At 71.2% G+C, this 56413-nt stretch carries 53 protein-coding genes, 9 tRNA genes and 1 riboswitch (1 of these 63 cut by a window edge); of the genes, 30 read left to right on the top strand and 32 right to left on the bottom strand.

The genetic code is table 11. The annotated features are described in order from the left end of the window. From AB0E85_RS03680 to AB0E85_RS03660, 5 genes are all read left to right on the top strand, one after another. Positions 1-78 carry the 3' end of a DNA polymerase III subunit gamma and tau gene (locus tag AB0E85_RS03680; RefSeq protein ID WP_361922035.1) on the top strand. Its footprint begins 2388 nt before the window's first position, so the window shows 78 of its 2466 coding nt (coding positions 2389-2466); its start codon lies beyond the left edge, outside the window; it ends in the stop codon at positions 76-78. Positions 79-173: 95 nt separating this feature from the next. Beyond that, on the top strand, positions 174-1424 hold the full coding sequence (gene purD / locus AB0E85_RS03675; protein WP_361922033.1) for a phosphoribosylamine--glycine ligase: 1251 nt from the start codon (positions 174-176) through the stop codon (positions 1422-1424). 407 nt (positions 1425-1831) lie between these two features. Then, positions 1832-3652, top strand: a complete 1821-nt coding sequence (locus AB0E85_RS03670) for a hypothetical protein (protein ID WP_361922031.1) — start codon at positions 1832-1834, stop codon at positions 3650-3652. 269 nt (positions 3653-3921) lie between these two features. Beyond that, complete coding sequence (locus AB0E85_RS03665; protein ID WP_361922029.1) at positions 3922-5397, top strand: N,N-dimethylformamidase beta subunit family domain-containing protein; 1476 nt, start codon at positions 3922-3924, stop codon at positions 5395-5397. A gap of 69 nt (positions 5398-5466) precedes the next feature. After that, a complete protein-coding gene (locus tag AB0E85_RS03660; RefSeq protein ID WP_361922027.1) occupies positions 5467-6366 on the top strand; it encodes a phosphoribosylaminoimidazolesuccinocarboxamide synthase in 900 nt (299 codons plus the stop codon). Positions 6367-6413: 47 nt separating this feature from the next. Here AB0E85_RS03660 and AB0E85_RS03655 read toward each other — a convergent pair. The 8 genes from AB0E85_RS03655 to AB0E85_RS03620 form a co-directional block, all read right to left on the bottom strand. Continuing rightward, positions 6414-6489, bottom strand: a tRNA-Gly gene (locus AB0E85_RS03655). A gap of 22 nt (positions 6490-6511) precedes the next feature. Then, positions 6512-7132: a response regulator transcription factor gene (locus AB0E85_RS03650; RefSeq protein WP_361922025.1), complete on the bottom strand. Its 621-nt coding sequence runs from the start codon at positions 7130-7132 to the stop codon at positions 6512-6514. Continuing rightward, complete coding sequence (locus tag AB0E85_RS03645; RefSeq protein WP_361922023.1) at positions 7129-8412, bottom strand: sensor histidine kinase; 1284 nt, start codon at positions 8410-8412, stop codon at positions 7129-7131. Before AB0E85_RS03645 ends, AB0E85_RS03650 begins: the two co-directional genes overlap by 4 nt. Before the next feature lie 22 nt (positions 8413-8434). After that, positions 8435-9238, bottom strand: a complete 804-nt coding sequence (locus AB0E85_RS03640) for an ABC transporter permease (RefSeq protein ID WP_361922021.1) — start codon at positions 9236-9238, stop codon at positions 8435-8437. Then, complete coding sequence (locus AB0E85_RS03635; protein ID WP_361922019.1) at positions 9235-10206, bottom strand: ABC transporter ATP-binding protein; 972 nt, start codon at positions 10204-10206, stop codon at positions 9235-9237. Before AB0E85_RS03635 ends, AB0E85_RS03640 begins: the two co-directional genes overlap by 4 nt. A 130-nt stretch (positions 10207-10336) precedes the next feature. After that, a tRNA-Gly gene (locus AB0E85_RS03630) sits at positions 10337-10409 on the bottom strand. An 81-nt stretch (positions 10410-10490) separates the two neighbouring features. Further along, positions 10491-10562 (bottom strand) — tRNA-Gly (locus AB0E85_RS03625). A gap of 135 nt (positions 10563-10697) precedes the next feature. Further along, positions 10698-11015, bottom strand: coding sequence for an Lsr2 family protein (locus tag AB0E85_RS03620; RefSeq protein ID WP_033314310.1), 318 nt, complete (start codon positions 11013-11015; stop codon positions 10698-10700). 267 nt (positions 11016-11282) lie between these two features. Here AB0E85_RS03620 and purS point away from each other — a divergent pair, with 267 nt between their 5' ends. The 9 genes from purS to purM all read left to right on the top strand — a co-directional run bounded on the left by purS (position 11283) and on the right by purM (position 20262). Continuing rightward, on the top strand, positions 11283-11546 hold the full coding sequence (gene purS / locus AB0E85_RS03615; RefSeq protein ID WP_033314267.1) for a phosphoribosylformylglycinamidine synthase subunit PurS: 264 nt from the start codon (positions 11283-11285) through the stop codon (positions 11544-11546). After that, on the top strand, positions 11543-12223 hold the full coding sequence (gene purQ, locus AB0E85_RS03610; protein WP_361922017.1) for a phosphoribosylformylglycinamidine synthase subunit PurQ: 681 nt from the start codon (positions 11543-11545) through the stop codon (positions 12221-12223). The genes purS and purQ overlap by 4 nt, the downstream gene beginning before the upstream one ends. Further along, entirely contained in the window at positions 12220-14478 is a 2259-nt protein-coding gene (gene purL / locus AB0E85_RS03605; protein WP_361922015.1) for a phosphoribosylformylglycinamidine synthase subunit PurL, read from the top strand. The genes purQ and purL overlap by 4 nt, the downstream gene beginning before the upstream one ends. Positions 14479-14588: 110 nt before the next feature. Further along, on the top strand, positions 14589-15089 hold the full coding sequence (locus AB0E85_RS03600; RefSeq protein WP_361922013.1) for a winged helix-turn-helix domain-containing protein: 501 nt from the start codon (positions 14589-14591) through the stop codon (positions 15087-15089). An 18-nt stretch (positions 15090-15107) separates the two neighbouring features. Then, positions 15108-15938, top strand: a complete 831-nt coding sequence (locus AB0E85_RS03595; RefSeq protein ID WP_361922011.1) for a M23 family metallopeptidase — start codon at positions 15108-15110, stop codon at positions 15936-15938. Between the two features lie 10 nt (positions 15939-15948). Next, positions 15949-16746, top strand: a complete 798-nt coding sequence (locus tag AB0E85_RS03590) for a sterol carrier family protein (protein WP_361922009.1) — start codon at positions 15949-15951, stop codon at positions 16744-16746. 37 nt (positions 16747-16783) lie between these two features. Next, the gene (locus AB0E85_RS03585; protein ID WP_361922007.1) at positions 16784-17557 is read left to right on the top strand and encodes an META domain-containing protein; all 774 of its coding nucleotides are present in this window, start codon (positions 16784-16786) and stop codon (positions 17555-17557) included. Between the two features lie 63 nt (positions 17558-17620). Then, positions 17621-19150 (top strand): amidophosphoribosyltransferase, encoded by a 1530-nt coding sequence (gene purF, locus AB0E85_RS03580; RefSeq protein ID WP_361922005.1) that lies wholly within the window; start codon positions 17621-17623, stop codon positions 19148-19150. A 44-nt stretch (positions 19151-19194) separates the two neighbouring features. After that, positions 19195-20262 carry a phosphoribosylformylglycinamidine cyclo-ligase gene (gene purM / locus AB0E85_RS03575; protein WP_361922003.1) on the top strand — a complete coding sequence of 356 codons (1068 nt, stop codon included), beginning with the start codon at positions 19195-19197 and terminating at the stop codon, positions 20260-20262. Between the two features lie 83 nt (positions 20263-20345). On the opposite strand, the gene AB0E85_RS03570 is transcribed toward purM, so the two are convergent. Further along, positions 20346-20591, bottom strand: a complete 246-nt coding sequence (locus AB0E85_RS03570; RefSeq protein ID WP_030251636.1) for a DUF3073 domain-containing protein — start codon at positions 20589-20591, stop codon at positions 20346-20348. Between the two features lie 307 nt (positions 20592-20898). Beyond that, positions 20899-22005: a Glu/Leu/Phe/Val dehydrogenase dimerization domain-containing protein gene (locus AB0E85_RS03565; protein ID WP_361922001.1), complete on the bottom strand. Its 1107-nt coding sequence runs from the start codon at positions 22003-22005 to the stop codon at positions 20899-20901. A 223-nt stretch (positions 22006-22228) separates the two neighbouring features. On the opposite strand from AB0E85_RS03565, the gene AB0E85_RS03560 reads away from it, so the two are divergent. Next, positions 22229-23074: a hypothetical protein gene (locus tag AB0E85_RS03560; RefSeq protein WP_361921999.1), complete on the top strand. Its 846-nt coding sequence runs from the start codon at positions 22229-22231 to the stop codon at positions 23072-23074. Positions 23075-23673: 599 nt separating this feature from the next. Beyond that, on the top strand, positions 23674-23880 hold the full coding sequence (gene bldC / locus AB0E85_RS03555) for a developmental transcriptional regulator BldC (RefSeq protein WP_003949541.1): 207 nt from the start codon (positions 23674-23676) through the stop codon (positions 23878-23880). 462 nt (positions 23881-24342) lie between these two features. Here the strand turns inward: bldC and AB0E85_RS03550 are convergent, their stop codons facing one another. The 7 genes from AB0E85_RS03550 to AB0E85_RS03520 all read right to left on the bottom strand — a co-directional run bounded on the left by AB0E85_RS03550 (position 24343) and on the right by AB0E85_RS03520 (position 30941). Continuing rightward, entirely contained in the window at positions 24343-24534 is a 192-nt protein-coding gene (locus AB0E85_RS03550; RefSeq protein ID WP_361921997.1) for a DUF6274 family protein, read from the bottom strand. A gap of 155 nt (positions 24535-24689) precedes the next feature. Then, positions 24690-24764: transfer RNA gene (locus tag AB0E85_RS03545), tRNA-Asp, on the bottom strand. A 93-nt stretch (positions 24765-24857) separates the two neighbouring features. Beyond that, the gene (gene hrpA, locus AB0E85_RS03540; protein ID WP_361921995.1) at positions 24858-28802 is read right to left on the bottom strand and encodes an ATP-dependent RNA helicase HrpA; all 3945 of its coding nucleotides are present in this window, start codon (positions 28800-28802) and stop codon (positions 24858-24860) included. Between the two features lie 203 nt (positions 28803-29005). After that, positions 29006-29079, bottom strand: a tRNA-Phe gene (locus tag AB0E85_RS03535). Between the two features lie 24 nt (positions 29080-29103). Further along, positions 29104-29178, bottom strand: a tRNA-Asp gene (locus AB0E85_RS03530). 35 nt (positions 29179-29213) lie between these two features. Continuing rightward, a tRNA-Glu gene (locus AB0E85_RS03525) sits at positions 29214-29286 on the bottom strand. Between the two features lie 80 nt (positions 29287-29366). Continuing rightward, positions 29367-30941: a metallophosphoesterase gene (locus AB0E85_RS03520; protein WP_361921993.1), complete on the bottom strand. Its 1575-nt coding sequence runs from the start codon at positions 30939-30941 to the stop codon at positions 29367-29369. An 83-nt stretch (positions 30942-31024) separates the two neighbouring features. On the opposite strand from AB0E85_RS03520, the gene AB0E85_RS03515 reads away from it, so the two are divergent. From AB0E85_RS03515 to AB0E85_RS03495, 5 genes are all read left to right on the top strand, one after another. Continuing rightward, positions 31025-31375: a metallopeptidase family protein gene (locus AB0E85_RS03515; RefSeq protein ID WP_361922381.1), complete on the top strand. Its 351-nt coding sequence runs from the start codon at positions 31025-31027 to the stop codon at positions 31373-31375. Between the two features lie 87 nt (positions 31376-31462). Further along, positions 31463-31993 carry a hypothetical protein gene (locus tag AB0E85_RS03510; RefSeq protein WP_361921991.1) on the top strand — a complete coding sequence of 177 codons (531 nt, stop codon included), beginning with the start codon at positions 31463-31465 and terminating at the stop codon, positions 31991-31993. A gap of 322 nt (positions 31994-32315) precedes the next feature. Continuing rightward, positions 32316-34436, top strand: a complete 2121-nt coding sequence (locus AB0E85_RS03505) for a DEAD/DEAH box helicase (protein ID WP_361921989.1) — start codon at positions 32316-32318, stop codon at positions 34434-34436. Positions 34437-34653: 217 nt separating this feature from the next. Continuing rightward, positions 34654-34726 (top strand) — tRNA-Lys (locus tag AB0E85_RS03500). Positions 34727-35229: 503 nt separating this feature from the next. Continuing rightward, a complete protein-coding gene (locus AB0E85_RS03495; protein WP_361921987.1) occupies positions 35230-36216 on the top strand; it encodes a helix-turn-helix transcriptional regulator in 987 nt (328 codons plus the stop codon). Positions 36217-36293: 77 nt separating this feature from the next. On the opposite strand, the gene AB0E85_RS03490 is transcribed toward AB0E85_RS03495, so the two are convergent. From AB0E85_RS03490 to AB0E85_RS03445, 10 genes are all read right to left on the bottom strand, one after another. Then, positions 36294-36554: a hypothetical protein gene (locus AB0E85_RS03490; protein ID WP_361921985.1), complete on the bottom strand. Its 261-nt coding sequence runs from the start codon at positions 36552-36554 to the stop codon at positions 36294-36296. Next, the gene (locus tag AB0E85_RS03485; RefSeq protein WP_361921984.1) at positions 36551-38002 is read right to left on the bottom strand and encodes an NAD(P)/FAD-dependent oxidoreductase; all 1452 of its coding nucleotides are present in this window, start codon (positions 38000-38002) and stop codon (positions 36551-36553) included. Before AB0E85_RS03485 ends, AB0E85_RS03490 begins: the two co-directional genes overlap by 4 nt. Next, positions 37999-38892 carry a serine hydrolase domain-containing protein gene (locus AB0E85_RS03480; RefSeq protein WP_361921982.1) on the bottom strand — a complete coding sequence of 298 codons (894 nt, stop codon included), beginning with the start codon at positions 38890-38892 and terminating at the stop codon, positions 37999-38001. The genes AB0E85_RS03485 and AB0E85_RS03480 overlap by 4 nt, the downstream gene beginning before the upstream one ends. Beyond that, positions 38889-39383, bottom strand: coding sequence for a hypothetical protein (locus AB0E85_RS03475; RefSeq protein ID WP_361921980.1), 495 nt, complete (start codon positions 39381-39383; stop codon positions 38889-38891). The genes AB0E85_RS03480 and AB0E85_RS03475 overlap by 4 nt, the downstream gene beginning before the upstream one ends. A gap of 72 nt (positions 39384-39455) precedes the next feature. Continuing rightward, the gene (locus AB0E85_RS03470) at positions 39456-40499 is read right to left on the bottom strand and encodes an HTTM domain-containing protein (RefSeq protein WP_361921978.1); all 1044 of its coding nucleotides are present in this window, start codon (positions 40497-40499) and stop codon (positions 39456-39458) included. Further along, entirely contained in the window at positions 40496-41161 is a 666-nt protein-coding gene (locus AB0E85_RS03465; RefSeq protein WP_361921976.1) for a DUF5819 family protein, read from the bottom strand. Before AB0E85_RS03465 ends, AB0E85_RS03470 begins: the two co-directional genes overlap by 4 nt. Next, positions 41158-41478 carry a hypothetical protein gene (locus AB0E85_RS03460; RefSeq protein ID WP_361921974.1) on the bottom strand — a complete coding sequence of 107 codons (321 nt, stop codon included), beginning with the start codon at positions 41476-41478 and terminating at the stop codon, positions 41158-41160. The genes AB0E85_RS03465 and AB0E85_RS03460 overlap by 4 nt, the downstream gene beginning before the upstream one ends. A 37-nt stretch (positions 41479-41515) precedes the next feature. Then, positions 41516-41857, bottom strand: coding sequence for a hypothetical protein (locus AB0E85_RS03455; protein WP_361921972.1), 342 nt, complete (start codon positions 41855-41857; stop codon positions 41516-41518). Positions 41858-41972: 115 nt separating this feature from the next. Beyond that, positions 41973-42833 (bottom strand): RNA polymerase sigma factor SigF, encoded by an 861-nt coding sequence (locus AB0E85_RS03450; protein WP_306927259.1) that lies wholly within the window; start codon positions 42831-42833, stop codon positions 41973-41975. Positions 42834-43164: 331 nt separating this feature from the next. Next, complete coding sequence (locus tag AB0E85_RS03445) at positions 43165-43659, bottom strand: MarR family transcriptional regulator (RefSeq protein WP_167345945.1); 495 nt, start codon at positions 43657-43659, stop codon at positions 43165-43167. A 135-nt stretch (positions 43660-43794) separates the two neighbouring features. Here AB0E85_RS03445 and AB0E85_RS03440 point away from each other — a divergent pair, with 135 nt between their 5' ends. The 5 genes from AB0E85_RS03440 (at position 43795) to AB0E85_RS03420 (ending at position 47953) form a co-directional block, all read left to right on the top strand. Beyond that, complete coding sequence (locus tag AB0E85_RS03440; protein WP_361921970.1) at positions 43795-44967, top strand: PP2C family protein-serine/threonine phosphatase; 1173 nt, start codon at positions 43795-43797, stop codon at positions 44965-44967. A gap of 139 nt (positions 44968-45106) precedes the next feature. Continuing rightward, on the top strand, positions 45107-46024 hold the full coding sequence (locus tag AB0E85_RS03435) for an STAS domain-containing protein (RefSeq protein WP_361921968.1): 918 nt from the start codon (positions 45107-45109) through the stop codon (positions 46022-46024). Then, a complete protein-coding gene (locus AB0E85_RS03430) occupies positions 46021-46434 on the top strand; it encodes an STAS domain-containing protein (RefSeq protein ID WP_361921967.1) in 414 nt (137 codons plus the stop codon). The genes AB0E85_RS03435 and AB0E85_RS03430 overlap by 4 nt, the downstream gene beginning before the upstream one ends. Continuing rightward, entirely contained in the window at positions 46434-46877 is a 444-nt protein-coding gene (locus AB0E85_RS03425) for an anti-sigma regulatory factor (protein WP_361922379.1), read from the top strand. Before AB0E85_RS03430 ends, AB0E85_RS03425 begins: the two co-directional genes overlap by 1 nt. Beyond that, a complete protein-coding gene (locus AB0E85_RS03420; RefSeq protein WP_361921965.1) occupies positions 46877-47953 on the top strand; it encodes an ATP-binding SpoIIE family protein phosphatase in 1077 nt (358 codons plus the stop codon). The genes AB0E85_RS03425 and AB0E85_RS03420 overlap by 1 nt, the downstream gene beginning before the upstream one ends. Before the next feature lie 84 nt (positions 47954-48037). On the opposite strand, the gene AB0E85_RS03415 is transcribed toward AB0E85_RS03420, so the two are convergent. The 3 genes from AB0E85_RS03415 to AB0E85_RS03405 form a co-directional block, all read right to left on the bottom strand. Beyond that, a complete protein-coding gene (locus AB0E85_RS03415) occupies positions 48038-48544 on the bottom strand; it encodes a MarR family transcriptional regulator (protein WP_361921963.1) in 507 nt (168 codons plus the stop codon). Positions 48545-48662: 118 nt separating this feature from the next. Beyond that, positions 48663-49304: a GTP cyclohydrolase II gene (gene ribA, locus AB0E85_RS03410; protein ID WP_033314291.1), complete on the bottom strand. Its 642-nt coding sequence runs from the start codon at positions 49302-49304 to the stop codon at positions 48663-48665. A gap of 133 nt (positions 49305-49437) precedes the next feature. Continuing rightward, positions 49438-49953, bottom strand: coding sequence for a MarR family transcriptional regulator (locus AB0E85_RS03405; protein ID WP_361921961.1), 516 nt, complete (start codon positions 49951-49953; stop codon positions 49438-49440). 127 nt (positions 49954-50080) lie between these two features. Here AB0E85_RS03405 and AB0E85_RS03400 point away from each other — a divergent pair, with 127 nt between their 5' ends. The 4 genes from AB0E85_RS03400 (at position 50081) to AB0E85_RS03385 (ending at position 53921) form a co-directional block, all read left to right on the top strand. After that, the gene (locus AB0E85_RS03400; RefSeq protein ID WP_361921959.1) at positions 50081-51211 is read left to right on the top strand and encodes a dihydrofolate reductase family protein; all 1131 of its coding nucleotides are present in this window, start codon (positions 50081-50083) and stop codon (positions 51209-51211) included. A 66-nt stretch (positions 51212-51277) separates the two neighbouring features. Continuing rightward, positions 51278-51351, top strand: a tRNA-Met gene (locus tag AB0E85_RS03395). Between the two features lie 288 nt (positions 51352-51639). Further along, positions 51640-51796: riboswitch (cyclic di-AMP (ydaO/yuaA leader) on the top strand. An 11-nt stretch (positions 51797-51807) separates the two neighbouring features. Then, complete coding sequence (locus AB0E85_RS03390) at positions 51808-52848, top strand: M23 family metallopeptidase (protein ID WP_361921957.1); 1041 nt, start codon at positions 51808-51810, stop codon at positions 52846-52848. Between the two features lie 128 nt (positions 52849-52976). Continuing rightward, a complete protein-coding gene (locus AB0E85_RS03385; RefSeq protein ID WP_361921955.1) occupies positions 52977-53921 on the top strand; it encodes an aldo/keto reductase in 945 nt (314 codons plus the stop codon). A gap of 89 nt (positions 53922-54010) precedes the next feature. Here the strand turns inward: AB0E85_RS03385 and AB0E85_RS03380 are convergent, their stop codons facing one another. Then, on the bottom strand, positions 54011-55357 hold the full coding sequence (locus tag AB0E85_RS03380) for a PrsW family glutamic-type intramembrane protease (RefSeq protein ID WP_361921954.1): 1347 nt from the start codon (positions 55355-55357) through the stop codon (positions 54011-54013). A gap of 59 nt (positions 55358-55416) precedes the next feature. Beyond that, positions 55417-56256 (bottom strand): tRNA (guanosine(46)-N7)-methyltransferase TrmB, encoded by an 840-nt coding sequence (gene trmB / locus AB0E85_RS03375; protein WP_361921952.1) that lies wholly within the window; start codon positions 56254-56256, stop codon positions 55417-55419. Between the last annotated feature and the right edge of the window lie 157 nt (positions 56257-56413).

Here is a 56413-nt window from a genome sequence, read left to right as displayed (position 1 = left end):
GAGTCGGCCCTCTCCGGCCAGGAGCTGATCGTGCGGGAGCTGGGAGCGACGGTGGTCGAGGAGTTCACGAACGAATAGCCGGCCGTCCTTGGAGGAACCTCCAGCTCAAGATCCGCCCCCTCCTCGGCGGCCCGCACAAAGGGAACCCGGCGTCTCCCGTTAGGCTGACCCCCGTGAAGGTCCTCGTCATCGGCAGCGGCGCCCGCGAACACGCCCTGTGCCACTCCCTGTCCCACGACCCCGACGTCACCGCGCTGCACTGCGCCCCCGGCAACGCCGGCATCGCCGAGGTCGCCGAGCTGCACCAGGTCGACGCCCTGGACGGCGCCGCCGTCACCGCGCTGGCCACCCGCCTCGGCGCGGAGCTGGTGGTCGTCGGCCCGGAGGCCCCGCTGGTCGCCGGTGTCGCCGACGCCGTGCGCGAGGCGGGCATCCCCGTCTTCGGCCCGTCCGGCCGGGCCGCGCAGCTGGAGGGCTCCAAGGCCTTCGCCAAGGACGTCATGGCCGCGGCCGAGGTGCCCACGGCCCGCTCGTACGTCTGCACCACACCGGAAGAGGCCGACGCGGCCCTCGACGCCTTCGGGCCCCCCTACGTGGTCAAGGACGACGGGCTCGCCGCGGGCAAGGGCGTCGTCGTCACCGACGACCTCGAAGCGGCCCAGGCCCACGCGGCGGCCTGCGAGCGCGTGGTCATCGAGGAGTACCTCGACGGCCCCGAGGTCTCCCTGTTCGCCGTCACCGACGGTGAGACGGTCGTCCCGCTCCAGCCCGCCCAGGACTTCAAGCGCGCGCTGGACGGCGACGAGGGCCCCAACACCGGCGGCATGGGCGCGTACTCCCCGCTGCCGTGGGCCGACCCGAAGCTGGTCGACGAGGTGCTCCAGACCGTGCTCCAGCCCACCGTGGACGAGATGCAGCGGCGCGGCACGCCGTTCTCCGGCCTGCTCTACGCCGGTCTCGCGATCACCTCCCGCGGTGTCCGCGTGATCGAGTTCAACGCCCGCTTCGGCGACCCCGAGACCCAGGTCGTCCTGGCCCGGCTCAGGACGCCGCTGGCCGGGCTGCTGATGGCCGCCGCCACCGGCAACCTCGCCCACCTGGAGCCGCTGCGCTGGAGCGACGACGCGGCCGTGACCGTCGTCGTCGCCTCGCACAACTACCCCGGCACCCCGCGCACCGGCGACCCCATCACCGGTCTCGACGAGGTCGCCGCCCAGGACGCCCCGCACGCGTACGTGCTGCACGCCGGGACCCGGCAGGAGGGGGACGCCGTCGTCAGTGCGGGCGGCCGCGTCCTGTCCGTGACGGCCACCGGCAAGGACCTCACAGAGGCCCGCGACCGCGCCTACACGGCCGTCGGCCGCATCCGCCTCGACGGCTCCCAGCACCGCACGGACATCGCCGCGAAGGCGGCGGGCGCGTAACCGGCCGACGCGGGGCAGGGAAACCACCCCGCCCCCGATGAACCCCGCAGGCCCCGGATCCGTCTCAGGATCCGGGGCCTGTCGTATGGGAGAGGCCACGCCGTATGGGGGAGGCCAGGCCGTATGGGAGAGGCCCGGCCGACGTAGGCAGGGGCGGGGCCGGAAGTATGCGAGAGGTGGGGGCCTGATGCTCGCTGTCCGTCATCCACCTCTCCCCAAAGCCATTCCATCGAGTGACCGATGCCCTATCCGGCTGACGGGGGGCGGAGCCCCAACTAGGGTGCGGCGCAAGCGTTCCGGCACTTGGCCCACCGGCATTGCGATGTCAGTGACGGGTGCCACAGTGGGGGAGTGAGCAAGGGCAGCATCAGGTCAACGGGGAGGGGGTGAGGTCGGTAGTGACCGGAATGGGTGTGGAAGCAGGCGCGCAGGTCGCGCGGGCACGGGCACTGGCCGTGCTGCGCATCCGCAGCCGTGCCCTGGCCGTCGCCCTGCTCCCGGCCGCGGTCGCCGTGATCCTGCTGGCGGGTGCCGCGGGCGACCGCCTGGAGGGCCCTGTCTGGGACGCGGCCCGCTGGGTGCTGACGCCGTTGGCGGTCCTCGTGCTGCTCGCCGCCGCCGGCATCGCCCTGGTCGTCGCCCGGGCCCGGCCCGCCATGAGCCCGACCGTCCCGGTCACCGAGGAGGCGGCGCCCGACCTGTACCGGATGGTGCGCGACCTCGCCGACCGCCTCGACGTCCCCGCGCCCTCGGCGATAGCGCTCACCCCGGACTGCGACAGCTGGCTGGAGGACCGCACGCATCCGGCCCACGGCCCGCCCCCGGCCGAGGAGCACCACGACATAGCGGGAGCGGGCAAGCAGGCGCACCGCCGGCACCCCGTCGCGCCGGTCCTCGTCATCGGCTCCCCGTTCCTGTGGTGGATGCGGGTCGGCGAGCTTCGGGCGGTCCTCGCCCCGGTCATCGCCGGTACGGGCCCCTCGGCCCACCCGGACATAGCCGCCGCCCGGCGCTTCGTGCGGGGCCTGGACGCCGCGGTGGCCGTGGCCTCGGCGCCCCGCCGCGAGCCGGTCTCGCGGGCGGTGCTCGCCGGGGTCGGCTGGGTCGCCCGGCTGCTGCTGCGCAGCTGCCGCGTTCACGCCGCCGAGATGGAGCGGGGCGTGGCGGCCGCGGCCGCCGAGCGTGCACAGGCTGTGGATTACGGGCTGCGGATCGTCGCCCAGGAGCAGGTTGGCCTGGCGTACGCGGGCTGGGACCGGCTGCTGACCCGGGTGGCGCTGCCCGCCTGGCGGATGGGGCGCTGGCCGTCCCGGCTGGACGCCGGTGTCGTCGCGGCGCTCACGGAGCTGTCCCGGCGTGACCGCCTGGCGGAGGGCTTCGCGTCCCGTCTCGGCGAGCGGCCCGCGTGCGATCTGCTGGAGGAGCCGGGCTCGGTCGACGAGGCCGCCTCCCTCCTCGCCGCCCGCCTCTTCCACGGCGGACCCGCCGGGGCGGGGCCCGACTGGTCGCCGGTGGACTGGAGCGAGTATCCGGACGAGGTCGTCGACCGCAAGTGGCGCCTCGACGCGGCCCGTCTGCACCGCGTCCTGGACACCATGGGCGTCCGCCCCGCCGCCGGCCCCGCGGCCCCCGCGACCGGCGCCCCCACCCTGTCCCGCGTCCTCGACCACCTGGCGGACCCGGGCACCGCACGGACGGCTGGGACGGCCCCGGCCGGCAGCCCCGCAGGAGGCCCGGCCACAACGGGGCCGGACACCACCCCGGCCCGGGCCCCCGGCGCCCCGGACCCTCTCGACGACGAGGACCTCTCCGGTACGACGGCCCCCAGCGCCACCCTCGCAGCGCGGCTCAGCGCCGAACTGGCCCGTGAGGAGGCCGCCCCCTCCCCGGAGACCCCGACGCCCGCCTCGCCGTCGCCCGCCTCCGACGCCGCGGCGCTCTGGGACGACCGGGCCCTGCCCCTCTTCCCCCTCCAGCCCCCGCGCACGGCCAGGGAACTGCTCGCCGACCACCTCACCGCGATGGTCTGCTGCGCCGCGATGGACACCGCCGGCGCGACTCCCGGCCTGGACTGGCTGGACGGCCCGACCCTCCTGATCGACGGTGAGCGCACGGCCGATCTGGCGCCCAAGGTCCTCACCCTCATCGAGGACGGCGATGCCACGCCCTTGCGGGTCTGGCTCTCCCAGCTCGGCATACGCCCGGAGAAGCCGGTCCGCCTCGGCTGACCCACCGGAGCACCCACTTCCGGTTCTGGCCAATTCAAAACGAACAGTGACGAAGCGCGCGCGTTATGTGATGTGCTGGGACCGTTCGCGCACCGTGCAAGGGCGGGTGACATACGACAAGCACATAGGCACGAAGGCATCGCACCCACCGCAGAACATCGCACCCACCGCAGAACACTGCACACACCACACCGGCACACACCACACCGGCACACGCACACGGCACACCGGCAGGCACCACCACGGGGGCAAGGGGAGGGGAAGCGATCATGGGTTCGGAGCAGATCCGCCGCTGGGAGTCGGGAGCGCTGGCGCACGCCGTCACGGATCCCTTCGGGCAGGGCCCCGTCCCCTGGCTGCGCGGCAACGTGACGTACTTCGACGACTCGGGCCAGGTCGTCCCCTGGTACGTGGACCAGGACGCCCCCCACCCGCCGAAGAAGGGCAGCCGCTCGGGCGGCCCCCGCGCGGCCGACGACGTCCACCGCCAGATCAAGGGCTTCACCTCCACCGGAGCGGTCGCGCCCGGCGAGGCCATCGACTTCCACATCACCGTCGACCCGCCGCAGCAGTTCGCCGTCGACATCTACCGCATCGGCCACTACGGCGGTGACGGCGCCGCGAAGATCACCACGAGCCCGCGCCTGTCCGGCATCGTCCAGCCCGCGCCGCTCACCGCGGACCGCACGGTCTCCTGCCACCACTGGTGGCTGTCCTGGAGGCTCCAGGTCCCCTCGTACTGGAACGTCGGTGCGTACGTCGCCGTCCTCACCACGGCCGACGGCTACCGCTCGCACGTCCCCTTCACCGTCCGGCACGACCAGCCGGCCGACCTGCTGCTCGTGCTGCCCGACGTCACCTGGCAGGCCTACAACCTCTACCCGGAGGACGGCCGCACCGGCGCCAGCCTCTACCACGCCTGGGACGAGAAGGGCCGGCTGCTCGGCGAGTCCGAGGCCGCCACGACGGTCTCCTTCGACCGCCCGTACGCGGGCGCCGGCCTCCCCCTGCACGTCGGTCACGCCTACGACTTCATCCGCTGGGCCGAGCGCTACGGCTACGACGTCGCCTACGCCGGAGCCGGCGACCTGCACGCGGGCCGCGTCGACCCGGCCCGCTACCGGGGACTGGTCTTCCCGGGCCACGACGAATACTGGTCGGCGGACATGCGCCGGACCGTGGAGCGCGCCCGCGACACCGGCACCTCGCTGGTCTTCCTCTCCGCCAACTCCATGTACTGGCAGGTGGAGCTCGGCCCCTCCCCGTCCGGCGTCCCCGACCGGCTGCTGACCTGCCGCAAGCGCCGGGGCCCGGGCAAGCCGGTGCTGTGGCGGGAGATCGACCGGGCGGAGCAGCAGCTCCTGGGCATCCAGTACGCCGGGCCCGTACCCCGGCCGCACCCGCTGATCGTGCGCAACGCCGGGCACTGGCTGTGGGAGGCGACCGGGGCGCACGAGGGCGACGAGATCGAGAACCTGGTGGCGGGCGAGGCGGACCGCTACTTCCCGCGCACCCCGCTCCCCGATCACGAGGAGCGCATGCTGCTCGCCCACTCCCCGTACACCGACAAGGAGGGTATCCTCCGCCACCAGGAGACGTCCCTGTACCGCGCCCCGTCCGGTGCCTGGGTCTTCGCAGCAGGAACGTTCGCCTGGTCACCGGCCCTGGACCGCCCCGGCCACGTCGACCCGCGTATCCAGCGCGCCACCGCCAACCTCCTGGACCGCATCTGCAAACGCGACTGACCCACTGTCCGTGATCAGGCCCGGATACGGGAGAATCGAGCCACTTGGACAGAACCACGGGGAGGAACCGTGTCCGGATTCGTCGAAAAGCCCGAGCCGATCCAGGTTCCGGGCCTGGTGCATCTGCACACCGGCAAGGTGCGCGAGCTGTACCGCAACGAAGCGGGCGACCTTGTGATGGTCGCCAGCGACCGCATGTCCGCCTACGACTGGGTGCTGCCGACCGAGATCCCCGACAAGGGCCGGATCCTCACCCAGCTCTCCCTGTGGTGGTTCGACCGGCTCGCCGACCTGATCCCGAACCACGTCCTGAGCACGGAGCTGCCCGCGGGCGCCCCCGCCGACTGGGCGGGCCGCACCCTGGTCTGCAAGTCGCTCCAGATGGTGCCCGTGGAGTGCGTGGCCCGCGGCTACCTCACCGGCTCGGGCCTGGCCGAGTACAACGAGACCCGCACGGTCTGCGGCCTCGCCCTGCCGGAGGGCCTGACCGACGGCAGTGAACTGCCCGCCCCGATCTTCACCCCGGCCACCAAGGCCGCCGTGGGCGAGCACGACGAGAACGTCTCCTACGAGGAGGTCGCCCGCCAGGTCGGCGCGGCCACCGCGGCCCGGCTGCGCCAGGCGACCCTCGCCGTCTACTCCCGGGGCCGGGACATCGCCCGCGAGCGGGGCATCATCCTCGCCGACACCAAGTTCGAGTTCGGCTTCGACGGCGACGACCTGGTCCTCGCGGACGAGGTCCTCACCGCGGACTCCTCCCGTTTCTGGCCGGCCGACACGTGGCAGCCGGGCCGTGCGCAGCCGTCGTACGACAAGCAGTTCGTCCGGGACTGGCTGACCTCGCCGGAGTCCGGCTGGGACCGGAAGAGCGAGCAGCCGCCGCCCGCCCTGCCCCAGCAGGTCGTCGACGCCACCCGCGCCAAGTACGTCGAGGCGTACGAGCGCCTGACCGGCACGAGCTGGTCGTAGGACCCGACACGAAGAAGCCCCCCGGCCGGAACCGGGGGGCTTCTCGATGGAGCGAACGACGAGGTTCGAACTCGCGACCTCAACCTTGGCAAGGTTGCGCTCTACCAACTGAGCTACGTTCGCATGCGCCGTGGCGCGAGAACCACTATACCCAACCTCGCTCCCGCGCGAGGCGCACGGCCGCATGCCGGTTCTCCGCCCCCAGCTTCGACACCGCCGACGACAGATAGTTCCGCACGGTCCCCTGCGACAGCGCGGCCCGCTCGGCGATCTCCGCCACGGGCGCCCCGTCGGCGGCCAGTTCCAGGACCTCGGCCTCCCGCGCGGTCAGCGGCGAGTCCCCGGCGGCGATCGCGTCGGCGGCCAACTCCGGGTCGACGTAACGGTTCCCGGCGTGCACGGTACGGATGAGCTCGGCGAGCCGCTGCGCGCTCACGGTCTTGGGCACGAACCCCCGCACACCCGCCGCCAGCGCCCGCTTCAGGTGACCGGGCCGCCCGTGGCTGGTGACGATGAGAACCCGGCAGCCGCGCAGTTCGGCCCGCAGCGATGTGGCGACCTTCACACCGTCGGCCCCGGGCATCTGGAGGTCCAGCACGGCGACGTCGGGCTGGTGCGCCCGGGCCATCGCCATCGCCTCGGGGCCGGTGGCCGCCTCGGCGACGACGACGAGGTCGTCCTCCAGCGACAGCAGCGCGGCGAGCGCCCCCCGGATGAGGTGCTCGTCATCGGCGAGCAGCAGCCGGATGGGTTCCTTGGCCGTCATGACGTGACCTCGCTCACAGAACGCGGCGCGATGACGGCCGGTGCGGCGCCGGGAGGCGCGGGCGGCGACGGCAGCGGGATCTCCGCCGTCAGCCGGAACAGCCCGCGTCCCGCGGGACCGGCCTCCAGCGTCCCGTCGATCTCCGCGAGACGTTCCCGCAGCCCGGCGAGCCCCGAACCGGACGGTCCGGTCCCAGACTCCTTCGCCGTCTCACTCACGCCGTCGTTCTCCACGGACAACACCACACGCCCCTCCAGCACCTGCAATCGCACGGCACACCGCCGTGCGTCCCCGTGCCGCAGGACGTTCGTCGCGGCCTCTCGTACCACCCACCCCAGGGCGGACTGCACCGCGGCCGGCAGCCCGGTCACCGGTGCCCCGCCGACCGTGCACTCGATGCCGGCCGCCGCCAGCACCCCCTGCGCACCGGCGAGTTCCGAGCCGAGGTCGGCTTCCCGGTAGCCGCGCACGACTTCCCGCACCTCGCGCTGCGACTCCTGCGCGAGCCGCTGCACCTCGACCATCTGAGTCACGGCCTCCGGCCGCCCCCGCTGGGCCAGCTGCACGGCCAGCTCGCTCTTGAGGGCGATCACGGCCAGGTTGCGCCCCATGACGTCGTGCAGATCCCGCCCGAACCTCAGCCGCTCCTCGGCGACGGCGAGCCGGGTCCGGGTCTCGCGGGCCTCGTCGAGTTGGTAGACGGCGTTCAGCAGCCAGATCGAGAAGACCGCCGTGAAGGCGATGAACACACCGCCGACCAGCACGATCAGTGCCGTGAAGAGCGCTGTGAGAAGGGGAGCGCCGAGGGCGAACGCCACGGTCCAGGCGCCTGCCGCGAAGCCGCCCGCGAGGGCGAACGCGCGCCGCCGGTCGCGGACGCCGAGCGCGATGATGCCGGGACCGAAGATCAGGATCACTCCGAAGACGCCGCCGGCGGCGGTGTCGACGCCGTCACGGTCGGGTCCGTGCTCGGCGAGGCCGATCGCGGCGACGGCGATCGCGGCGGTGACGGCGCCCAGGGTCCACAGCAGTCCGGTGGGCTGCGGCCTGCGGCCACGCGTCCAGTCGATCGCCCGGGACACGGTCACGAAGCAGAGGGCCGCGTGCGCGGCCACCACCAGCATGACGGCGGTTCCCAGCCGCGCCCCGAGCGGGGCCACGGACGTGAGCCCGACGGAGAAGAACTCCATCACCGCGAAGAGCTGGAACGACCACCTCGTGTACGTCTCGACCTTCTCCGGCGTGCTCTTGTGCCGCCACCACCTGCCCGGCGTGCGCATCGGCCCGTCACTCCCCCTTCGGTCAGCGCCGCGGTTCCCAGCGGAACCACCGCCGTACAGCAAACACGCCGATGAGGATCCAGGCCATCGCCGTCGCGAGGGCGCCCAGCGCCTCGTACCCGGAGAGGTTCCCCGTCCAGCCGCCGCGCACCAGCGTGACGACGGGCGTCAGCGGCAGCAGCTCGCACACGGAGGCCACCTTGTCCGGCATCAGCTCCAGCGGTACGAACATGCCGGAGCCCATCATCGAGACCAGCACCAGCGGCATGGGCGTGGCCTGGGCGCTCTCGCCCGTCTTGGTGAAGCTCGCGGTGGCCGCCGCGAGGGCCGCGCACATCACGAGCCCCAACAGCAGGCCGAGGACGACCAGATGGGGCGCCGACGGCGCGGACAGGTCCAGCAGCGCGACGCAGCCCACGGTCAGCAGCAGGCACTGTGCCAGCCCGGTGAGTGCGGCCGGCAGCGCGGAGCCGGCCAGGATCTCGGCGTCCCGCAGCTCACCGGTGCGCAGCCGCTTGAGGACGAGTTCCTCCCGCCGGACGACGAACACGCCGACGAGCACCGAGTAGACGGCGAACAGCAGGGAGAAGCCGATCGCGGCGGGCAGCACCAGCGTGGCCGGGTTCAGCCCGGCCCCGGCGAGGTCCATCTCCTCCGCCGCCGACCGCACGCTGACCGGCATCACCAGCGGCACGAACAGCGCGGCGACGAGCGCGCCCCTGGTCCGCCCCAGCAGGGTCAGTTCGGCACGGGCGAGGGAGGTCATCCGGCTCAGCGGGGTCGTCGCGGCCGTGGCGGGCCGGGGCGTCGTCTGCGGGGCGCTCATGCCGCGTGCTCCTTCGTCGTCGTTCCCGTGGCGTGCTCCGCCGGGACGTTCTTGGCGATCCCGAGGAACGCCTCCTCCAGGGACGCCGAGCGCACGTCCAGGCGGCGCAGCTCCACGCCGGCCCGCGCGGCCCACACCAGCAGTTCGGTGGCCGTCCGTTGCAGTTCGCGGGTGCGGAGCCGGATCATCCGGCCCTCGGTCTCGTGCCCGGCCACGCCCAGCTCCCCGAGCGGCGGGAGGTCACCGACGAAGTAGCCGTCGGGCAGTTCGAAGGAGATCCGCGACGGCTCCGCGGCGGTCACCTCGGCCGGTGTCCCGGTAGTGGCGATCAGACCGTCGTGCATGATCGCGAGCCGGTCGGCGAGGTTCTCGGCCTCCTCCAGGTAGTGCGTGGTCAGCAGCACCGTCGTCCCGCCGTCGCGCAGGGCGCTCACCAACTCCCAGGTGGCCCGGCGGCCTTCGGCGTCCAGCCCGGTGGACGGTTCGTCGAGGAAGAGCACCTCGGGGTCGCCGAGCAGGGCGAGCGCCAGGTCGAGGCGGCGCCGCTGCCCGCCGGACAGCTGTTTGACCCGAGTACCGGCCTTGGCCTCCAGGCCGACCAGCGCGAGCACCTCCGCGGGCGGCCGTGCCCCGCTCACGCATCCCGCCCACATCCGTGCGGTCTCCGCGACGGTGAGCTCGGAGGGGAAGCCGCCTTCCTGGAGCATCACGCCGGTGCGGGGCCGGACGGCGGCCCGTTCGGTGTACGGGTCGTGCCCGAGGACCCGCACCCGTCCGCCGGCCGGCTCGGCGAGGCCCTCCAGGAGTTCGACGGTGGAGGTCTTGCCCGCGCCGTTGGTGCCGAGCAGCGCGAAGATCTCCCCGCGCCGGACGGAAAAGCTGATTCCGCGTACCGCCTCGAACCCGCCCCCGTACACACGTCGCAGGTCAGTGACCTCAATCACGTGTTCGTGTCCGTTGGTTTCCATGCTTCAAGCGTCCCGGCCGTGCGGGTCCGGAAGCAGTGCGCGCTGTCATCTTTCGGCATGACAATTGTCAGGCGAACGCCCGCAGCACGAAGAAGACCCCGGTCCTGATGGACCGGGGTCTTCTTTCCCGAGCGGACGACGAGGTTCGAACTCGCGACCTCAACCTTGGCAAGGTTGCGCTCTACCAACTGAGCTACGTCCGCATGTGCTCCCGATCAGCTTTCACCGACCGGTGCAGGCACCAGCCTACCTGATCCACAACAGTGGCCGGTACGGCGATGCAGAGCGGGTGACAGGAATCGCACACTGCGCCTTCCCCCTGGAAGGGGGATGTTCTACTACTGAACTACACCCGCATGTTTCCGTGAGCTGGGCCTTTCGGCCTCGCCCCTCGGCGTGCTCCAGACTCTAGCTGATCAGCCCGGGTGCTGCGCAAGTCGGTTGCCGCGAGGGGCGGGTGGACGGCCGGGGGGCCCGGGCTCGGCGGGCCGTCACTGCGCGGCGGTGAACGCCTCGTAGACCTTCTTGGGGATGCGCCCGCGCGCGGGGACCTCCATCTTGTTGGCCTGGGCCCAGGCGCGCACGGCCGACGGGTCGGGGGCGACCTCCGTCTGCCGGTAGGCCTTGCCCGAGCGGGACCGCTTGCGGCCGGCCTCCACGTAGGGCGCGAGCGCCTGCCGCAGTTCTCCGGCGTTGACTTCGCTCAGGTCGATCTCGTACGACTTGCCGTCCAGTCCGAAGGCGATCGTTTCCGTCGCTTCCGAGCCGTCGATGTCGTCAAAGAGGGTGACCACGACCTTCTGCGCCACGAATATCGGTCCCTTCATGCGGCACTTTGCCAATTCATTTGTACAGTGCCTGGCAATACATTGTGAAGCCCGACTAAATCCTTCCGCGTGTCAGAAGGCAATGGGTGTCGGGTGTCGATCCGGAATCTTTCCCGAAAATTTCGCGTGTGGGTCCCTCGATGCCGGATCGTGATGACGGTCACGTAGTTTCCTACAAGTCAACGCGCGTAGAAATTTTGTGCGGGTAGTCTGAAGGAACCTGCTCAGCACCACACACCGGGAGTGCCAGTGGCACGCGTCGTAGTCGACGTCATGCTCAAGCCGGAGATCCTCGACCCCCAGGGCCAGGCGGTGCAGCGCGCACTGCCGCGGCTGGGATTCGACGGGATCTCGGACGTCCGCCAGGGAAAGCGTTTCGAACTGGAAGTTGACGGGCCGGTCGACGAGGCCGCCCTCGCCCGCATTCATGATCTTGCGGAGTCCTTCCTCGCGAACACCGTGATCGAGGACTTCACGATCCGTGTCGAGGAAGTCGCGGAGGCCGTGAAGTGACCGCTCGTATTGGCGTCGTCACTTTTCCCGGCAGTCTGGACGACCGTGACACACAGCGCGCGATCCGGGTCGCGGGCGCCGAACCGGTCGCCCTGTGGCACAAGGACAAGGACCTCAAGCAGGTCGACGCCGTGGTGCTGTGCGGTGGTTTCTCCTACGGCGACTATCTGCGCGCCGGGGCCATCGCCCGTTTCTCGCCGGTGATGGAGCCCCTGCTCCAGCAGGCGAAGGCCGGTCTGCCGGTGCTCGGCATCTGCAACGGCTTCCAGATCCTCACCGAGGCCCATCTGCTGCCGGGCACGATGCTGCGCAACGACCACCTGCACTTCATCTGCCGCGACCAGAAGCTGCGCGTGGAGAACGCCGAGACCTCCTGGACCACCGACTACTCGGCCGGCCAGGAGATCCACATCCCGCTGAAGAACAACGACGGGCAGTACGTCGCCGACGAGCGCACGCTCGATGAGCTGGAGGCCGAGGGCCGGGTCGCCTTCCGGTACCTGGACTTCAATCCGAACGGCTCGCAGCGCGACATCGCCGGCGTCACCAACGCGGCCGGGAACGTCGTGGGCCTCATGCCGCACCCCGAGCACGCCGTCGAGCCGCTGATCGGCACCGGTCGCACCGACGGCCTCCCGTTCTTCACCTCGATCCTCAAGAAGCTGGTCAACGCATGAGCCGGACGCCTCTGGACACGGTCGAGCACGCGGCCGCGACCCCCGACGTCGAGCTGCCCTGGGCCGAACTGGGCCTGAAGAAGGACGAGTACGAGCGGGTCGTGGAGATCCTCGGCCGCCGCCCCACGGGCGCGGAGCTGGCCATGTACTCGGTGATGTGGTCGGAGCACTGCTCGTACAAGAGCAGCAAGGTCCACCTGCGCCAGTTCGGCGAGAAGGCCCCCCAGTCCGACGCGATGCTCGTCGGCATCGGCGAGAACGCCGGTGTCGTCGACGTCGGCCAGGGTTACGCGGTCACCTTCAAGGTCGAGTCGCACAACCACCCCTCCTACGTCGAGCCCTACCAGGGCGCGGCCACGGGTGTCGGCGGCATCGTCCGCGACATCATCGCAATGGGTGCCCGGCCGGTGGCCGTGGTCGACCCCCTGCGCTTCGGCGCGGCCGACCACCCCGACACCAAGCGTGTCCTGCCGGGCGTCGTCGCCGGCATCGGCGGCTACGGCAACTGCCTGGGCCTGCCCAACATCGGCGGCGAGGTCGTCTTCGACGCCTGCTACCAGGGCAACCCGCTGGTCAACGCCGGTGCCATCGGCGTCATGCGGCACGAGGACATCCACCTCGCGAAGGCGTCCGGCGCGGGCAACAAGGTCATCCTCTACGGGGCCCGCACCGGCGGCGACGGCATCGGCGGCGCCTCCATCCTGGCCTCCGAGACCTTCGACGACGCCAAGCCGTCGAAGCGCCCGGCCGTCCAGGTCGGCGACCCCTTCCAGGAGAAGCTCCTCATCGAGTGCACCCTGGAGGCCTTCGCCGAGAAGCTGGTCGTCGGCATCCAGGACCTCGGCGCGGCGGGCCTGTCCTGCGCGACGAGCGAGCTGGCGTCCAACGGCTCCGGCGGCATGCGCGTCACCCTGGACGACGTCCCGCTGCGCGACTCCACGCTCTCGCCCGAGGAGATCCTCATGAGCGAGTCGCAGGAACGCATGTGCGCGGTCGTCGAGCCGGAGAAGGTCGACCGCTTCCTGGAGATCTGCGAGAAGTGGGACGTCATCGCCACCGTCATCGGTGAGGTGACCGACGGCGACCGCCTGGAGATCTACTGGCACGGCGGCAAGATCGTCGACGTCGACCCGCGCACGGTCGCGCACGAGGGCCCGGTCTACGAGCGCCCCTACGCCCGCCCGTCCTGGCAGGACGAGCTCCAGGCCGACGACGCGAACAAGCTGCCCCGGCCGGCGACCTCCGAGGAGCTGAAGGACCAGGTCCTGAAGCTGGTCGGCTCCCCGAACCAGGCCTCCAAGTCCTGGATCACCAGCCAGTACGACCACTTCGTGCAGGGCAACACCGTGCTCGCGCAGCCCGAGGACTCCGGCATGATCCGGATCGACGAGGAGACCGGCCTCGGCGTGGCCATCGCCACGGACGGCAACGGCCGGTACGCCAAGCTCGACCCGTACCACGGCGCCCAGCTGGCCCTGGCGGAGGCGTACCGCAACGTCGCCACCACCGGCGCCAAGCCGCTCGCCGTCTCCGACTGCCTGAACTTCGGTTCGCCCGAGGACCCGGCGGTGATGTGGCAGTTCGCGGAGGCCGTGCGCGGTCTGGCGGACGCCTGCCAGCAGCTGGGCACGCCGGTGACCGGCGGCAACGTCTCGCTCTACAACCAGACGGGCGAGGCGGCCATCCACCCCACCCCGGTCGTCGCGGTCCTCGGCGTCATCGACGACGTGGCCCGCCGCACGCCGGTCGCCTTCCAGGAGGAGGGGCAACTGCTCTACCTCCTCGGCGACACGCGTGAGGAGTTCGGTGGCTCGGCCTGGTCGCAGGTCGTGCACGACCACCTCGGTGGTCTGCCGCCCCAGGTCGACCTGGAGCGCGAGCGGCTGCTGGCCGAGATCCTGATCTCGGCCTCCCGCGACGGCATGATCGACTCCGCGCACGACCTGTCCGACGGCGGTCTGATCCAGGCGGTCGTCGAGTCGGCGCTGCTGGGCGGCAAGGGCGCGCGCCTGATCGTCCCGGACGGTCTGGACGCCTTCACCTTCCTCTTCTCCGAGTCGGCGGGCCGCGCGGTCGTGGCCGTGCCGCGCTCGGAAGAGGTCCGCTTCAACGACATGTGCGGTGCGCGGGGCCTGCCCGTCACCCGCATCGGCGTCGTCGACGGCGACACCGTGGACGTCCAGGGCGAGTTCGCGCTCACCCTGTCCGAGCTGCGCGAGACGCACGAGGGCACGATCCCGGCGCTGCTGAAGTAGGCAACCGCTCCGAAGCCCCCGCCCGGTCCGCCGGGCGGGGGCTTCGCCGTGCCCGGGCGGATGTGGCGCCCGGCCTTGCACGGTATTACGTAGTTCCGTAAAATCGAAGCATGGATCTGGAGCAACGCGTCACAGACCTTGAACGCCGTCTGATGGCCCTGGAAGGCACCCGGCACACCGGCCCCCGCATCGACGGAGGCGACTTCTGGGCTCTGAACGGGCTGAGGGAGCAGCTGTCCGAGGCGGGGGTGGCCGACGGCGGTGTCCTCTACACCGGCTCCGTGGGCCTGCCGACCGGCGAGGAGTACTCCTGGCAGATGACTCTCCTCACGGAGGACCTGCTGGCGGGCGACTGGACGACGGCCGCCGAGTCGTTCGCCGCGCTCGGCCACCCGGTCCGGATCCGCCTGCTCCGCGAGATCCTCGGCGGCCGGCGCACCGCGACCGAACTCGCCGAGCTGGACGAGGTCGGCACGACCGGCCAGATCTACCACCACCTGCGCCAGCTGACCGGCGCGGGCTGGCTGCACACGACCGGCCGGGGCCGCCACGAGGTGCCACCGGGGCGGGTCGTCCCGCTGCTGGTGGCACTGGCGACGACCCGCCCATAGCGAACCGGGGGGAACCGAATGCCCGCACGCAAGCTCGGCATGGTGACCTACCGCGTTCTGTGGCTGGTCTTCTTCGGCCTGGTGGCAGCCGACCTCTTCTTCGGACGGGTCGGCTTCCCCTGGTACTTCCTGCCCGTGGTCCCTGCCTACGCCGTCATCCTCCTGGTGAACCGCTGGGGCGGCGCCCCGGACAAGGCGGGCGCGGCACGCGAACCCGTCGAGGTCGCCCCGCCCGTCACCGGCCGCTGGTCCGCGTTGAACAGCCCGGCCGACCGCACGCCCAGCCACGGCGTCCACAGCTACGGCCAGACCTTCGCCATCGACATCCTGGCCGAGCCCGAACCGGGTGCCCGCCCGCCCTTCCGGTGGCTGTGGCCCCTCGCCCGCCGCCCCCAGGACTTCCCGGCCTACGGCGCCCCCGTCCTGGCGGTCTCCGACGCCACGGTCGTACGTGCGCGAGGCCGGCAGCGCGACCACCTCAGCCGCACCTCCCTGCCGGGGCTGCTGTACCTGATGCTTCCCGAAGGGATGGTGCGCGAGGTCGCGGGCGTCAGCCGCATCCTCGGCAACCACCTCGTCCTCGACCTCGGCGACGGCACCCACGCCGCCTACGCCCACCTCCAGCGCGGCTCCCTCACCGTCCGCGAGGGCGACCGCGTCCACGCCGGACAGGTGATCGCCCGCTGCGGCAACTCCGGCAACTCGACCGAACCGCACCTGCACTTCCAGCTGATGGACGGCCCCGACCCGGACACGGCCCGCGGTGTCCCCTTCACCTGGCAGGGCGTCGGAGTCCCCCGCAACGGCGAGACCTTCGAGGCACCCCCCACTGTCACCGCCCGCACCTAGGCTGACCCCCATGCCCCCGGCCAAGAAGCGCACCCGCAGCTACGACCCCGCCAAGATCCGCGCAGCCGTGCTCGCCCAGTTCGGGCACGTACGGCAGGCCGTCCTGGGCCTCACCCCCGAGCAGCTGGGCCTGCCCACCCGGCTCGGCGACTGGACGGTGCGGGAGCTCGCCGCGCACGTGACCATGGCCATGGAGACCGTCAGCCGCAACCTCGACCACGAGGAGCCGGCCAAGGCCGACCTGGCCCTCCTCGACTGGCCCTTCGCCACCGCCGCCCGCGCCCCCGGCATCGCCGACGACACCAGGCGGCTCGCCGCCGCCAACCCCGACCTCGACACCCTCTACACGAGCACCGCGGAGCGGCTCACCAAGAGCCTGGCCGACGCCCCCGGCAGCCGACTGCTCCCCACCCGCACCGGCGCCCTGCCCCTCGCCGACTACCTCGTCACCCGCACCGTCGAACTCGTCGTCCACACCGACGACCTCAACGCCGCCGTCCCCGGCCTGGACATCCCCTACGACCGGCAGGCCCTGGCCGCCTGCACCCGGCTGCTCGCCGACGCGCTCGCCGCGAAGGCGCCCGGCGGTTCGACGGAGGTGCGGGTGCCGCCGTACGCGGTGGTGCAGTGCGTGGAGGGACCGCGGCACACCCGGGGCACCCCGCCCAACGTCGTCGAGACGGACCCGCTCACCTGGATCCGGCTGGCGACCGGGCGGGTGGGATGGGCGCAGGCCGTCCAGGACGCCAAGGTCAGCGCGAGCGGAGAACGGGCGGACCTGTCGGCCCACCTGCCCCTGATGACATAAGGGGAACCGATCCCCCCGGGTCGTCCGTCCAAGTGGCATGGACAGGCAGAAGCAGCTCATGACCCTGACGGCCGCCGCCATGCTCGTCCCGCTCATGGCGGCCTGTGGCAGCGAGAAGGCGGACAGCGGCAGCGGCTCGGTCGGAGCCGATCGGCCGGTCACCGGTGTGCGGTGGAGCGTGGACAGCGTCACCGCGGACGGCCGCACGCAGCAGGCCCCCGCCGGGGCCCACGTGACCATCGACAAGGGCCGGGCCGAGGGCAGCCTCGGCTGCAACAACTTCAGCGCCGAGGCCACCGTCGACGGCGACCACGTCCGGCTCGGCAAGACCAGGTCCACCCAGATGGCCTGCGAGGACACGCCCGTCGCGTTCGAGACGACCCTCGTGAAGGCCTTCTCGGACCAGGAGCTGACGGCGAAGACGGACGACGACCGTCTCACCCTCACCACCAGCCGGGGCGACACCGTCCGGCTGACCAAGGCGAAGGACGCCCCGCTGGCCGGCACCCGGTGGACCGTCACGACACCGAAGGCCGACGGCCGCGCCCACCTCACCTTCGACGCGAAGAAGGGCACCGTCTCCGGCCGCCTCGGCTGCAACAAGGTGAACGCCAAGGCCACGGTCAGCGACGGCCATATCACCCTCGGCCCCCCTGCCACGACCCGAATGATGTGCGAAGACTCACTCATGGCCGACGAGAAGACCCTGCTGCGACTTTTCGACGGGAAGCCGAAGTACCGAGTCGATCACCAAACTCTCACCCTGACCAGCGGAAACGGGACGCGTGTGCGAGCGGTCGCCGAGCGGTGATCCACCGGAAAGTCCGGTATCCCCAATTCGGACCAGTGGTCGACCTCGCCTACACTCGGTGGCGTGCCACGTGGTGACGGACGACTCAACCACGACCTGCTCCCCGGCGAGAAGGGCCCCCAGGACGCTTGTGGCGTCTTCGGTGTCTGGGCTCCGGGCGAAGAGGTCGCCAAGCTCACGTACTTCGGGCTCTACGCCCTCCAGCATCGAGGCCAGGAATCCGCGGGAATCGCGGTCAGCAACGGCTCACAGATCCTCGTCTTCAAGGACATGGGCCTGGTCTCGCAAGTCTTCGACGAGACCTCCCTCGGTTCGCTCCAGGGTCACATCGCGGTCGGTCACGCCCGCTACTCGACCACCGGTGCCTCCGTCTGGGAGAACGCCCAGCCGACCTTCCGCGCGACCGGACACGGGTCCATCGCGCTCGGCCACAACGGCAACCTCGTCAACACCGCCCAGCTCGCCGAGATGGTCGCCGACCTGCCCAAGCAGGAAGGCGGCCGCACCCCGCGCGTCGCGGCGACCAACGACACCGACCTGCTCACCGCGCTGCTCGCGGCCCAGGTCGACGAGGACGGCAAGCCCCTGACCATCGAGGAGGCCGCCCACACGGTCCTCCCGCAGGTCAAGGGAGCCTTCTCGCTCGTCTTCATGGACGAGCACACCCTGTACGCGGCCCGCGACCCGCAGGGCATCCGCCCGCTGGTCCTCGGCCGCCTGGAGCGCGGCTGGGTGGTGGCCTCCGAGTCCGCCGCCCTCGACATCTGCGGCGCCAGCTACGTCCGCGAGATCGAGCCGGGCGAGTTCGTCGCCATCGACGAGAACGGCCTGCGGACCTCCCGCTTCGCGGAAGCGAAGCCCAAGGGCTGTGTCTTCGAGTACGTGTACCTGGCCCGCCCGGACACCGACATCGCCGGCCGGAACGTGTACCTCTCCCGCGTGGAGATGGGCCGCAAGCTCGCCGAGGAAGCCCCGGTCGAGGCCGACCTGGTGATAGCGACCCCGGAGTCCGGTACGCCGGCGGCGATCGGTTACGCGGAAGCCTCCGGCATCCCCTTCGGCGCCGGCCTCGTCAAGAACGCCTACGTCGGCCGGACGTTCATCCAGCCCTCGCAGACCATCCGCCAGCTGGGCATCCGCCTGAAGCTGAACCCGCTGAAGGAAGTCATCAAGGGCAAGCGCCTGGTCGTCGTCGACGACTCGATCGTGCGCGGCAACACCCAGCGGGCCCTGGTCCGCATGCTCCGCGAGGCGGGCGCGGCCGAGGTCCACATCCGGATCTCCTCGCCGCCCGTGAAGTGGCCGTGCTTCTTCGGCATCGACTTCGCCACCCGCGCCGAGCTCATCGCCAACGGCATGACGATCGACGAGATCGGCACCTCCCTGGGCGCCGACTCCCTGGCCTACATCTCCATCGACGGCATGATCGAGGCGACCACCATCGCCAAGCCGAACCTGTGCCGCGCCTGCTTCGACGGCGAGTACCCGATGGAGCTCCCGGACCCCGAGCTGCTCGGCAAGCAGCTGCTGGAGACGGAGCTGGCCGCCGGCCCGGCCGCCACGGCCGCCGCCGACGCGATCCGCCGCCCGTAGACGGCCCGTAACACCTGCCGTACGACACAAAGGTTCTTATCGTCATGCCTGACACAACTGGTGCCAGCTACGCAGCCGCGGGCGTCGACATCGAAGCGGGCGACCGCGCCGTCGAACTGATGAAGGAGTGGGTGAAGAAGGCCCAGCGCCCCGAGGTCCTCGGCGGCCTGGGCGGCTTCGCCGGCCTCTTCGACGCCTCCGCCCTGAAGAACTACGAGCGCCCCCTGCTGGCCTCCGCCACGGACGGCGTCGGCACCAAGGTCGACATCGCCCGCCAGCTGGGCGTCTACGACTCCATCGGCCACGACCTGGTCGCCATGGTCATGGACGACATCGTGGTCTGCGGCGCCGAGCCGCTGTTCATGACCGACTACATCTGCGTCGGCAAGGTCCACCCCGAGCGGGTCGCCGCCATCGTCAAGGGCATCGCCGAGGGCTGTGTGCTCGCCGGCTGCGCCCTGGTCGGCGGCGAGACGGCCGAGCACCCGGGCCTGCTGGGCGAGGACGACTTCGACGTCGCCGGCGCCGGTACGGGCGTCGTGGAGGCCGACCGGCTGCTCGGCGCGGATCGCATCCGTACGGGTGACGCGGTGATCGCCATGGCGTCCTCCGGGCTTCACTCGAACGGGTACTCCCTCGTCCGCCACGTCCTGCTGAACCAGGCGGGCCTGGCGCTGGACGCGCACATCGAGGAACTCGGCCGCACCCTCGGCGAGGAACTGCTGGAGCCGACGAAGATCTACTCGCTGGACTGCCTGGCCCTGATGCGCACCACCGAGGTGCACGCCTTCAGCCACATCACCGGCGGCGGGCTCGCCGCCAACCTGGCGCGGGTCATCCCGGACGGGCTGCACGCGATCGTGGACCGCTCCACCTGGACGCCGGCCCCGATCTTCGACCTCGTCGGCCGTACGGGCAGCGTCGAGCGCCTGGAGCTCGAGAAGACCCTGAACATGGGCGTCGGCATGATCGCGATCGTGCCCCAGGAGTCCGTGGACGTGGCCCTGGCGACCCTCACCGACCGCGGCGTGGACGCCTGGGTGGCCGGAGAGATCACGGACCGGGGCGAGCACCCCACCGGTGCCGCCCTGATCGGTGACTACGCGAGCTGAGGCACCGGGGTCGTGATCCTGCACGCAGCACAGAACCCGGTCGGTGACCGAAGTCACCGACCGGGTGAGTGTTCAGTGCAGGGTCAAGCGCCGCGACGATGCTGCGAGGACTGGTCGTCCTCGTCGTCGTCGTCCTCGTAGAGGTCGGCGTACCGTGCGTACAGGTCGTCGTCCTCATCGTCTTCGAACGGCTCGCCGTTAGGCGGCTGCGGATTCGAAGGCGATGCACCCAGCTCCTCAGCCAGGCGTGAGAGGTCAGTCCCACCGCTGTTGTACTTCAGCTGGCGGGCGACCTTCGTCTGCTTGGCCTTGGCCCGGCCGCGCCCCATGGCTCGACCCCCTCAACGACGGGGCTCGACGGCCCCAGAGTCTTGACACGCGTTCATGGTCCGGCACGGACTCTCCGCGGAGAGACCGGTCCGTAGGGCTTCCACGGTACCTGAGCCCGCGCCCATACGGTACGTCGCCCGCATGACGTGCCCGCGCCCAGGACCTTCGAGGCGCCCCGTCCTCGCTGGTCAACCGCGATTTTAACCACTTATCGGCGGTCGACCCGCCGGTAGAAGTGAGAGTTCTCTCTAACTGCCCACCGGCGGGTACCGGCCAAACGTACGAAGCGCCCCGGACGGCCCGGAGTCAGCGCACCCGGCGGGCCAGGGCCGCGTCGTGCATCCGCTGCTCGGCGATCCGGTCGGCCGCCGCGGCCGGCGGAATGCCGTCCTCCTTCGCACGTGCGAATATGGCCAGCGTGGTGTCGAAGATCTTCGACGCCTTGGCCTTGCACCGGTCGAAGTCGAAGCCGTGCAGCTCGTCGGCGACCTGGATGACCCCGCCGGCGTTCACCACGTAGTCCGGCGCGTAGAGGATCCCGCGGTCCGCGAGGTCCTTCTCCACGCCCGGGTGGGCGAGCTGGTTGTTGGCGGCGCCGCAGACCACCTTGGCGGTCAGCGCGGGCACCGTGTCGTCGTTCAGGGCACCGCCGAGCGCGCACGGGGCGTAGATGTCGAGGCCCTCGGCGCGGATCAGGGTCGCGGTGTCGGCGACGGCCGTGACGCCCGTCGGGTGCGCCGCGAGGATCCGGCCCACGGCGTCCTCGCGCACGTCCGTGATGACGACCTCGGCGCCCTCCGCCCGCAGGTGCTCCACCAGGTGGTGGCCGACCTTGCCGACGCCCGCGATGCCGACCTTGCGGCCGCGCAGCGAGGGGTCGCCCCACAGGTGCTGCGCGGAGGCCCGCATGCCCTGGTAGACGCCGAAGGCGGTGAGGACCGAGGAGTCCCCGGCGCCGCCGTTCTCGGGGGAGCGGCCGGTCGTCCAGCGGCACTCGCGGGCCACGACGTCCATGTCGGCGACGTACGTACCGACGTCGCAGGCCGTGACGTAGCGCCCGCCCAGGGAGGCGACGAACCGGCCGTAGGCGAGGAGGAGCTCCTCGGACTTGATCTTCTCCGGGTCGCCGATGATCACGGCCTTGCCGCCGCCGTGGTCGAGACCGGCCATGGCGTTCTTGTACGACATCCCGCGGGCGAGGTTCAGCGCGTCGGCGACGGCCTCGGCCTCGTTCGCGTACGGGTAGAAGCGCGTACCGCCGAGCGCGGGGCCCAGAGCGGTGGAGTGGAGGGCGATGACGGCCTTGAGGCCGCTCGCACGGTCCTGGCAGAGCACGACTTGCTCATGTCCGCCCTGGTCCGAGTGGAACAGGGTGTGCAGTACATCAGCAGGTGCGCCGGTTACGTCGGTCACTGTGGTGACTCCTGAGTAGTTGCGGCGGGTGGAGACCAGCTCCCGTGTGGGTGGCGGGGACTGTTGAGCATGAGATTAGAGCCTGGTTGGCCCCGCCGGCCGCACAGTGCACAGGATCACCTCCGACCGGAGTACACCCGTGCGACGATTTGCATAGATTTCCCGCGCGATCGTGAGTGGGTTCCGCAGGTTTTCGCGGCGGTGCGCGGGGGAGGGAGCAGGCGTGCCCAAGGTGACCTCGGTGATCGTCCCCTACGCGACCTACCTGCGCGTGTACGAACCGCTGGCCGCCTTCCCCGAGCCGGAGCGCAGCCAGTGGGCCCGCTACGCCCGCCGCGCGGACCGGCCGTCGTACCAGGACGAACTCCGGCGCGCTCTGGCCGACTTGGCCCCCACCCCGCCGGTGGCGGTACCGGTGCACGAGAGCGAGGACGCCTTCGTGCTCGACGTCGACGGGGTCGTCTGCGTCTGCCCCTGGCGCACCCGGCTGCGCGGCTGGCTGGCCCTGGACGAGCTCAGCGAGGAGCTGCCCCCGCCGGTCATGGACGCGGTCCTGCCGCCCGTCCTGCGGCGCCAGGCGTCCCAGGACTACGAGCGCTGGCTGGCGATCAACCCGGACGCCCGGCCGTGGATCCGTACGGCCACCTGGCAGGTGCCGATCAACTGGTTCGTGCTGGTCTCCGACGAGGAGCGCGAGTACGACAAGGGCGCCTCCGTCGACAGCCCGCCCGTGCTGCGCTACCGCACGCCCATGGTCCAGGCCCGGCGGCGGGTGGCCCGCGGCCTGCGCGCCCTGAAGGAGGCCATGGACGAAGGGCCGCTGATCGACGGCCTGGTGGACGTCGGCCGCTGGCTGGAGGAGTTCCACCCGCGCTCGCTCGTGGAGCTGGACTACGGCGGCCTGGTGCACGCGGTGCCGGCCGGGACGCTGGAGGACGATCACTCCGCGGCGGACGTGGCCGAGGGCATCGCCGCGCTGCGCAGGGGCGACGGGGCCGCCGCGGGGGCGGCGTACGCCCGGCTCGTGGAGCGGTGGCGTTCCGTGCGGGATCTGCGGTCGGCCAACTGACCCCTGACCTTGATGTCCGTACAGACCGCTCGCAGTCGGTCACGAACTGACGTTTGACGAACCGCCCGATGTGGGGTTTCGTCCTCGCACCGAGTTCCTGAAGCGGGCTGCGCGTCTCCTGAGGCTTCGTCAACAAGGGACGTAGGCCCCGATCCGGGCAGACCTCTCAAGTAGGCCAAGCGTGACGGACTACACGTACGAGGCTCTTGCGTCCCTTGCCCCTCCTCATGCCAAAATAGGACAAGGAGTCCGGGGAGGGCTCCTTCCGTCCCATGATCTTGCACTATGGGCGGAATCTCAGCATTGCACGCTTTGGGGGGTCTCGTGACTTCCTGATCACCCTGTGACTGATCGTCACAGCGGTGTGACTGTCCGCTATGGCATGGTCCATCGGCTTCCGTCGCTGATGAACACCTGGAGGGGCAATTCCATCGGTTTGGCCGACGCGGCTGGACAGATGGTGTAGTTGTAGTGCCGAGGACAAGCCGTTCGTCCTATAACCGACTCGACTCGCGTCCGCCATTTCGGGCAACGCGGGTCAAGGTGCAGAATTTAGAGGAAAGAACCGAGAAGGTTCGGTTCTCCCGAGGAGGCCGCTCATGACCGCTCGCACCCCTGATGCCGAGCCGCTGCTGACCCCGGCTGAGGTCGCCACCATGTTCCGTGTGGACCCGAAGACGGTCACGCGGTGGGCGAAGGCCGGCAAGCTCACGTCGATCCGCACGCTCGGCGGGCATCGGCGCTACCGCGAGGCCGAGGTCCGCGCACTGCTCGCGGGCATCCCGCAGCAGCGCAGCGAGGCCTGAACAACTGAATAACCGGGCAAACCGGCTGGTTCCCCCAACTGGCCGCGGCGTCCGGGCCACAGCTCCAAACGACGCGGGGTCCTGCCCCAACAGGCCCCACGCCCAAGCCGTTCAAGGCTTTCCAGGCATACAGCAGGGTGCGTCGTCGATCGCGCTGGACTCCGCCGGGTCCAGCGCGATCTTTTTTGTGCGCCCGCGATGGTCTGCCGATCCCGCTGTGAGCAGCCCTGTAGGAGCCTGGGGAAGGGTGTCGGATCAGCTGTGTGCGGCACCACCGGCAGGGTGCAATTGCACATATTAAATTGACCCTTTGTAGGCGGGGCGTAAGTACCGCACTTTTCAAAACTCATGCGGTGACACCCGTCACATACCAAGCGGCTTGTTAGCTCCGCCGCAGGTGCGGTAGAGAAGCCACCGCCTCCAGTAGCCCGTCCCCGCACGGGTGTTGAGGCCGCCCGTGGATCACGCCGGTGCCGGGCTCTCGTCCTCCCGGGCCCGGGCCGTGCCCTGAGCGGCACGCGGCGCGGACTCCAGCGCCAGCCGCAGCAGGCGATGGCAGATCGGGCAGTGCCGGGTGAGGTGCCGGTACGACGACGCGGCCGACAGGTGCGCGCGCAGCAGAGCCCGCGTCTCGTGCCTCGCCGCTGCCGCCATGTGCCACCTCCAGGAGGCCGCACGGACGACGGCCCTGGTTCCGGGGTACCGACGGAATGAGGGGGCGTCAAGACGGCGTGTGGGGCGCGGAAGGTCAACGCGGAGGTCAGGGCATGAAAAAGAGCCCGGATCCGAAGATCCGGGCTCTTGCTGTGCGGTCCTGACGGGATTTGAACCCGCGGCCTCCACCTTGACAGGGTGGCGAGCACTCCAAACTGCTCCACAGGACCAGGTTTCGCAGTGCGATTCGTGCGTTGCGCTGCGAGAAGAGACTGTACAGGAGGGTGAGCCCAGGGTCGAACTCACCCTGCGTGCAGCTCCCGTCACGGTGCCGCCGCGTCGATCGCCTTCACGATCCGCTTGTCGGAAACGGGGTACGCCGTGCCCAGCGCGTGGGCGAAATAGCTGACCCGGAGCTCCTCGATCATCCAGCGGATGTCCAGGACCGACGACGGGACCGGCCGGCCCTGCGGCATCTGCTCCAGGAGCCAGGCGTACTCGTCCTGCATCTCATGGACCTTCTGCATGCGCGTGGTGTCCCGCTGGACGTTCGTCGGCATCTGCTGGAGCCGCCGGTCGGCCGCCACCAGGTAGCGCATCAGGTCCGGCATCCGCCGCAGCCCCGCCTCCGTCACGAAGCCGGGCTTCACCAGCGCGTCCAGCTGCCCCCGCACGTCCTGGAGGTTCGCCGCCAGCGCGGGGCTGCGTACGGCCTTCAGACGGCGCTCACAGGCCTGCCAGGCGGCCAGGACCTGCTGCACCTGCCCCACCGTGCGGACCGTCGTGTCGACGATCTCGGCGCGCACCTTGTCGTACAGCTTCCGGTACGACTCCTCGTCCCAGGCGGGCCCGCCGAAGTCCCCGATCAGCTTGTCCGCCGCGGCCATCGCACAGTCGTCGAACAGACCCTGGACCGAGCCGTGCGGATTCGCGGACAGCGCCAGCTTCTGCGCGTTCGTCAGGCGATCGCTCGCGAATTTCGCCGGGTTCACCGGGATGTTGCGCAGGATCAGCCGGCGCGTGCCCTTCCACATCGCCTGCTGCTGCTCGGCCTCCGTGTCGAAGAGACGTACGGAGACCGTGTCGCCGTCGTCGACCAGCGCCGGGTACGCCTTGACCGGCTGACCCGCCCGGCGGGTCTCGAAGACGCGGGTGAGGGTGCCGATCGTCCAGTCGGTCACGCCGGAGCGCTCCAGCAACTCGCCGCCCGAGCGCTCGGCCGTCGCCGCGGCCGCCTGGGAGAGGGCCTTGCGGGCCTTCGGGCGCAGCTTGAGCTTCAGTGCCTCCAGGTCCTTGTCCTCGGCCAGTTTGCGGCGCCGCTCGTCGACGATCCGGAACGTGACCTTCAAGTGGTCGGGGACCTTGGCCAGGTCGAAGTCGTCCGCCTCGAAGGGCACACCCACCATGAGCCGCAGCTCGCGGGTCATCGTCGTGGTGAGGGGCTCCTGGAGAGGAACCGCCCGGTCCAGGAACGCCTTCGCGAAGTTCGGCGCCGGGACGTAGTTCCGGCGGATCGGCTTGGGCAGGGACCGGATCAGCTCCGTCACCAGCTCCTCGCGCAGCCCCGGGATCTGCCAGTCGAAGCCCTCGTCCGTGACCTGGTTGAGGACCTGGAGCGGGATGTGGACGGTCACGCCGTCGGCGTCCGCGCCCGGCTCGAACTGGTACGTCACCCGGAACTTCAGGTTCCCCTGCCGCCACGAGTCGGGATAGTCCGCCTTGGTGACCTCGCCCGCCTTCTCGTTGATGAGCATCTCGCGCTCGAAATCGAGGAAGTCGGGCTGTTCGTGCCGCTTGTGCTTCCACCACGAGTCGAAGTGGGCCCCGGAGACGACGTGTTCGGGGATCCGCTGGTCGTAGAAGTCGAACAGCGTCTCGTCGTCGACCAGGATGTCCCGGCGCCGGGCGCGGTGCTCCAGCTCCTCGACCTCGGTGAGAAGGCGGCGGTTGTCCGAGAAGAACTTGTGGTGCGTGCGCCAGTCACCCTCGACCAGCGCGTTCCGGATGAACAGCTCACGGCTGATCTCCGGGTCGATCCGCCCGTAGTTGACCTTCCGCTGCGCCACGATCGGCACGCCGTACAGTGTGACCTTCTCGTACGCCATCACCGCGGCCTGGTCCTTCTCCCAGTGCGGTTCGCTGTACGTGCGCTTGACGAGGTGCGCCGCGAGCGGCTCGACCCACTCGGGTTCGATCCTCGCGTTGACGCGGGCCCACAGGCGGGACGTCTCGACGAGCTCGGCGGACATCACGAAACGCGGCGGCTTCTTGAACAGGGCCGAACCCGGGAAGACCGCGAACTTCGCGTTGCGCGCCCCCAGATACTCGTTCTTGGCGCCTTCCTTGACGTCCTTCATACCGACGTGCGACAGCAGGCCGGCCAGGAGGGAGACATGGACGCGGTCGGCCGGGGCGTCGTCCTCGTTGAGGTGGATGCCCATCTGCTTCGCGACCGTGCGCAACTGCGTGTAGATGTCCTGCCATTCGCGGATGCGAAGGAAGTTCAGGTACTCCTGCTTGCACATCCTGCGGAACGAGGACGACCCGCGCTCCTTCTGCTGCTCACGGACATAGCGCCAGAGGTTGAGATAGGCCAGGAAGTCGCTGGTCTCGTCCTTGAAGCGGGCGTGCTGCTGATCGGCCTGGGTCTGCTTGTCGGCGGGGCGCTCGCGCGGGTCCTGGATGGACAGCGCGGCGGCTATGACCATGACCTCGCGCACACAGCCGTTCTTGTCCGCCTCCAGGACCATCCGGGCCAGCCGGGGGTCGACGGGCAGCTGGGCCAGCTTGCGGCCGGTCTCCGTGAGCCGCTTGCGCGGGTCCTTCTGCGCCGGGTCCAGGGCGTTCAGCTCCTGGAGCAGCTGGACGCCGTCGCGGATGTTGCGGTGGTCCGGCGGGTCGATGAAGGGGAACTTCTCGATGTCGCCGAGGCCGGCCGCGGTCATCTGAAGGATCACGGAGGCCAGGTTCGTCCGGAGGATCTCCGCGTCCGTGAACTCCGGGCGGGCCTCGAAGTCGTCCTCGCTGTACAGACGGATGCAGATGCCGTCCGAGGTACGGCCGCAGCGGCCCTTGCGCTGATTGGCACTGGCCTGCGAGACCGGCTCGATGGGCAGCCGCTGGACCTTGGTGCGGTGGCTGTAACGCGAGATCCGCGCGAAACCCGGGTCGATCACATACTTGATGCCCGGCACGGTCAGCGACGTCTCGGCGACATTCGTGGCCAGAACGATCCTGCGGCCGGTGTGCTGCTGGAAGACCCGGTGCTGCTCCGCGTGGGAGAGCCGGGCGTAGAGCGGCAGGATCTCCGTGAACCGGTAGTTCTTCTTGGTGAGGGCGTCCGCCGTGTCCCTGATCTCCCGCTCACCGGAGAGGAAGACGAGGATGTCGCCCTTGCCCTCCTTCTGGAGCTCCTCCACGGCATCGGTGATCGCGGTGATCTGGTCCCGGTCGGCGTCGTCGCCGTCCTCCTCCAGCAGCGGCCGGTAGCGCACCTCCACGGGATACGTACGGCCGCTGACCTCGATGATCGGGGCGTCGCCGAAATGCCGCGAGAACCGCTCCGGGTCGATCGTGGCCGACGTGATGACGACCTTGAGGTCCGGACGCTTGGGCAGCAGCTGGGCGAGGTAGCCCAGCAGGAAGTCGATGTTGAGGGACCGCTCGTGGGCCTCGTCGATGATGATCGTGTCGTAGGCGCGCAGCTCGCGGTCGGTCTGAATCTCGGCGAGCAGGATGCCGTCCGTCATGAGCTTGACGAAGGTGGCGTCCGGGTCGACCTGGTCGGTGAAGCGCACCTTCCAGCCGACGGCCCCGCCGAGCGGGGTGTCCAGCTCCTCGGCGACCCGCTCGGCCACCGTGCGCGCGGCGATCCTGCGCGGCTGCGTGTGCCCGATCATGCCGCGTACGCCGCGCCCGAGCTCCAGGCAGATCTTGGGGATCTGCGTCGTCTTGCCGGAGCCCGTCTCACCCGCGACGATCACGACCTGGTGGTCGCGGATGGCGTCGGCGATCGCGTCCTTCTTCTGGCTGACCGGCAGCTGCTCCGGGTACGTCACCCCGGGCACGAGGGCACGCCGCCCGGCCATCCGTTCCTCTGCCCTGCCGACCTCCGCCTCGATCTCGGCGAGCACGGCGGCCCGCGCCTCCGGCTTACGGATCTTGCGCGCACCTTCGAGCCTGCGCCCGAGCCGGTGCGCATCACGCAGGGACAGCTCGGTCAGGCGGGGGGCGAGGGCGCCGAGGGCGGGGGCGGGGTGCGTAGACATACGGGATCCAGGATCTCATCCCGCCGAATTTGATGGCTAACGCTTTTGTCCTGACGCGTACCGGCCCTGGTCGGTACCAGGACGTGCACGCGCCGCTCGGCTGCGAACCGGCCCGCAGCCTGAGCCGGAATTCCCGCTCACAGCAGAAAGAGCCCCTCCCCGAATGCATCGGGGAGGGGCTCAAGCCCTGGTGAGGGCTGTTGTGGCTGGGGCCGGGGTCGAACCGGCGACCTATCGCTTTTCAGGCGATCGCTCGTACCAACTGAGCTACCCAGCCACGAGGTTTCACGTGAAACCTCAGCGGTCCTGACGGGATTTGAACCCGCGGCCTCCACCTTGACAGGGTGGCGAGCACTCCAAACTGCTCCACAGGACCAAGCTTCGTACGACAGTGTCGCACAGGGTGGTGCGTGCCCCCAACGGGATTCGAACCCGTGCTACCGCCTTGAAAGGGCGGCGTCCTAGGCCGCTAGACGATGAGGGCTATCGGCCCGCCTGGGCGCTTCTCAGCGCGTCGGGGACGTGAGAAGCATATGGGATGGCGGGAGCTATCGCCAAAACGGTTTAGGGGGAGGGTGACGGGGTGGTCTCCGTGGGGGTGCTCGGGGAGGGGGTGGCGCCGGGCTGGTTCTCCTTGGGGAGGTGGCGGCTGACCTCGGCCGTCGTGAGGCCGAGACCGCCCAGTTCGATCTCGTCCCAGGCCTGGAGATGGCGGGTGTCCCGGTCGAAGTAGAGGATCGACGCCTCGATGGGGTCGGGGTGCTTGCCCTCGATGGCGCGCAGGCCGCTGCCGCCCGTGGAGCCCTCGATGCGGAGCCGGGTGCCGTACTTGAGGATCTCCATCTCGTCGTGGTGGAGGTGGCCGGCCAGGACGAGGGGGACCTCGCCGTCGACTCCGCGGGCGGCGGCCGGCTCGTGGGCGATGGCGACGTCCACCGGGGTGCCGGCCGCCCTCTGGTCGCGCAGGGCGGTGGCCAGACGGGCGCCGGCCAGTTCCTGGGACTGGCGGGCGCCGATCTGCCGGGAGCGGTCGGGAGTGAACTGCGGGTCGCCGATGCCGGCGAAGCGCAGGCCCTTGATCGTCTTCGCCTTGCCTTCGTCCAGGACGTGCACGTTCTTCAGGCCCTGCAGATAGCGCTGGGTGATCATCGAGTCGTGGTTGCCGCGGACCCAGACGTAGGGGGCCCCGAGGTCCTCGATGGGGTCCAGGAAGCCGTTCTCGGCGGCCGTGCCGTGGTCCATCGTGTCGCCCGAGTCGACGATCACGTCGACCTTGTACTGCTCCACGAGCGAGGCGATGATCTTCCAGCTCGCCGGGTTCAGGTGGATGTCGGAGACGTGCAGGACCCGGATCGTGGAGGGGTCGGGCGCGTAGGCGGGGAGTGTCGAGGTGGCGTCGTAGAGCTTGGTCACGTTGGTGACCAGGCGGGCCAACTCCTTCTGGTAGACGTCGAATTCCGTGACGATGCTGCGGGCGTTGCCGACCAGGGAGGGGGCCGAGGTGAGCAGGCCGGAGAACTTGGGTTCCAGGACGGAGTCGGGGCGCCAGGTGGCGTAGGCGGTGCCGCCCGAGGCGGCGAGCAGGGTGAGGGCGAGGCCGCCGGCGGCCATCGCGCGGCGGGGGCGCCGGTAGACGGCGAGGCCCAGGGCGGTGGCGCCGACGACGACCGCGACGCCGGAGCGCACGGCCAGGTCCAGGGTGCCGCGGCCGACGTCCTCGGTGACCTCGTCCTGGAGGCCGGAGAGGCGTTCGGGGTGGTCGACCAGGGCTTGGGAGCGGTCGGGGTCGAGCTGGTCGACGTTGACGTCGAGCCGGACGGGGGCGATGTGGCTGTTCAGTTCCAGGGCGCCGAGTGGCGAGATGTTGATCTTCGTGCCGCCGGTGAAGGACGGGCGCAGGGTCATGGTGGTGTTCATGGGGCCCACCGGGACCCGGACGTTGCCCACGACCAGCAGGCCCAGCCAGGCGCCGAGGAGGACGACGGCGACGAGTCCCACCGCGCGGGTCCACGGGTGCGGCTGTGCCACGAGCTCGATCGTGGCGGGGGCCTGGCGGGAGCGGTAGTGGCGGGCCAGGGCGCGCGGGGCGTTGCGGATGGGGTTCAGGACGCTCAGGACTGCGGCGGGGACGCGGGCCATTGATCCCGTATGCCCAAGTGCGCGGCCGGATATGCGGCGCCGGGAGGCTCTCGTACGGCGGGGGTGTGGCCGACAATGGGCTGGTGCTGGAGATGACGCGTGAGGAGTTCGAGGAGCTGGTCGCCGAGGCGCTCGACCGGATTCCGCCGGAGTTGACCCGACTGATGGACAACGTCGCGGTGTTCGTCGAGGACGATCCGCCGGCGGACGATCCCGAGTTGCTCGGCCTGTACGAGGGGACTCCGCTGACGGACCGGGGTGAGTGGTACGCCGGTGTGCTGCCGGACCGGATCACCGTCTACCGGAATCCGACGCTGCGGATGTGCGAGTCGCGGGAGGACGTCGTCGCGGAGACGGAGATCACTGTGGTGCACGAGATCGCGCACCACTTCGGCATCGACGACGAGCGCCTTCACGCCCTGGGTTACGGCTGACCGGGTTGTGAATGCGGGGCGCGTGTCCTCTTGTGGGCGGCGGGAGTTGGAGGTGTTGACTCCATCACCCTTTCCGGAGGTGGCCCCGTGCGCCCCTTGTACGTACCCGTCCGACTGGCCGCCACGGTCGTGGCGGTCGCTGCTGCCGCCGGCTGCATGAGCGTCGGCGACGATGCGGGTGGGAGCGTCAAGCCGTCGCACTCCGCCGGGCAGCGGGGCGGCGAGGCGCCCGACGGCGGCCCGGCGGTGTCGGGTGGTGGCGCCGGGTTCGGCCCGGCCGGGGCCGAGGGGGAGCGGAGGCGCGGCAAGGGCGCGAAGGACAAGAAGGGCAAGGGGGGCGGGGCGGGGGCATCGGCGTCCCCCGAGGCGTCGCCGAGCGCTGACGCGAGCCCGACGGCGCCGGGGCATGTCAAGCCGGGGAAGCCGCCGCGGCCCACGGCGAAACCGCCGGCTCCGCCGACGCCCACCCGGACGGCCGAACCGGAGCCCACGCCGACGCCGCCGGAGCCGACGACGTCTCCGGAGCCGACGCCGGAGCCGTCGTCGTCGGCGCACGAGCCGCCGGGGCCGCAGCTCGCCCAGCGGGAGCCGGCGCCGGCGGCGGGGTCACCGGCGTAAGGGGGCGGAGGGTGCCGGAAGTTTTCCTCCCGGGGCGGGAACAATCCCGGCCGGAGGGTGGTTGGAGTCGTCGGGAAGCCGTCCGGTCGCCGGACGGCGGACCGCTGTCTCCTGCACAGTCCGGTTTGCCTTGTGGGGCCCGGAGTGCGTATGGTGGCAGATCGTTTGATCCCATCTTGCCCGGCGCCACTGCAGAGCGCGCCGTGTGGCGCGTACTCTCCCTTGCCGTGGTGGACCGCATTGAGGCGGTCGTATTGCGAATCGCGAATCACGGAGTTGACGGGCGCGTGCCGACTGAGACTCCGGAAGGTTTCGCATTCGCATGTCCATCGCCAGTACTGATCACGTCGTCGTGCCCGAGAACGAGGCAACCGAGGACGCCCCCGAGGTCACCTTCGCGGACCTCGGTCTCCCCGAAGGCGTCGTGCGCAAGCTCGCGCAGAACGGCGTGACCACCCCCTTCCCGATCCAGGCCGCGACCATTCCGGACGCGCTGGCCGGCAAGGACATCCTCGGCCGTGGCCGCACCGGCTCCGGCAAGACCCTGTCGTTCGGTCTGCCGACCCTGGCCACGCTGGCCGGCGGCCGTACCGAGAAGCACAAGCCGCGTGCCGTCATCCTGACGCCGACGCGTGAGCTCGCCATGCAGGTCGCCGACGCGCTCCAGCCCTACGGCGACGTCCTCGGCCTGAAGATGAAGGTCGTCTGCGGCGGTACGTCGATGGGCAACCAGATCTACGCCCTGGAGCGGGGCGTCGACATCCTCGTCGCCACTCCGGGCCGCCTGCGCGACATCATCAACCGCGGCGCCTGCTCGCTGGAGAACGTGCAGATCGCCGTTCTCGACGAGGCCGACCAGATGTCCGACCTGGGCTTCATGCCCGAGGTCACCGAGCTGCTCGACCAGGTCCCCGCGGGCGGTCAGCGGATGCTGTTCTCCGCGACGATGGAGAACGAGATCAAGACCCTCGTCGACCGGTACCTGGACAACCCGGTCAGCCACGAGGTCGACGCCGCCCAGGGTGCCGTGACGACCATGTCGCACCACATCCTCATCGTGAAGCCCAAGGACAAGGCGCCGGTCACTGCCGCGATCGCCTCCCGCAAGGGCCGCACGATCATCTTCGTCCGCACCCAGCTGGGCGCCGACCGTGTCGCCGAGCAGCTGCGGGATGCCGGTGTGAAGGCCGACGCGCTGCACGGCGGCATGACGCAGGGTGCGCGTACGCGGACCCTGGCCGACTTCAAGGACGGGTACGTCAACGTGCTCGTCGCGACCGACGTCGCCGCCCGCGGTATCCACGTCGACGGCATCGACCTGGTGCTGAACGTGGACCCGGCCGGTGACCACAAGGACTACCTGCACCGGGCGGGCCGCACCGCGCGTGCCGGCCGCACGGGCACGGTGGTGTCGCTGTCGCTGCCGCACCAGCGGCGTCAGATCTTCCGGCTGATGGAGGACGCGGGTGTCGACGCCGGGCGTCACATCATCCAGGGCGCCGGCGCCTTCGACCCGGAGGTCGCCGAGATCACCGGTGCCCGGTCGATGACCGAGGTGCAGGCCGAGTCCGTGGGCAATGCCGCGCAGCAGGCCGAGCGTGAGGTCGCCCAGCTCACCAAGGAGCTGGAGCGGGCGCAGCGGCGCGCGAACGAGCTGCGTGAGGAGTCCGACCGGCTGCTGGCCCGGGTCGCGCGTGAGCGGGGCGAGGAGCCCGGTGACGTGGTGGCCCAGGAGGCCGGGGAGGCCGCGGCCGCCGTCGAGGTGTCGGTGCCCGAGCAGCCGACCGCGAAGGACGTGGAGCGCGAGGAGCGTCCCGAGTCCTCCGCTCCGTACGAGCGCCGGGAGCGGCGCGACGAGCGCGGTGGCTTCCGCCGTGACGACCGGGGCGACCGTGGTGACCGTGGCGGGGACCGTGGTGGGCGTTCCTTCGAGCGTCGTGACGACCGTGGCGGCCGTTCGTTCGAGCGTCGTGACGACCGCGGCGGGTTCAACCGCGACCGTGACCGGGACCGTGGTGGCCGTTCCTTCGACCGCGACCGGGACCGCGGCGGCTTCCGCCGTGACGACCGGGCCGACCGTGGTGACCGGGGCGAGCGCGGTGGCTTCCGCCGTGACGACCGTGGTGACCGTGGCGGGGACCGTGGTGGGCGTTTTTTCGAGCGTCGTGACGACCGGGGCGGCCGTTCGTTCGAGCGTCGTGACGACCGCGGCGGGTTCAACCGCGACCGTGACCGTGGCGGCTTCCGCCGTGACGAGCGCGGTGGGCACCGGGGCAGCGACCGTCCCTTCAACCGGGACCGTCGTGACGACCGTCCGGGCTTCCGCTCCGGCGGCCACGACCGTCCGGGCCACGACCGCCCGTACGGCCGTCGTGACGACCACCGCGGTGGCTCGTCCTTCCAGCGCCGCGAGGACAAGCCGCGCTGGAAGCGCAACGGCTGACATCAGCGCATGAGGAGCGCCGTGCTCCGTCCCAACGGGCGGGCCACGGCGCTCCGTCGTTTCCGGCGCGGGCTCCGCGGGGGGCGCGCTGACACGCCCGGACGGGCCGGTTCATGCCCCTCATCGGCCCAGTTCGTCCCGCCGGCAGGGCCGGGACCCCGATACCCGATCGGAGTCTCGGCATCGTCCGGCTATGCTCGTGGGGGCGACATCGCCTGGGCCCTTAGCTCAATTGGCAGAGCAGTGGACTTTTAATCCATTGGTTGTGGGTTCGAGTCCCACAGGGCCTACCGGCGCGGGAGAGGGGTCACCCCCTCTGACCTGCTGTGCAGCGCCTGAGCCGACTTCGGTCGGGTCGGGCGCTGCTTCGTTTTCGGGGCCATGCCTGAGCGATGCGTGAGCGGATGTGCCCGCGACGGCTGTCCGCCGACCTGGACCTCGCAAGCGGTGTCCCCACAGTCCGCGCGGTCCTACGGCAGGAATGGGGGACGTGGCGTCCCCCGCTTCCTCGGCGCGCCCAGCCCCCGCATCACGGACCGGGCCCCCGCCGGCTACGACGCCGCCGTGCTGCTCGCGTACTCCCTGCGGCCCTGCATGCGCTGCGGAGCCTGTCGACGACTTCTCTTGAGGTGCCCCTTGTCGGACGGCGTGGCCCACCCGACGCCGAACTCGCCCGGTGTTCGCGCGGGTTAGACTCCCGGTCGCGAAGCGGCCTCGCGCCGGGGCGGGACCGACCATCCCGTCCGCCGTGCGCAGGGCCGGTCGGGGCTGCGTATGAATGGGGGCGAGGCAAATGGGATCAGACATGTCCGGGCTCGGGCTCTCCGCCCCTGAAGAGGCCGTGTACCGGCACTTCCTGAGGAATCCGGACACCTCCGACGACGAGATCCACGCACTGCTGGGACTGGATCAGCGTGAGGTGGGCGAGAGTGTGCGCCGCCTGTGCACGCTGGGGGTGCTGCACCACACCGGACCGGGCGCGTTCGCAGCCGCGGACCCGGAGACCACCGTGGAGCGCCTCACCGACCTGTGTCTGCGGGAGCTCCACAGGGAGCTTGCCCGGGTCACGCAAGCCCGGCACCTGGTCGCCGAGCTGCGTCAGGAGCAGCCGCAGGAGGCCGTTTCCGCTCCGCGCATCGAGCGGCTGGCGGACGTCGGGCGCATCCGCGCCCGGATCGACGACCTGGCCTTCTTCGCACGCGAGGAGATCCTCTCGGTCGAGCCGTACGTCGAGCTGACGCCTGAGAACATCGCCCACGCCCGTCCGCTCGACCAGCGCTGCCTGCGGCGCGGCGTGCGGATCCGCAGCGTTTTGCCGTCCACGGCGCTCGACCATCCCCCCACCGTCGGCTACCTGCGCGAACTCGCTTCGCAGGGCGCGCAGATCCGGGTCGCGCAGACCGTCACCGAGCGCATCCTCGTCTACGACCGCAGCATCGCCCTGGTGCCCGTGGACCCCGACGACACCGCACGCGGCGCACTGCTCGTCCGTGAGGACGGTCTCGTCGCCAATGTGCTCGCCCTGTTCGAGAAGATCTGGAGCGAGGCGGAGCCCCTTCCGCCGTACGACGAGGGCGGCGACGGCCGCGACCAGCCGACCGAGCTGGAACAGCGCGTCCTGGAATCGATGTGCCGGGTCAGCAAGGACGAGATAGGCGCCCGCGAGCTTGGCATCTCCGTCCGCACCTACCGCCGCCACGTGGCCGACCTGATGCAGCTGCTCGGCGCGGCGGGGCGGCCGCAGGCCGCTCTCCTGGCCCGCGAGCGCGGCTGGATCTGACCCCTCACCGGTGAGCGCCTGTGCGTGAACGCCACGCCCTGCCGGAGCGGCACCCGCAGACCCGGAGCGGGCAGAGGTCAGCAGACGGGCCCCGCGTCGGGCAGGGACCAGCCGCGCAGCGTGCGGTCCCGCAGCGCCGCGGCCACGGCCGCGCGTGCCGGATCCGGACCGGCCCCGACCCGCAGTGTGATCCGGTCCGCCGACACCTGCGTGGAGCAGGGCCACTCCGGTGGCAGCAGGGCCAGCAGGCGGATCACCACCAGGGGAGCGGCGGGCGAGTCCGCGGCCACGCGCACGACATGGATCTCCGCCTCGGGGCCGCTGCTCCCGCCGCTCATGACGCGGGGCCGAGAACCGGAGCGGTGCGGATGCCGAACTCGCGCCGCAGGGCGGAACGCGCAGCCCAGTAGCCGGACATGCCGTGCACGCCGGGTCCGGGCGGTGTGGACGCCGAGCACAGGTACACCCCGCGCAGCGGGGTGCGGTAGGGGTCGAACCGGGGCACGGGGCGCAGCAGCGACTGGGTGAGCGTCATGGCCCCCGCCAGGATGTCGCCGCCCACGTAGTTCGGGTTGTACGCCTCGAAGTCCGCGGCGGTGACGGCCCGTTCGGCCAGGACCGTGTCCGTGAAGCCGGGAGCGTGCCGCTCGATCGCGGCCCGGATCATCGGCAGCGGATCACGCGTGTCGCCGTTCGGTACGTGCGCGTACGCCCAGACCGGCCGCCTGCCCCGCACCTCGCGTCGGGGGTCGGTGACGGCGGGGTCGACGAGCATGACGAACGGTTCGGCGGTCGGGACACCGCGCGCTGCGAGGGTCTCCTGCCGCAGCATCGTGGCGCGGCTGCCACCGAGGTGAACCGTGCCCGCGCGGCCGACCCCGGGGTCGCGCCAGGGGATCGGCGCGGAGACCAGGAAGTCCGCCTTCGCCGCGCCGGGGCCGTACCGGAAGCGCGCCAGGGCCTTTGCGTAGCGGGTCGGCAGCCTGTCCCCGGCGAGGGCGAGGAACCCCTTCGGCGCCACGTCCAGCAGAACGGCGCGTGCGCCCTGCACCTCCCGCACGTCGGCGACAGGCGCTCCCGTGCGGATGCGGCCGCCGTGCGCCACCAGGTCGTCGGCGAGGGCGCGGGCGATGACGCCGCTGCCGCCCTTCGGCAGCGGCCACCCCGTGCTGTGGCCGAGGTGCCCGAGCAGCAGAGCCGTGGCGCCGGAGGCGAGGCTGGGCAGTCGTCCGACCGCGTGCGCGGCCACGCCGGTGAGCAGCGCGGCCGCCTCCTCGGTCGCGAACCCGTGGAAGGGGCTGCCGTGGCGCAGGACGCGCGGCGCCAACAGAGCCGGGGCGGCGAGGTCGTCGGGCCAGGAACGCTGCCCGGACAGGATGAAGTCGACGACGCCTGTGCTGTGTGCGACCAGGGGCTCCATGAGCCTGCGCCACCGGACACCGTCGGCGCCGAGTCCGGCGCAGGTGGCCGCGAGGTCGCGGTGCGCCAGTGCGACGGTTCGCTCGTCGAGGACTTGGGCGTAGGCGATCGGGGGGTGGAGGAGTTCCACCCCGCGGGCGGCGAGGCCGAACTCGCGGAAGAACGGCGAGGCGGGGGCCATGGGGTGCACCGCGGCGCAGATGTCGTGCACGACCTCGCTGTCGAACAGTGGGGCGGTGCGCAGTCCGCCGCCGATGGCGTCGGCACGTTCGCGGATTTCGACGCGCAGACCGGCGCGGGCCATGGTGACCGCGGCGGCGAGTCCGTTGGGGCCGCTGCCGACGACGGCGACGTCGCAGTTCGTCATCCGGCTGCCGGCCTCTCGGCTCCTCGGTCCTGCGAGGCCTTCTTCGCCTCGGCGAGCAGTTTCAGTCCGGCCCGGTCCGTCCGGTCGGGCCGGCCGCCGAGCCGGTGCACGACTGCCCAGGCGGTGGTGCCGGGAAAGGCCCCGGCGAAGACGGACGCGTCCCGTGTCGTTCCGTTGTGCCAGCGCAGCTCGCCCGCGCTCTGCCAGGACACCGCGGGTTCGCCCAGCGCACGGTCCACCAGCATGCCCTTCACCAGCTCCGCCACGGCCCGGGGGGTGGCCCACAGGCCGCCCGCGGGCAGGATCGGTCCGGTCATGGTCCAGGGGGCGCGGGGCCGCCCGAACAGGCCGCGGGCGGTCAGCGTCCGGTCGGCGGGCGGGTCGGCGGTGACCTCGTCGACGCCGAGCGGCGCGAGCACGTACGTGCGCAGCAGTTCCTCGTACGGGCCACGGCCGGCCGCCTCCAGGGCGGCGCCGAGGACGGCGTAGCCGAGGTTGGAGTACTCCTCGCCCGCGCCCGGCTTCCGCGCGGCGATCGTGTCGAGCTGCCGCAGAATCCTGTCGAACTCCTCGGAGTCGAGGGTGGCGTAGGGGTCGCGGGGGTCGGTCGACGACGGCTGCGGGTGCAGGCGGGGCAGGCCCGATGTGTGGTCCGCCAACTGCCGCAGCGTGATCTGCGACCCGGCGGGAACGGCCGGAAGCCATGCGGTCAGCCGGTCGTCGGGGTCGAGCCGCCCGGCGTCGGCCAGCCGTGCCAGCAGGGTTCCGGTGAGCACCTTGGTGACGGAGCCGATCTCCACGTACGCGTCCGGGGCGTGACCGTGTTCGGCCCGTACGGGGCCGGTGCCGGAGATCGCGCACAGCGGAGCGGGGCGCGGGAACCACCTCATCGGCCGGTCCAGTTCCGCAGCAGCGCCTGACGCTCGGGCGACTTCGGGGTCGTACGGCCGGCGACCCGGCCCCACGCCGTGAGCGTCCGGGGAGACGCGCTGCCGTCGACGAACCGGGCGAGCAGGTCCTGGGAGAGGGCGAACTCCTCCTTGTCGTACGCACCGGCGGCGGCCGAGTGGACGGCCAGTTCCTCGGCGCCGGAGGCGGTTTCGAGACGCAGCAGCATCTGACTCGGTTCGCCGGTGCCGCCCAGTGCGGCCGTGAGCACGATCTCCACGGCCAGCGCCAGCCGTCGACGGGAAGCGCCGTGCACCGGGGCGCCCTCGACGGTCGCGGAGCGCAGTTCCTCCCACGTCCACACCCGGTGGTCACCGGCCACGCCGGCCTCCACGCCCTTCTCTGTCAGCCGGACTGCGCGGCCCTCGGTGCCCGGCGGGGCACCCACGTACACCGCGTCCGAGGTGATCCAGAACAGTCCGACCATCGCCACAGTTGACTCCCGTTCATGTCGTACGTCCCGGCCGGACGGGCGGCCCGGCCGCCTGCGCCCGGCCCTGGACGATCAGCCTGCATTTTCGGCGGAGGCCGTCCGCGCCGCCGTGACAGTGGACTGTTCCGGCCATCCGGCCCGTTCCCGTACGGACGCCGCGACACGTTCGCGGACACGTCCCGCCAGCCGGATCCCCGCGGCGATCGGCCGGCTCAGGAAGATCAGGTCGCAGGCCACCATCGTGAGGGCGAACCCGGTGAGCCCCATGAAGAAGGCGATCGACAGGTGGAAGCCGATCGACGCCACGGCCGCCCAGGGGCGCAGCTTCCGCACGAGCACGCCCAGCGGGAAGTAGACCAGGAACAGCGTGGTGGCGTACGTTCCGCCGATCACCAGCAGGTCGTTCTCGTACACCAGCCGTGAGAATCCCGGGAGTTCGAACTCGGGGATGCGCATGATGTAGAAGAGCGCCGTGCCGTCCTGCCACAGCTTGCCCTGCACCTTGTAGAGGCCGCTGGTGACGTACACGAGGCAGATCTGTGCCGCGATGGCGAGCACGCCCAGGTTGTGCAGCGGAGTCTGTGCGGCGCGCACACCGGCGGGCAGCCGGTCCGTGACCCGTCCGGCCAGGCCGCTCGTCAGCGAGAACCGGTCGTAGCAGCGGGTGAGCATCAGCATGGGGATGACGAGATACGCCAGGTTGTCGCCGCCGTCGAGCAGGAACTGGTCCCGCTGGTACACCGACCACAGGAACACCCAGTGCAGGGCCAGCACCGGCCGTCCTCCCACGCCCAGCGTGACGGCGAGCGCCAGCAGCATGCCGAGGTGGAAGACCAGCTCGAACCAGGCCGTGGAGGTGCTGACCGCGTAGAGGCTGAAGGTGCCCGTCTCCTCCAGAACCGTGCGGAATCGGCTCCAGGACTCCACGCCCGAGGGGCCGAAGAGGTAGTGCCGGTCGGCGTACTGCGAGGCGTAGAACATGAAGCCGACGAAGCCGAGCAGGACCCGCGTGCCGGAGACTCCCAGGACGGCGAACGACGTGGAGCCGAGCCGGTCGAGCGAGGTCAGGGAACGGCTCGCCCGGGCGCGCAGCCGAGCGCCGAGTGAGGTATTCACCGCAGTTCGCCCACCTTCAGCCAGTCGAAGTCCTGCACCTGCGCCGTGACCTTGGCCGCCTTGGCGGGGGCGTTGCGCTTCGACCAGGGCGGCAGTTCGCGCACGTACATGCGTACCTGGATGCGCTGCGGATCACCGTCGCAGGCGCCGGGCATCTGGGTCAGCGAGTAGCGGGAGAGGAAGCGGACCGCGTTGTCCTGCGCCTTCTGCTCCTCCGGCATCAGGCGGACCTTGCCCTTGCCGTCCTTCTGGTCCTCGGCGATGTCGTCCTTGTGTTTCTCCCGCAGCCGGTCGAGCAGCGGGTCGGTCGCGTTGATGGACTGCATCGGCGCGGAGACCAGCCGTGACATGCGGGAGGGGAAGAACCTGCTCTCCTGTGCCTTGCGCACGTAGGTGGTGGTGACGTCGTGGTAGTCGGTGACGCTCCCGTCCCGGCACTGGGCGCGGGCCAGCACGCCACGGTCGTCGGCGAGCGGATCCGGCGCGAAGAGCATCCAGTTCTGTACGAAGTAGGGGTTCAGATAGCCCTTCACCTTGTCGAAGTGCTGGACCTTCAACGGGGTGGCAGGGGCTTGGGAGAAGGAGGCGAGAGCGAAGTGAAGGCCCAGGAGGGCGGCGCCGCCGAGCAGCACCACCCTCCTGATCACGAGAGGACTCGTCACTTGTCGAAGACCTCTTCGACGGACGGCGCGCCCTTGCTGGTGGTGTCCGCCGGGGCGGAACCGAGGCTCGCGATCCGGACCACGTTGCCGACCTGGCTGCGGATGGCCTGCGTGCCGGCCAGCGCCCTGCCGTGGACGACCGCGGCCTTGGCCACGGAGCCGAGCCACATCGGCTGCTTCTCGCCGGTCTTCGACTCGGCCGTCTGGACGGCGGAGGCGGTCACCGACGGCGCGGCGGCCTGGGCAGGAGCCTGCATGGCGAGCAGGGCGGCGACGCCGCCGAGAACCACACCGGTACCGGCAATTGCCTTCTTCACTGTTCTTCTCCCGTTGTTCTTCTTCTGGTCCGTCAGCTCACTGCCAGCCGTTGACCGGCTTGCACAGCCGGTTGACGGGCGGCAGCGAGTGGTCGCCCGTGTGCTTCTTGCAGAATTTCCCGAGCGCCCGCCCCACCAGGTCGTGCGAAGCGTTTGCATGCGTTGACGCCGACGGCACGGGCCGCTGCTCCGCGGTGGCACCGGCCGTACCCGTCGACCCCCAGCCCACGGCCGCGGACACGGCCAGGACGACGATCGACCTGACGCGAACCGAATGTCGCCCGGACTGCGCGTTCACTTGCTTTCCCCCTTGACCTGACGGGTCGTTCTGACGAGAAAACGATGCCATCGGAACAGCAGCGTCGGGCCTGTTGCTCATGTCAGCTTCCTGCACAGGGGGCGGCACTTTCCTGCCGAGTCCCACCGTGCCCACAAGGAAGCCCCGGTCCGGAGATCGTCTCCGGGCCGGGGCTCTTGTGGTGGTGCGGGCTGGATCAGCCGGTGGTCAGCATGCCCGAGCGCAGTCGGGCCACGGTGCGCGAGATCAGCCGGGAGACGTGCATCTGCGAGATGCCCAGCCGGGCGCCGATCTCCGCCTGGGTCAGTTCCTCCACGAAGCGCAGGTGGAGGATGAGGCGCTGGCGCTCGTCGAGTTCGGCGACGAGGGGGGCCAGGGCGTGGAAGTCCTCGACGAGTTCGAGGGCCGGGTCCTCCTCGCCGATGAACTCCGACAGCGTCGTGTCGCTCTCGTCGGGGTCGCCGGTGACCGTCGCGTCGAGGGAGGAGGACAGGTAGCCGTTGGCGGCGATCTGGGCCTCGACGACCTCCTCCTCCGACAGGTTCATCAGGGCGGCCAGTTCGGCCACCTTCGGGGCGCGGCCGAGGCGGGAGGCGAGTTCCTCGGTGGCCTTGGCGAGTTCCGTGCGGGCCTCCTGGAGGCGGCGCGGCACGTGCACGGCCCAGGACGTGTCGCGGAAGAACCGCTTGATCTCGCCGATGATGTACGGCACCGCGAAGCTGGTGAACTGCACCTCGCGGGAGACCTCGAAACGGTCGATGGCCTTGATCAGCCCGATGACGCCGACCTGGACGATGTCCTCCATCGACTGCCCGCTGGTGCGGAACCGGCGGGCCGCGAAGCGCACCAGCGACATGTTCATCTCGATGAGCGTGTTGCGGGCGTACTGGTATTCGGGCGTGCCCTCCTCGAGGACGGCGAGCCGGTCGAGGAACTGCCCGGTCAGCCCGCGTGCGTCCTGCGGGGCGAGCTTCTGGGGTTCGGCGATCTGCGGCAGCTCCTCACCGGTGCAGGTGGCGGAATCCGTCGTCGTGCCGATGCGCATGGTCGCCGTCACGGGCCCTCCCTCTAGTCCGGCCCGCTCCGATTCCCCCGACAGGCCACCTCCAGCGCCGTTACCCGCCCTCGCCCCGGTCATGCCCCGCATATGCCCCGGCGAGACGTTGACCACAGTCGGCGCAGGTCGAGGCGGTGGCGGGGTACCCGGACCGGTATCGCGGCGGCACGGGCAGGGAGGGTGGGCGGTGGAGTGCGCGAGAGAGGGCCATGGGGCCCGCGGAGCGGACAGTTGTCGTTTGACAACTATAGGTGGAGGGCAACAGCCTAGGCGTGCCGAACGTGTGCGGGGAAGGGACCGGAAGGGCCGACTCCGCGCGACGGCGAGAAATTCAGGCAGTCCGGGTACCGGACGAGCGGGAGTCTTCGGAGTCGTCGTGTATCTGGGCCGCCGCCGCGTCGCAGAACGCCTCAAGGCCCTGCAACAGCGCGACCCGCTTCGCCGCGGGCATCTGGTCGAGCACCGCGCGCAGCGCGTCCTCCCGGCGCGTGCGCAGGTCGGCCAGGAAGGCGCGGCCCCGGCCGCTGAGGTGCAGGCGGACCTCGCGCCGGTCGGCCGGGCTCACCTCCCGCTCGACGAACCCGGCCGCCTGAAGCCGGTCGCACAGCCGGCTGGTCGAGGGCGGTGTGGAGGCGAGGGAGTCGGCGAGCGTCCGCAGATTGATGCCCTCGTGGTGTTCGAGCATGAGCAGCACCCGCAGCTGGGACGCGGAGGCCGGCGCGGTCGAGGCCCGGCCCCAGAGGACCTCCAGCAACTCCGCGGCCGTGGAGGTCACACGGGCGACCTCAGCGGGCTCGGGGCGGGGTCGGAGGGAAGTCACAGTCACACTCTCGCAGGCACCGGGATGGCCGTCAGCGTACTAGGCGTGGCGTGAACCGCCCGGGACCTGCCTCCCGCCCGTAGACAAGGACCGTTTCCCCGGACGCGTCGGCGTCCCATCGAGGATGGTGAACAGACCACCGTGACCACGATCACGAACAGATTCGTGGCCGCCGAGCGCGCCCTGCGCACGGCGGCGCCCCATCAACTGCTGGACGCGGTCCGTCGTGTACTGACCGATCAGTACGCGGCGGACTCCGTCGAGCTTTTCCTGGCCGACTACGGACTGACGGTGCTCCAGCCGGTGTCCGTGCTGCCGCACACCCTCCAGCCGGTGTCCGTGCACAACAGCCCGGCGGGCCGGGCCTTCGGTGCCCAGGAGCCCTATGTGGAGATCCCCTCGGGTGACCTCGCACGCGCGCACCTGCCCGTCACCGTGCGCGGCGACCGCCTCGGTGTGCTGACCGTCACCCTGCCGGGCGCGGAGCACGCCGAGAGCTGCCTGGACGAGCTGGCCGAGATCGCCGAGGTGCTCGGGCACGAGGTCTGCGTGGCCGAGCGCGACACCGACCTGTACCTCCAGGCCCGCCGCCGGGACCGGCTCACGCTGGCCGCCGAGATGCAGTGGCAGCTGCTGCCCGGCCGCTCCTGCACCCGCCCCGAGTACGAGTTGGGCGCACAGCTGGAGCCGGCGTACGCGATCTTCGGCGACAACTTCGACTGGTCCGCCTCTGCCGACCGGCTCAGCCTCTACGTCACCAACGGCATGGGCGAGGGCATCGAGGCCTCCCTGCTGACGAACCTGGCGATCAACGCCCTGCGCAACGCACGCCGGGCCGGGCTGTCCATCGACGACCAGGCGGCCCTGGCCGACCAGGCGGTGTACGCCCACTACCGGGGCCGCTGCTACCTCTCCGTGCTCATGCTCGACTTCGACCTGGCCACCGGCCGGGTCCGCGCGGTGGACGCCGGGTCGCCGCAGATGCTGCGGCTGCGCCGGGGGGCGGTCGAGCGGGTGCCGTTCGACGCCCAGCTGCCGCTCGGCATGTTCGAGGAGACCGACTACGTCATCCAGGAGTTCGGGGTCGAGCCGGGCGACCGGCTGGTCTTCGTCAGTGACGGGGTCTACGACGTCGCCTCCCCGGGCGGCGAGGCCTACGGGGACGCCGCCCTGGCCCGGGCGATCCAGTCGACCAGGCTGCTGCCGGCCGCCGAGGTGCCCCGGGCGATCCTGCGCGAACTGACGGGGCACCGCGGCAGATCCACCCCGGACGACGACGCGCTCGTGGTGTGTCTGGACTGGCGTGGCCGGTAAGGGACGGGGAAGGCGCAGGTCGGGGGTGACTGTGGGCAGTTGTTTGGTGGTGCCGAACGTCGGCACTAATGTTTGTCATACGGCAAGTAACGGCTGAGGCGCCGTGGCGCGACCTCGGTCCGGCCCGTGCAAGGGAGCGATGCAAGTGTCGGTGTCGGAAGAGAACGCGGAGCAGGAGCCGGCCGCGCACCAGGTGAGCGCCTTTCTGGAACGGCGCCGGGAGCAGATCGCCCAACGCTGGGCGGACGCGGCGCTGTTCCGCACGGTCTTCACCGTCTCACGCGACGAGGCCGTGGAGGCGGGCAGGGCCGTGACCGCGGCGCTGGCGGCCGTGGCGGCCACGGGGCGGCTCGACGACATCCGGGCGCCCGGATTCGAGGCCGTGCGCGACCAGTTGGGACGTATGGCGGCCTCCCGCGCCCGGACGGGCATCGACCCGGACGGCGTCGCCGGCGAGGTGGCCGCGCTGCGGGCCCCCGTGACCGAGCTGCTGCGTGCCGAGTACCCGGAGCCGTACGCCCCGGAGGCCCAGGAGGCCGTGCTGGCGCTGACGGTGCTCATGGGCACGCTGCGCCTGGTCGTGATGGAGACGACGGTCAGCGCCGGCGAGGAGCTGATCGCCCGGCAGCGCGAGCAGCTGCACGAGGTGGCGACCCCGGTGATCAAGCTGTGGGAGAGCACCGTCGCCGTGCCGCTGATCGGCACGCTGGACAGCGCGCGCAGCCAGGTGGTCATGGAGAGCCTGCTGGACGCGATCGTCGCCGAGCGCGCCCGGTACGCCATCCTCGACATCACCGGCGTGCCCACGGTCGACTCGCTGGTCGCCCAGCACCTGATGAAGACCGTGGCGGCCGCCCGGCTGATGGGCGCCGAGTGCATCGTCTCCGGCATCCGGCCCGCGATCGCGCAGACCATCGTCCACCTGGGCATCGACCTGGGCACGGTGCTCACCCGATCGAGCCTGGCGGACGCGCTCGCCTACGCGCTCAGCCAGCAGGGGGTCGAGATCGCACCGCTGCGGGCGGCCGGCGCGGCGGCGGACGCGGGCACGCGGTGACCGGGTTCGCGGGACACGGGCCCGCGGGCGGGCACGGCTTCACCGTGCCGGTCCTCCAGCTGGGCGATGTCCTGCTGGTCACCCTCCAGGGGGAGCTGCACGACGGTATGGCCGAGCAGCTCCAGGAGGACATCACGGCCCGGATCTCGCACTCCCGGGTGAGCGGCGTCGTGATCGACATCTCCGGTGTGGAGATCGTCGACTCGTTCCTGGGCCGGGTCCTCGCGGAGATCGCCGCCGGGGCCAAGCTGCTGGCGGCCCGTACGGTACTGGCCGGGATGCGCCCGGCGGTGGCGATCACGCTGGTCGAGCTGGGGCTCACCCTGCCCGGCCTGCGGACGGCCCTGGATGTCGAACGTGCGATGGAACTGCTCGGCGTCACCACGCGCCGGGGCGAGGGGAGTCCATGATGCAGGCTTCCCGCCATGCCGGTCCGGCCGACCTGCCGATCGGCTCGGACGCCGATCTGGCGTGGGTGCGGCAGCAGGTCCGGCAGGCCGCTGCCGAGCTCGGCTTCGGGCTGGTGCAGCAGACCAAGCTCGTCACCGCGGCGAGCGAGCTGGCCCGCAACACCCTCGTGCACGGCGGGGGCGGCCACGTGCGGCTCACCCCGCTGGACGCCGGGCAGTCGCACGGGCTGCGGCTGGACTTCGTCGACACCGGGCCCGGCATCCGGGACCTGGACCAGGCGCTGACCGACGGCTACACCAGCGGCGGCGGGCTGGGGCTGGGCCTGAGCGGCGCCAAGCGGCTGGTGCAGGAGTTCGAGGTGGACAGCCGGCCCGGTGAGGGGACCACCGTCACCGTCACCGCCTGGGCCACCGTCGTACCGCCCTCCCGGACGGTGCCGTGATGAGCAGGGTCTGGGACGTGCCGGTGGAGGACGACTCGACGCGGGTGCGGGACGTGCGCGTGGCGGCCGAGGAGGCCAGCGCCCGTGCCGGCCTGCCCCCGAACCGCACCGCGACCGCCGCGCTCGTGGCGACGGAGCTGGCGACCAACCTGCTGCGGCACGCGGAGGGCGGGCGCGTGCTGATCAACCTCGTCGAGCGGGCGTACGACGACGGCCGGCAGCGGGCGGCCGTGCAACTCGTCGCGCTCGACCACGGACCCGGCATCCCCGACGTCGCGGCGGCGATGCGCGACGGCTACAGCACGACCGTCGCGGCTTCGCTGGGAGCCGGGCTCGGGACGTGCCGGCGCATAGCGAACGACTTCGATCTGCACAGCGCACCGGGCCGGGGCACCGTCGTGATGGCGCGGATCGGCCACGAGCCGGCCGTTCGCAACCAGGGGCCGCCCCCGCTGGGCCCGCGGACCGGGGGTGTCAACGTCCCCCTCGGCCGGGCCGAGCAGTCCGGGGACGCCTGGGGCCGGGTGCGCGGCGGGGACCGGCTGACCCTGCTGCTCGCCGACGGGCTCGGGCACGGGGCGAAGGCGGCCGAGGCCTCCACCGCGGCGGTGAAGGAGCTGCGCGGCCTGGCGGAGCTGCCACCCGTCGAGATCCTGCGGAGTCTGGGCCGAACCCTGCGCCCCTCCCGGGGCGCCGCCGTCGCCGTGGCGCAACTCGACATACGGGAAGCGCAGTTGAGCTTCGCCGGGATCGGCAACATCGGCGCCCGGCTGCGGACCGACGGCGCGTGGAAGCCGCTGCTGTCCCACCCGGGCATCGTGGGCGCGCAGGCGCCGGCGTCCGTGCCGGTGCAGCGGGTGCCCTGGGGTGCGGACAGCCTGCTGGTCCTCCACAGCGACGGCCTGCCGAGCCGCTGGACGCCGCCCGACGACGGCGTACTGCCCGGCTGTGACCCGGCGGTGGCGGCCGCGGTGGTGCTCCGCGACGCGGGGAGCGCGGCCCGGCCGACGCGGGACGACACGTGCGTGGCGGTCCTGACCGCCGGCGGCGTGAGCCGTCACGGCTCGGGAGCCTGAAGTCTCGGTCGGCACCTCACTCGGGCCGGCCCGTGCGGCCCGTCCGTCCCGACCGGGGATGGCCGGCGCGGCCCGTTCTGTCGCTCAGGGGTTCTCCGGCCTGCCGGCATCGGGCGGCAGCGCGTTCCGGGCCGTCAGGAAGCCCCGCAATCCCCTGCTCAGCGCGGCCCGTTCGGCCGGTTGCATGGCCGACAGCGCTGCCGTCAGGGCCTGGGCGCGGCGGGCGGCGACGTCGCACAGGACGTGCTGTCCGTGTGGCGTGAGCCACAGTTGCACCTCGCGGCGGGTGTCGGGGTGCGGGATGCGTTCCAGCAGGCCGGCCGCTCCGAGGCGGTCGCAGAGGCGGCTGGCCGTGGGGAGGCCGATGTCCAGGCCGTCCGCCAGGGCCGTCAGATTCAGCCCCGGCGCCGCCTGGACGGTGCGCAGCGCCCGCAACTGGTGCAGCGACAGGCGCAGGGACGCCTCTTGGGCGGCGGCCGACCACAGCGCCGTCAGGCTCTCCACGGCATCGGTGATCTGCGAGGCGACGGATTCCGGGTCATCGCCCGGTCTCCTCACCCGGTGGTCGCCGGGGCCGCCGAGATCGGTCACGAAACGGTCACTTCCATAAAGCTCCGGGTACGGATGAGGTCGCCCTCTTCCAAAGGCTGTACCCGATGAACCGCATGGCAAGCAGCCCGGTTCGGCGCCCGGCCGGACCGGGGGCGGCTCAGCCGGCGCTGAGCTCCGTCAGCGCGGCCAGCGGCAGCGTGTGCTGGGTCTGGAGGACCTTCGCGCGCAGGTAGCGGACGTTGTGCGCGGTCGTGAAGACGCCCGTGGGGATCCGGTCGCGGACGTCGACGCCCAGGGCCCGCAACTGGCCCGCCTTGTCGGGGTTGTTGGAGAGCAGGTCCAGTTCGCCGATGCCCAGGGCGCGGAGCATCTGGGCCGCGGCCGTGTAGTCGCGGGCGTCCTCCGGCAGCCCCAGTGCCGCGTTCGCCTCGTACGTGTCGAGCCCCTCGTCCTGGAGGGCGTACGCGTCGAGCTTGTTGTAGAGGCCGATCCCACGGCCCTCCTGGCGGAGGTACAGCAGCACGCCACCGCGCTCGGCGATGGCCTCGACCGCCTCGCGCAGCTGGGGTCCGCAGTCGCAGCGGGCGGAGCCGAACACGTCCCCGGTCAGGCACTCGGAGTGCAGCCGCACCAGCGGGACCGGGCCGGGCTCGCCGAGGACCACGGCCACGTGCTCCTGGCCGTCGGCCAGCCCGTGGAAGGTGACGAGCTCGGCGTCGGCCTCGTAGCCGTCGTGGAAGCGCAGCGGGACCCGGACGCGGGAGCGCGGGGTGGCGATGACGGCGGGGGTGTCGGGCATGCGGGGCCTCCGGGTTCCGTTTCCTGTTCGGCTGCACAGCCGTACTGCTTCAGATTTGAAGCAGATCCACTTCCGGAACCCTACTCGTGCTTCAAACTTCAAGCAATCGGTATCCGGCCCCCTGTGACGCTCGTCACGAACAGGCCGGTGATGACCTCCGCCGCCACGGCACCTCGTCCGCCGCCGGGCGCGAGCCGTCCTCCTGGAGGCCCTGCGCGATCGCCGCGGAGATCTCCTCCAGCTGCCCCACCTGCTCCTCGCTGAGCCGGTCGAACAGGAAGCTCCGCACGGTGTCGACATGCCCGGGCGCCGCCCGCTCCAGCACCGCGAAGCCCTCGTCCGTCAGTGCGGCGATGCTGCCCCGCTTGTCGTACCGGCAGGCCTCGCGCCGCAGCAGGCCGTCCTTCTCCAGCCGCGTCACCGCGTACGTCAGCCTGCTGCGCGTGATCTTCAGCCGCTCGGCGAGATCGGTCATGCGCAGCCTCCGTTCCGGGGACTCGGACAGGACGGACAGGATGGAGTAGTACAGGTGCGGCATGCCGGCGTCCTGCTGGAGCTGCCGGTCGATCGCGTCCTCCAGGAGCAGGGAGGCGGCGACGTACGCGCGCCAGGCACGTTGCTCCTCGGGGGTGAGCCAGCGAGTCGTCATGCCACCAGTGTAGGTTTGTTTCAAACTTGAACCAAGCCCGTCTTGGTGACCCTGTCCCGTCTTGGCGGCCCTGTCCGCCTTGGTGACCCCGTCCAGTCCCGCCGTCCCGACCAGCCGCGGAGCGTCGATGCCTCACCCGTACGTCCTGCTGTCCGCCGCCGTCTCCCTCGACGGCTACCTGGACGACACCGGACCCGACCGCCTGCTCCTGTCGAGCCCGGCCGACTTCGACCGGGTCGACGAGGTCCGGGCCGGTGTCGACGCCATCCTGATCGGCGCCGGCACCATCCGCGCCGACAACCCGCGGCTCCTGGTGAACTCCGGCGAACGCCGGGCCGCCCGCCGGGCCGCCGGGAAACCGGAGTACCCCCTGAAGGTCACCGTCAGCGGCTCCGGCGACCTCGACCCGGACGCCCGCTTCTGGCACACCGGCGGCGAGAAGCTCCTCTACACGACCGACCGGGGCGCCGAACGCGCCCGCGCGTCGGGCCTGGCCGCCGACGTCGTCCCGCTCGGCGCCGACCTCGACTGGCGGCGGCTGCTCACGCACCTGCACGACGTCCGGGGCGTGCGGCGGCTCATGGTCGAGGGCGGCGGCCTGATCCACACCCAGCTCCTCACCCAGGGTCTCGCCGACGAACTCCAGCTCGTCCTCGCCCCGCTCTTCGTGGGCGACCCCGGGGCACCCCGCCTCTTCGGTCCCGGCGGCTACCAGGGCGGCCGGCTCCGGCTGCTGGAGTCGCGGCGGATCGAGGACGTGGTCCTGATGCGCTACGAGCCGACCGCCCCGGGCACCGGTGCCCTGCCCGTCGCCGCCGACCACCACTGGCTGGCCCTCGCCTGCGACCTGGCCGAGCGCTGCCCGCCGTCGGACACGGCGTTCAGCGTGGGCGCGGTCGTGGTCGCCGCCGACGGCACGGAACTGGCCCGCGGTCACTCCCGCGAGGCCGGTGACCCGGTCGTGCACGCCGAGGAGGCGGCCCTGGCGAAGCTCGACCCGGCCGACCCGCGCCTGCCCGGCGCGACGGTGTACAGCAGCCTGGAGCCCTGCGCCCGCCGCGCCTCCCGCCCCGCCCCCTGTGCCCGGCTGATCCTCGACGCGGGCGTACGGCGGGTCGTCACGGCCTGGCGCGAGCCCGACACCTTCGTGACGGCCGCGGACGGCAGCGGCCTCCTGGCCGCCGGCGGAGTGGAGGTCGTCGTCCTCCCGGAGCACGAGGAGCGGGCCAAGGCCCCGAACCGCCACCTGCCGGGCTGAGAACGGGCCGCTCCGAGCGGTGTGCACGAGTGGTCCCGCGGATGGCGTACACTGGTGTCACAACGACGCGGGGTGGAGCAGCTCGGTAGCTCGCTGGGCTCATAACCCAGAGGTCGCAGGTTCAAATCCTGTCCCCGCTACTGAAGGCCGAGGGCCGGAATCCAAAAGGATTCCGGCCCTCGGTGCATTTCCCCGCACCTCATTACGGTCGGTGACCGAACCACCCCGCTGCGCGCGTTAACTGATGCACCGTCAAAACTCGTCAGTCACTTGCGAAGCGGTCAACTCGCCCGATTTACTCCGGTCATGGCAGGTAAGTCCGCGTGAAAAAGGTTAATGATCAAGCGGAATCGCTGGAATACCCCTCGCGCCTCCATTAACGTTCGATAACGCAGCGCGGTCGTCCCAGCCGTCACAGAAGGCGGCTCCGTGCGCACGCGCCGAATCCCGAAAGGGAACCGGGGAACCACCACTTGGGGTGAATCGGGCGGATACCACCGTGGAAGCACGGCCGGTATACGCGCGTAGGAGACCTTCCTGCTCCGAACCCGTCAGCTAACCCGGTAGGCGAGAAGGAAGGAAAGGAGTACGCCCACGTGGCGTCCAACCGGCCTGCCCCCGCGGCCCCGTTCGCGCCGAAGCGCGAGACCGACACCTTCGGCTACGGCGGTCAGCGCACCGACGAGGGCCCGTTCCAGGAGTGGAACCCCACCGAGGAGTCCATCCGTCCCGTCCGTGGCCGGCATCGCGTCACCAAGCAGCGCGGCGGAGGTCTCGCCCGCAGCTCCACCGTCCTGGGTGTCGGCGTCATAGCCGCCGTGGGTGCCGGCGGCATGGCCAGCGCCCAGACCGGCAAGCCCCCGGTGTCCATCTCCGTCCCGGACCTGCCCTCGGTGGGTTCCCTCATCTCGGACGACGACACCCCCGAAGGTTCCGCCACCCCGCTCAGCAGCCTCGGCACCGCCACGACCGCCACCGAGCAGGGCAAGAGCACCTCCGGCGCCGGCGCGGGCGAGGCGCTGCGCGCCCGGATCATGGCCCAGGTCGAGCACCAGCAGGACCAGATCGAGACCAAGGCCGCCCAGGACGCCGCGGCCGCCGCCGAGAAGGCAGCCGCGGAAGCGGTCGCCAAGGCGGAGAGGGAAGCCAAGGCCAAGGCCGCCGCGGCCAAGGAGAAGGCGGAGGAGGAGGCCAGGAAGAAGGCCGAGGCCGAGCGTCTCGCCGCCCTGGCCAAGCAGTTCACGCTGCCGACCTCCTCGTACACCATCACCTCCAGCTTCGGCCAGGCCGGCGCCTACTGGTCCTCCGGCTACCACACGGGCCTGGACTTCGCCGCCCCCACGGGCACGCCGATCAAGGCCGTCCACAGCGGCACCATCACCGAGGCCGGCTGGAACGGCTCGTACGGCTACAAGACCGTCCTCACCCTCGATGACGGCACCGAGATCTGGTACGCGCACCAGTCCTCCATCGGCGTCAGCGTCGGCCAGAAGGTCAGCACGGGCGACGTCATCGGCCGTGTGGGCGCCACCGGCAACGTCACCGGTGCCCACCTTCACCTGGAGGTCCACTCCGGCGGCTCCGCGAGCGGCATCGACCCGATGGCGTGGCTGCGGGGCAAGGGACTGAACCCGTAAGCCGTACCCACCCGTTGAAGCACCGGCGGCCCTGACGACGACCCCCCGACGTCAGGGCTGCCGGATTTTCCGGCGTGTACGGCGGAGTAGGGGAATGGGCCGCTCCGGTAACGGCGTTGACGTGGAGCATGACTCATCTGCGTAAGCTCGGCCCTTCCGACCTCGAGGTGTTCCCACTCGCCCTCGGCGGCAACGTCTTCGGCTGGACCGCCGACGAGGACCAGTCGTTCGCCGTCCTCGACGCCTACACCGCCGCCGGCGGCAACTTCGTCGACACCGCCGACTCCTACTCGGCCTGGGTCGAGGGCAACCGGGGCGGTGAGTCCGAGACCGTGCTCGGCCATTGGCTGAAGTCCCGCGGCAACCGGGCGGACGTCGTCGTCGCCACCAAGGTCAGCCAGCACCCCGAGTTCCGCGGTCTGTCCGCCGCCACCATCAAGGCTGCCGCGGATGCCTCCCTGCGGCGCCTCGGTACCGACTACATCGACCTGTATTACACACACTTCGACCAGCCCGACGTGCCCGTCGAGGAGATCATCGGCGCGCTGGACACCCTTGTGAAGGCCGGGAAGGTGCGGCACATCGCCGCCTCCAACATCTCCGCCGAGCGGCTGCGGGCGTCCCTGGAGTTCTCCGAACGCGAGGGGCTCGCCCGGTACGTGGCGCTCCAGCCCCACTACAACCTGGTCTCCCGCGGCACCTACGAGGGCGAACTCCAGGACCTCGCCGAGCGGACCGGCCTGGCCGCGGTGCCGTACTTCGCGCTCGCGTCCGGCTTCCTCACGGGCAAGTACCGGCCCGGAGCGACGGTCGAGAGCGCCAGGGCGGGAGGTGCCGCCAAGCATCTGGAGACCGAGCGGGGGCGGCGGGTGCTCGACGCCCTCGACGAGATCGCCGCGGCGCACGGCGTGCCCGTGGCCACGGTGGCCTTGGCCTGGCTCGCCGCCCAGCCGACCGTGGCGGCGCCGATCGCCTCCGCGCGGACGGTGGAGCAGCTGCCCGCGCTGACCGGCGTCGGCGAGCTGACTCTCTCGGAGACCGAGGTCGGACGGCTCACCCAGGCCTCGGCCTGAATCGGGTCTGACTGCATCGGGTCTGACTGCATCGGGTCTGACTGCATCGGGCTGAGAAGGTCTGGCTCGGTCTGGTCCGGACGAGAGGTCTAGGAGCGGTACGGGTTGTACGCGGGGTACGGCGTCGGCTGCGGGCCGTACCCGTACACCCCGTACACCGGCCAGGGCGGGGCCGTCACCGGGACCGGAGGGGCGGTGATCCGCGCCGCGTGGTCCAGCGCGGGTCGGGCCACCTCCCGGCGCCGCCACAGCTCGCCGAGCAGTTCCCCCTCCCGTACGGCGAAGTCGGGCCCGGCACGCCCCCGCCGGGCGCGGTGTCGCAGGAACGCCAGGGACGTCGCGTACGCCTCGTACCGCGCCACCTCCCGCGCCGCCGCCTTCCCCACGTGACGGCGGGCGTACTGGCGGGCGATCCGCCGGGCCCGCATCGAGCCCAGCGCGTACGGCTCGGCGGGGGTCAGCCAGCCGGCCACGGCGTAGGCGGGCAGCTCCGCCCGTACGGTCTTCAGCTCCCGCTGCCGGGTCCAGATCACCAGCCACGTCAGCAACCCGAAGATGGGCACCATGAACGCCGCGTACACGGCGAAGAACCCGTACTCGCCGAAGGCCGAGGAGCCGTTCCACATCGCGTGCATGCCCATCGCGAGCAGCAGGCCGCCGAGCGGGAAGACGACGCGGCGCAGCGGCCGGCGGTCCGCCGAGAGCGCGGCGATGCCGAAACCGATGCCCGACAGGACCGTGAACAGCGGGTGCGCGAACGGCGACATGACGATGCGCACGAAGAAGGTCGCCGCCGTGACCGAGGCGATGCCGGAACCGCCGGTGAGCTGGTCGGTGCCGAAGGCCGTGCCCAGGTAGAGGATGTTCTCCGTGAAGGCGAAGCCGGTCGCCGTCACGCCGGCTATGACGACCCCGTCGACGATGCCGGTGAAGTCACGGCGCCGGAAGAGGAAGACCAGGAGGACGGCCGCCGCCTTGGCCGACTCCTCGACCACCGGGGCTATCACCGTCGCGCCCAGGGTGTCCGCGCTGGACGGGTCCGCCGTCGCCGTCGCTATCCATCTCGTCGCGAAGCTGTTGGCGACGATCGCTATCAGCGCCGCCGCGCAGGCGCCCCAGGCGAAGCAGAACAGCAGGTTCCGCCAGGGGCCGGGCTCCACGCGGTCCAGCCAGCGGAACGCGGCGATCAGCAGGGGCACCGGCAGGACGGCCAGCCCCAGCCCGACCAGGAATCCCTCCGTGCCGGTCTCCTCGCGGACCAGGGCGAGGATGACCAGGCCGGATATCGCGAGGAGCGTGCTCAGCGCGCCGTAGCGCACCCAGGCGCGCTGCCACCAGTGGGCGTGCCGCAGGGAGCCGGCCGTGCCCGGGCCGGTGAGGGGTGTGCCCTCGGCGGGACCGCTGGGATACGACGGGTGTGGGGGGCTGGTGGCCACGGCATCGACCCTAACGACGGTTGGGCGCTGTCCGCAGGCGGAAGAGGTGCCAGGGGTGGTCAGGCGCCGGCGGGGGGCTGGTCCACGTGCTGTACGCGGCGGAAGAGGAGGTCGTTCACGACATGTCCCTTGTCCAGTCCCTGGCCCTCGAAACGGGTCAGCGGACGGAAGTCGGGACGCGGCGCGAAACCGCCGTCCGCCTGCGTGTTCTCGAAGTCGGGGTGAGCGGTGAGGACGTCGAGCATCTGCTCGGCGTACGGCTCCCAGTCGGTGGCGCAGTGGACGAGCGCGCCCGGCCCGAGCCGGGTGGCTGCCAGGGTGAGGAAGTCGGGCTGGATGATCCTGCGCTTGTGGTGCCGCTTCTTCGGCCAGGGGTCGGGGAAGTAGACGCGCAGGCCACTGAGGGAGTCCGGGGCGAGCATCTCGCGCAGGAGGATGATCGCGTCACCGTTGCCGACCCGGATGTTGGACAGGCCGTTGCTGTCGGCGAGGTTGAGCAGATTGCCCTGGCCGGGGGTGTGGACGTCGACGGCGAGGATGTTGGTGTCGGGGTCGGCGGCGGCCATCTGGGCGGTGGCCTCGCCCATGCCGAAGCCGATCTCCAGGACGACGGGGTTGTCGTTGCCGAACAGCTCGGGCAGGTCGAGGGTGCGGCTGCCGTCGATGTCGAGACCCCACTTGGGCCACAGCCGCTGTAGCGCGTCCGCCTGACCTGCGGTGACACGGCTTCGCCGCGGCTGGAAACTGCGGATCCGCCGCTCGAAGTGCGACCCGGCGGGGTCGGCCTTGGGCCCGTCGGGAAAGCGCGGCTCTCCCTTGGCCCGGGTACGCCGGACGGAGACACCGGGGGTGTGCGGGTGCGGGTTCGGGGCTTCGGGGGTGTTTGCGGAGTCAGACACAGTGCCCCTGATTTTACGGCTGAGGTGCTTCGCCTGCGCCGGGTGGTGGGTCGGGGCCGCGCCGGGGGGTGTCCGTCCTCGGAACGGCGCGATGGGGCGTCATACCGACTGACTGGCGTTGACGCGCCAACCGCTGCGGGCGGACACCCCCCGGCAC

Source organism: Streptomyces sp. NPDC029044, assembly GCF_040637495.1.
GTDB lineage: Bacteria > Actinomycetota > Actinomycetes > Streptomycetales > Streptomycetaceae > Streptomyces.
The sequence above is the reverse complement of the archived record's forward strand: the minus strand, read 5'-3'. Positions and strand labels throughout refer to the sequence as shown.

Excerpts from the sequence above, each read along its gene's own strand:
- AB0E85_RS03405 (WP_361921961.1), bottom strand. The coding sequence starts at position 49,953 with ATGACGACTCGCTGGCTCACCCCCGAGGAGCAACGTGCCTGGCGCGCG.
- hrpA (WP_361921995.1), bottom strand. The coding sequence starts at position 28,802 with ATGTCTACGCACCCCGCCCCCGCCCTCGGCGCCCTCGCCCCCCGCCTG.
- AB0E85_RS03400 (WP_361921959.1), top strand. The coding sequence starts at position 50,081 with ATGCCTCACCCGTACGTCCTGCTGTCCGCCGCCGTCTCCCTCGACGGC.
- AB0E85_RS03435 (WP_361921968.1), top strand. The coding sequence starts at position 45,107 with ATGCAAGTGTCGGTGTCGGAAGAGAACGCGGAGCAGGAGCCGGCCGCG.
- AB0E85_RS03650 (WP_361922025.1), bottom strand. The coding sequence starts at position 7,132 with ATGACGGCCAAGGAACCCATCCGGCTGCTGCTCGCCGATGACGAGCAC.
- purM (WP_361922003.1), top strand. The coding sequence starts at position 19,195 with ATGCCTGACACAACTGGTGCCAGCTACGCAGCCGCGGGCGTCGACATC.
- AB0E85_RS03585 (WP_361922007.1), top strand. The coding sequence starts at position 16,784 with ATGGACAGGCAGAAGCAGCTCATGACCCTGACGGCCGCCGCCATGCTC.
- AB0E85_RS03640 (WP_361922021.1), bottom strand. The coding sequence starts at position 9,238 with ATGAGCGCCCCGCAGACGACGCCCCGGCCCGCCACGGCCGCGACGACC.
- AB0E85_RS03600 (WP_361922013.1), top strand. The coding sequence starts at position 14,589 with ATGGATCTGGAGCAACGCGTCACAGACCTTGAACGCCGTCTGATGGCC.
- AB0E85_RS03455 (WP_361921972.1), bottom strand. The coding sequence starts at position 41,857 with ATGAGCAACAGGCCCGACGCTGCTGTTCCGATGGCATCGTTTTCTCGT.
- AB0E85_RS03550 (WP_361921997.1), bottom strand. The coding sequence starts at position 24,534 with ATGGCGGCAGCGGCGAGGCACGAGACGCGGGCTCTGCTGCGCGCGCAC.
- AB0E85_RS03425 (WP_361922379.1), top strand. The coding sequence starts at position 46,434 with ATGCAGGCTTCCCGCCATGCCGGTCCGGCCGACCTGCCGATCGGCTCG.
- AB0E85_RS03480 (WP_361921982.1), bottom strand. The coding sequence starts at position 38,892 with ATGAGGTGGTTCCCGCGCCCCGCTCCGCTGTGCGCGATCTCCGGCACC.
- purL (WP_361922015.1), top strand. The coding sequence starts at position 12,220 with ATGAGCCGGACGCCTCTGGACACGGTCGAGCACGCGGCCGCGACCCCC.
- AB0E85_RS03485 (WP_361921984.1), bottom strand. The coding sequence starts at position 38,002 with ATGACGAACTGCGACGTCGCCGTCGTCGGCAGCGGCCCCAACGGACTC.
- AB0E85_RS03385 (WP_361921955.1), top strand. The coding sequence starts at position 52,977 with ATGACTCATCTGCGTAAGCTCGGCCCTTCCGACCTCGAGGTGTTCCCA.
- AB0E85_RS03645 (WP_361922023.1), bottom strand. The coding sequence starts at position 8,412 with ATGCGCACGCCGGGCAGGTGGTGGCGGCACAAGAGCACGCCGGAGAAG.
- AB0E85_RS03520 (WP_361921993.1), bottom strand. The coding sequence starts at position 30,941 with ATGGCCCGCGTCCCCGCCGCAGTCCTGAGCGTCCTGAACCCCATCCGC.
- bldC (WP_003949541.1), top strand. The coding sequence starts at position 23,674 with ATGACCGCTCGCACCCCTGATGCCGAGCCGCTGCTGACCCCGGCTGAG.
- ribA (WP_033314291.1), bottom strand. The coding sequence starts at position 49,304 with ATGCCCGACACCCCCGCCGTCATCGCCACCCCGCGCTCCCGCGTCCGG.
- AB0E85_RS03670 (WP_361922031.1), top strand. The coding sequence starts at position 1,832 with ATGGGTGTGGAAGCAGGCGCGCAGGTCGCGCGGGCACGGGCACTGGCC.
- AB0E85_RS03420 (WP_361921965.1), top strand. The coding sequence starts at position 46,877 with ATGAGCAGGGTCTGGGACGTGCCGGTGGAGGACGACTCGACGCGGGTG.
- AB0E85_RS03505 (WP_361921989.1), top strand. The coding sequence starts at position 32,316 with ATGTCCATCGCCAGTACTGATCACGTCGTCGTGCCCGAGAACGAGGCA.
- AB0E85_RS03595 (WP_361922011.1), top strand. The coding sequence starts at position 15,108 with ATGCCCGCACGCAAGCTCGGCATGGTGACCTACCGCGTTCTGTGGCTG.
- AB0E85_RS03635 (WP_361922019.1), bottom strand. The coding sequence starts at position 10,206 with ATGGAAACCAACGGACACGAACACGTGATTGAGGTCACTGACCTGCGA.
- AB0E85_RS03665 (WP_361922029.1), top strand. The coding sequence starts at position 3,922 with ATGGGTTCGGAGCAGATCCGCCGCTGGGAGTCGGGAGCGCTGGCGCAC.
- AB0E85_RS03570 (WP_030251636.1), bottom strand. The coding sequence starts at position 20,591 with ATGGGGCGCGGCCGGGCCAAGGCCAAGCAGACGAAGGTCGCCCGCCAG.
- AB0E85_RS03495 (WP_361921987.1), top strand. The coding sequence starts at position 35,230 with ATGGGATCAGACATGTCCGGGCTCGGGCTCTCCGCCCCTGAAGAGGCC.
- AB0E85_RS03590 (WP_361922009.1), top strand. The coding sequence starts at position 15,949 with ATGCCCCCGGCCAAGAAGCGCACCCGCAGCTACGACCCCGCCAAGATC.
- AB0E85_RS03490 (WP_361921985.1), bottom strand. The coding sequence starts at position 36,554 with ATGAGCGGCGGGAGCAGCGGCCCCGAGGCGGAGATCCATGTCGTGCGC.